The organism is Enterobacter cloacae complex sp. XAL002 (genome assembly GCF_049236805.1).
Taxonomy (GTDB): domain Bacteria; phylum Pseudomonadota; class Gammaproteobacteria; order Enterobacterales; family Enterobacteriaceae; genus Enterobacter; species Enterobacter intestinihominis.
Genome location: NZ_JBMKJN010000032.1, coordinates 1 through 49,994, shown reverse-complemented (window position 1 = coordinate 49,994; position 49,994 = coordinate 1). Strand labels below are relative to the sequence as shown.

44 protein-coding genes, 2 tRNA genes and 4 pseudogenes are annotated in these 49,994 nt (G+C 53.4%); 36 read left to right on the top strand and 14 right to left on the bottom strand.

Annotated elements, in window-relative coordinates:
* The first annotated feature begins 211 nt into the window (after positions 1–211).
* Positions 212–1,015 (top strand): 2,5-didehydrogluconate reductase DkgB, encoded by an 804-nt coding sequence (gene dkgB / locus ACOT0L_RS21700; protein WP_126504217.1) that lies wholly within the window; start codon positions 212–214, stop codon positions 1,013–1,015.
* A 30-nt stretch (positions 1,016–1,045) separates the two neighbouring features.
* On the opposite strand, the gene yafC is transcribed toward dkgB, so the two are convergent.
* Positions 1,046–1,951 carry a DNA-binding transcriptional regulator YafC gene (gene yafC / locus ACOT0L_RS21695; protein WP_022647124.1) on the bottom strand — a complete coding sequence of 302 codons (906 nt, stop codon included), beginning with the start codon at positions 1,949–1,951 and terminating at the stop codon, positions 1,046–1,048.
* A gap of 104 nt (positions 1,952–2,055) precedes the next feature.
* Here yafC and ACOT0L_RS21690 point away from each other — a divergent pair, with 104 nt between their 5' ends.
* From ACOT0L_RS21690 to ACOT0L_RS21680, 3 genes are all read left to right on the top strand, one after another.
* Complete coding sequence (locus tag ACOT0L_RS21690) at positions 2,056–3,231, top strand: MFS transporter (RefSeq protein ID WP_048966287.1); 1,176 nt, start codon at positions 2,056–2,058, stop codon at positions 3,229–3,231.
* 137 nt (positions 3,232–3,368) lie between these two features.
* Entirely contained in the window at positions 3,369–4,169 is an 801-nt protein-coding gene (locus ACOT0L_RS21685; RefSeq protein WP_032621812.1) for an endonuclease/exonuclease/phosphatase family protein, read from the top strand.
* 77 nt (positions 4,170–4,246) lie between these two features.
* On the top strand, positions 4,247–5,020 hold the full coding sequence (locus tag ACOT0L_RS21680) for a class I SAM-dependent methyltransferase (protein ID WP_126504219.1): 774 nt from the start codon (positions 4,247–4,249) through the stop codon (positions 5,018–5,020).
* A 52-nt stretch (positions 5,021–5,072) separates the two neighbouring features.
* Here the strand turns inward: ACOT0L_RS21680 and mltD are convergent, their stop codons facing one another.
* Both mltD and gloB read right to left on the bottom strand, forming a co-directional pair.
* The gene (mltD, locus tag ACOT0L_RS21675) at positions 5,073–6,437 is read right to left on the bottom strand and encodes a murein transglycosylase D (RefSeq protein WP_022647128.1); all 1,365 of its coding nucleotides are present in this window, start codon (positions 6,435–6,437) and stop codon (positions 5,073–5,075) included.
* A 68-nt stretch (positions 6,438–6,505) separates the two neighbouring features.
* Complete coding sequence (gene gloB, locus ACOT0L_RS21670) at positions 6,506–7,264, bottom strand: hydroxyacylglutathione hydrolase (RefSeq protein WP_045308942.1); 759 nt, start codon at positions 7,262–7,264, stop codon at positions 6,506–6,508.
* Between the two features lie 32 nt (positions 7,265–7,296).
* On the opposite strand from gloB, the gene ACOT0L_RS21665 reads away from it, so the two are divergent.
* On the top strand, positions 7,297–8,013 hold the full coding sequence (locus ACOT0L_RS21665; protein ID WP_063139387.1) for a class I SAM-dependent methyltransferase: 717 nt from the start codon (positions 7,297–7,299) through the stop codon (positions 8,011–8,013).
* Here ACOT0L_RS21665 and rnhA read toward each other — a convergent pair whose 3' ends face one another.
* The gene (rnhA, locus tag ACOT0L_RS21660) at positions 8,014–8,592 is read right to left on the bottom strand and encodes a ribonuclease HI (protein ID WP_160840538.1); all 579 of its coding nucleotides are present in this window, start codon (positions 8,590–8,592) and stop codon (positions 8,014–8,016) included.
* On the opposite strand from rnhA, the gene dnaQ reads away from it, so the two are divergent.
* The 9 genes from dnaQ to ACOT0L_RS21615 all read left to right on the top strand — a co-directional run bounded on the left by dnaQ (position 8,546) and on the right by ACOT0L_RS21615 (position 17,648).
* On the top strand, positions 8,546–9,277 hold the full coding sequence (gene dnaQ, locus ACOT0L_RS21655; RefSeq protein ID WP_072201000.1) for a DNA polymerase III subunit epsilon: 732 nt from the start codon (positions 8,546–8,548) through the stop codon (positions 9,275–9,277). The two genes, rnhA and dnaQ, sit on opposite strands and share 47 nt — an antisense overlap.
* A 132-nt stretch (positions 9,278–9,409) precedes the next feature.
* Positions 9,410–9,486 (top strand) — tRNA-Asp (locus ACOT0L_RS21650).
* Between the two features lie 387 nt (positions 9,487–9,873).
* On the top strand, positions 9,874–10,593 hold the full coding sequence (locus tag ACOT0L_RS21645; protein WP_022647132.1) for a FadR/GntR family transcriptional regulator: 720 nt from the start codon (positions 9,874–9,876) through the stop codon (positions 10,591–10,593).
* Entirely contained in the window at positions 10,590–11,603 is a 1,014-nt protein-coding gene (locus ACOT0L_RS21640; protein WP_038415388.1) for an ABC transporter ATP-binding protein, read from the top strand. The genes ACOT0L_RS21645 and ACOT0L_RS21640 overlap by 4 nt, the downstream gene beginning before the upstream one ends.
* Positions 11,600–12,682 carry an ABC transporter ATP-binding protein gene (locus ACOT0L_RS21635; RefSeq protein ID WP_126504221.1) on the top strand — a complete coding sequence of 361 codons (1,083 nt, stop codon included), beginning with the start codon at positions 11,600–11,602 and terminating at the stop codon, positions 12,680–12,682. Before ACOT0L_RS21640 ends, ACOT0L_RS21635 begins: the two co-directional genes overlap by 4 nt.
* 2 nt (positions 12,683–12,684) lie before the next feature.
* The gene (locus ACOT0L_RS21630; protein WP_022647135.1) at positions 12,685–14,199 is read left to right on the top strand and encodes an ABC transporter substrate-binding protein; all 1,515 of its coding nucleotides are present in this window, start codon (positions 12,685–12,687) and stop codon (positions 14,197–14,199) included.
* 18 nt (positions 14,200–14,217) lie between these two features.
* A complete protein-coding gene (locus tag ACOT0L_RS21625; protein ID WP_022647136.1) occupies positions 14,218–15,159 on the top strand; it encodes an ABC transporter permease in 942 nt (313 codons plus the stop codon).
* A 2-nt stretch (positions 15,160–15,161) separates the two neighbouring features.
* Positions 15,162–16,037: an ABC transporter permease gene (locus ACOT0L_RS21620; RefSeq protein ID WP_022647137.1), complete on the top strand. Its 876-nt coding sequence runs from the start codon at positions 15,162–15,164 to the stop codon at positions 16,035–16,037.
* A gap of 9 nt (positions 16,038–16,046) precedes the next feature.
* Positions 16,047–17,648: a gamma-glutamyltransferase family protein gene (locus tag ACOT0L_RS21615; protein WP_108368055.1), complete on the top strand. Its 1,602-nt coding sequence runs from the start codon at positions 16,047–16,049 to the stop codon at positions 17,646–17,648.
* 41 nt (positions 17,649–17,689) lie between these two features.
* On the opposite strand, the gene ACOT0L_RS21610 is transcribed toward ACOT0L_RS21615, so the two are convergent.
* Positions 17,690–18,460: an amidohydrolase gene (locus tag ACOT0L_RS21610; RefSeq protein ID WP_023305484.1), complete on the bottom strand. Its 771-nt coding sequence runs from the start codon at positions 18,458–18,460 to the stop codon at positions 17,690–17,692.
* Positions 18,461–18,567: 107 nt separating this feature from the next.
* Entirely contained in the window at positions 18,568–21,012 is a 2,445-nt protein-coding gene (fadE, locus tag ACOT0L_RS21605) for an acyl-CoA dehydrogenase FadE (RefSeq protein ID WP_126504223.1), read from the bottom strand.
* A gap of 239 nt (positions 21,013–21,251) precedes the next feature.
* Here fadE and lpcA point away from each other — a divergent pair, with 239 nt between their 5' ends.
* Positions 21,252–21,830, top strand: coding sequence for a D-sedoheptulose 7-phosphate isomerase (gene lpcA, locus ACOT0L_RS21600; protein WP_003863232.1), 579 nt, complete (start codon positions 21,252–21,254; stop codon positions 21,828–21,830).
* Positions 21,831–21,878: 48 nt separating this feature from the next.
* The gene (locus tag ACOT0L_RS21595; protein WP_017383120.1) at positions 21,879–22,646 is read left to right on the top strand and encodes a class II glutamine amidotransferase; all 768 of its coding nucleotides are present in this window, start codon (positions 21,879–21,881) and stop codon (positions 22,644–22,646) included.
* Here the strand turns inward: ACOT0L_RS21595 and dpaA are convergent.
* Positions 22,617–23,357, bottom strand: coding sequence for a peptidoglycan meso-diaminopimelic acid protein amidase (gene dpaA / locus ACOT0L_RS21590; RefSeq protein WP_063148307.1), 741 nt, complete (start codon positions 23,355–23,357; stop codon positions 22,617–22,619). The two genes, ACOT0L_RS21595 and dpaA, sit on opposite strands and share 30 nt — an antisense overlap.
* Positions 23,358–23,657: 300 nt before the next feature.
* Between dpaA and ACOT0L_RS21585 the strand changes: the two genes are divergently transcribed.
* From ACOT0L_RS21585 to dinB, 8 genes are all read left to right on the top strand, one after another.
* Positions 23,658–25,001 carry a Na(+)-translocating NADH-quinone reductase subunit A gene (locus ACOT0L_RS21585; protein WP_063151170.1) on the top strand — a complete coding sequence of 448 codons (1,344 nt, stop codon included), beginning with the start codon at positions 23,658–23,660 and terminating at the stop codon, positions 24,999–25,001.
* Positions 25,002–25,003: 2 nt separating this feature from the next.
* The gene (locus ACOT0L_RS21580; protein WP_063151172.1) at positions 25,004–26,239 is read left to right on the top strand and encodes an NADH:ubiquinone reductase (Na(+)-transporting) subunit B; all 1,236 of its coding nucleotides are present in this window, start codon (positions 25,004–25,006) and stop codon (positions 26,237–26,239) included.
* Entirely contained in the window at positions 26,232–27,026 is a 795-nt protein-coding gene (locus ACOT0L_RS21575) for a Na(+)-translocating NADH-quinone reductase subunit C (protein ID WP_022647144.1), read from the top strand. The genes ACOT0L_RS21580 and ACOT0L_RS21575 overlap by 8 nt, the downstream gene beginning before the upstream one ends.
* Positions 27,019–27,657 (top strand): NADH:ubiquinone reductase (Na(+)-transporting) subunit D, encoded by a 639-nt coding sequence (locus ACOT0L_RS21570; protein ID WP_003863219.1) that lies wholly within the window; start codon positions 27,019–27,021, stop codon positions 27,655–27,657. The genes ACOT0L_RS21575 and ACOT0L_RS21570 overlap by 8 nt, the downstream gene beginning before the upstream one ends.
* A gap of 6 nt (positions 27,658–27,663) precedes the next feature.
* A complete protein-coding gene (nqrE, locus tag ACOT0L_RS21565) occupies positions 27,664–28,260 on the top strand; it encodes an NADH:ubiquinone reductase (Na(+)-transporting) subunit E (RefSeq protein ID WP_003863217.1) in 597 nt (198 codons plus the stop codon).
* A gap of 10 nt (positions 28,261–28,270) precedes the next feature.
* The gene (gene nqrF, locus ACOT0L_RS21560; RefSeq protein ID WP_015571374.1) at positions 28,271–29,494 is read left to right on the top strand and encodes an NADH:ubiquinone reductase (Na(+)-transporting) subunit F; all 1,224 of its coding nucleotides are present in this window, start codon (positions 28,271–28,273) and stop codon (positions 29,492–29,494) included.
* A gap of 2 nt (positions 29,495–29,496) precedes the next feature.
* Positions 29,497–29,697, top strand: a complete 201-nt coding sequence (nqrM, locus tag ACOT0L_RS21555; protein WP_003863212.1) for a (Na+)-NQR maturation NqrM — start codon at positions 29,497–29,499, stop codon at positions 29,695–29,697.
* A gap of 107 nt (positions 29,698–29,804) precedes the next feature.
* Complete coding sequence (dinB, locus tag ACOT0L_RS21550; protein WP_126504225.1) at positions 29,805–30,863, top strand: DNA polymerase IV; 1,059 nt, start codon at positions 29,805–29,807, stop codon at positions 30,861–30,863.
* A 55-nt stretch (positions 30,864–30,918) separates the two neighbouring features.
* Here the strand turns inward: dinB and pepD are convergent, their stop codons facing one another.
* Positions 30,919–32,376, bottom strand: a complete 1,458-nt coding sequence (gene pepD / locus ACOT0L_RS21545) for a cytosol nonspecific dipeptidase (RefSeq protein ID WP_032676430.1) — start codon at positions 32,374–32,376, stop codon at positions 30,919–30,921.
* A gap of 258 nt (positions 32,377–32,634) precedes the next feature.
* On the opposite strand from pepD, the gene gpt reads away from it, so the two are divergent.
* The 3 genes from gpt to crl all read left to right on the top strand — a co-directional run bounded on the left by gpt (position 32,635) and on the right by crl (position 34,900).
* On the top strand, positions 32,635–33,093 hold the full coding sequence (gene gpt, locus ACOT0L_RS21540; RefSeq protein WP_003863205.1) for a xanthine phosphoribosyltransferase: 459 nt from the start codon (positions 32,635–32,637) through the stop codon (positions 33,091–33,093).
* A 104-nt stretch (positions 33,094–33,197) separates the two neighbouring features.
* Positions 33,198–34,442, top strand: a complete 1,245-nt coding sequence (frsA, locus tag ACOT0L_RS21535; RefSeq protein WP_126504227.1) for an esterase FrsA — start codon at positions 33,198–33,200, stop codon at positions 34,440–34,442.
* A 56-nt stretch (positions 34,443–34,498) separates the two neighbouring features.
* Positions 34,499–34,900: a sigma factor-binding protein Crl gene (crl, locus tag ACOT0L_RS21530; RefSeq protein ID WP_126504229.1), complete on the top strand. Its 402-nt coding sequence runs from the start codon at positions 34,499–34,501 to the stop codon at positions 34,898–34,900.
* Positions 34,901–35,031: 131 nt separating this feature from the next.
* Here the strand turns inward: crl and phoE are convergent, their stop codons facing one another.
* A complete protein-coding gene (phoE, locus tag ACOT0L_RS21525) occupies positions 35,032–36,084 on the bottom strand; it encodes a phosphoporin PhoE (protein ID WP_022647150.1) in 1,053 nt (350 codons plus the stop codon).
* A gap of 305 nt (positions 36,085–36,389) precedes the next feature.
* Here phoE and proB point away from each other — a divergent pair, with 305 nt between their 5' ends.
* The 4 genes from proB (at position 36,390) to ACOT0L_RS21505 (ending at position 40,270) form a co-directional block, all read left to right on the top strand.
* Positions 36,390–37,493, top strand: a complete 1,104-nt coding sequence (gene proB / locus ACOT0L_RS21520) for a glutamate 5-kinase (RefSeq protein ID WP_126504231.1) — start codon at positions 36,390–36,392, stop codon at positions 37,491–37,493.
* An 11-nt stretch (positions 37,494–37,504) separates the two neighbouring features.
* Complete coding sequence (proA, locus tag ACOT0L_RS21515; protein ID WP_063149359.1) at positions 37,505–38,758, top strand: glutamate-5-semialdehyde dehydrogenase; 1,254 nt, start codon at positions 37,505–37,507, stop codon at positions 38,756–38,758.
* A gap of 111 nt (positions 38,759–38,869) precedes the next feature.
* Positions 38,870–38,945 (top strand) — tRNA-Thr (locus tag ACOT0L_RS21510).
* A 152-nt stretch (positions 38,946–39,097) separates the two neighbouring features.
* Entirely contained in the window at positions 39,098–40,270 is a 1,173-nt protein-coding gene (locus ACOT0L_RS21505; protein ID WP_126504233.1) for a tyrosine-type recombinase/integrase, read from the top strand.
* Here ACOT0L_RS21505 and ACOT0L_RS21500 read toward each other — a convergent pair.
* Complete coding sequence (locus tag ACOT0L_RS21500) at positions 40,267–40,455, bottom strand: helix-turn-helix transcriptional regulator (RefSeq protein ID WP_000189281.1); 189 nt, start codon at positions 40,453–40,455, stop codon at positions 40,267–40,269. The two genes, ACOT0L_RS21505 and ACOT0L_RS21500, sit on opposite strands and share 4 nt — an antisense overlap.
* Positions 40,452–41,852, bottom strand: a complete 1,401-nt coding sequence (locus ACOT0L_RS21495; RefSeq protein WP_038415413.1) for a DEAD/DEAH box helicase — start codon at positions 41,850–41,852, stop codon at positions 40,452–40,454. Before ACOT0L_RS21495 ends, ACOT0L_RS21500 begins: the two co-directional genes overlap by 4 nt.
* A 111-nt stretch (positions 41,853–41,963) precedes the next feature.
* On the opposite strand from ACOT0L_RS21495, the gene ACOT0L_RS21490 reads away from it, so the two are divergent.
* Positions 41,964–42,497 (top strand): hypothetical protein, encoded by a 534-nt coding sequence (locus ACOT0L_RS21490; protein ID WP_126504235.1) that lies wholly within the window; start codon positions 41,964–41,966, stop codon positions 42,495–42,497.
* On the opposite strand, the pseudogene ACOT0L_RS21485 reads toward ACOT0L_RS21490, so the two are convergent.
* Positions 42,487–42,639: pseudogene (locus ACOT0L_RS21485) on the bottom strand (VRR-NUC domain-containing protein); the annotation flags it as partial. The gene ACOT0L_RS21490 and the pseudogene ACOT0L_RS21485 sit on opposite strands and share 11 nt — an antisense overlap.
* Here ACOT0L_RS21485 and ACOT0L_RS21480 point away from each other — a divergent pair.
* The 4 genes and pseudogenes from ACOT0L_RS21480 to ACOT0L_RS21465 all read left to right on the top strand — a co-directional run.
* A pseudogene (locus tag ACOT0L_RS21480) lies at positions 42,638–43,678 on the top strand (hypothetical protein); the annotation flags it as partial. The pseudogenes ACOT0L_RS21485 and ACOT0L_RS21480 overlap by 2 nt on opposite strands.
* Before the next feature lie 64 nt (positions 43,679–43,742).
* On the top strand, positions 43,743–44,084 hold the full coding sequence (locus tag ACOT0L_RS21475) for a hypothetical protein (protein WP_063148317.1): 342 nt from the start codon (positions 43,743–43,745) through the stop codon (positions 44,082–44,084).
* A pseudogene (gene terL / locus ACOT0L_RS21470) lies at positions 44,081–45,691 on the top strand (phage terminase large subunit). The gene ACOT0L_RS21475 and the pseudogene terL overlap by 4 nt, the downstream one beginning before the upstream one ends.
* 20 nt (positions 45,692–45,711) lie before the next feature.
* Positions 45,712–48,117 (top strand): phage tail fiber protein, encoded by a 2,406-nt coding sequence (locus tag ACOT0L_RS21465; RefSeq protein ID WP_126504237.1) that lies wholly within the window; start codon positions 45,712–45,714, stop codon positions 48,115–48,117.
* A gap of 43 nt (positions 48,118–48,160) precedes the next feature.
* Here ACOT0L_RS21465 and ACOT0L_RS21460 read toward each other — a convergent pair whose 3' ends face one another.
* Together ACOT0L_RS21460 and ACOT0L_RS21455 are read right to left on the bottom strand one after the other, a co-directional pair.
* Entirely contained in the window at positions 48,161–49,633 is a 1,473-nt protein-coding gene (locus ACOT0L_RS21460; protein WP_126504239.1) for a glucosyltransferase domain-containing protein, read from the bottom strand.
* Positions 49,626–49,994, bottom strand: a pseudogene (locus ACOT0L_RS21455) (glycosyltransferase); the annotation flags it as partial. The gene ACOT0L_RS21460 and the pseudogene ACOT0L_RS21455, both read right to left, overlap by 8 nt.

Sequence of the window (49,994 nt, the reverse complement as noted above, 5' to 3'; positions counted from 1 at the left end):
ACCTGCCTGTCACGCAGGGGGTCGCGGGTTCGAGTCCCGTCCGTTCCGCCACTTATTAAAAGCCCTGAGCTAACGCTCAGGGCTTTTTTCTTTTCTGTCGTTTAACTATTGCGAAATTAGCAAAAATCCTCTGCGTTTTACGATCTTTTTCGACATAACAACCACAGCGATAATCCTCCTCAGTTTACGAACATAACGATTGAGGAATGATATGACTATCCCTGCACTGGGTCTGGGCACTTTTCGCCTGAAGGACGACGTTGTTATCGCATCTGTTAAAACCGCACTCGAGTTGGGCTATCGCGCTATTGATACGGCGCAGATTTATGACAACGAAGCTGCCGTAGGTCAGGCTATCGAGGAGAGCGGCGTACCGCGCCATGAGCTTTTCATCACCACCAAAATCTGGATTGAGAACCTCAGCAAAGACAAGCTGATCCTAAGCCTGAAGGAAAGTCTGAAAAAGCTGCGTACTGATTATGTTGATCTGACGCTGATCCACTGGCCATCACCTGGCGATGCCGTCTCCGTAGAAGAGTTCATGCATGCGCTGCTGGAAGCAAAAGAGCAGGGCTTGACGCGTGAAATTGGTATCTCGAATTTCACTATCCCATTGATGGAAAAAGCCATTGCCGCAGTGGGTAAAGAGAATATTGCTACTAACCAGATTGAACTCTCTCCTTACCTGCAAAACCGCAAAGTTGTGGACTGGGCGAAACAGCATGGCATTCACATCACCTCGTACATGACGCTGGCATATGGTAAGGCCCTGAAAGATGAAGTGATTGCGCGCATCGCTGAAAAACACAATGCAACAGCTGCACAGGTGATCCTGGCATGGGCGATAGGTGAAGGATATGCCGTGATCCCGTCTTCAACCAAACGTGAAAACCTGGCAAGTAACCTGTTAGCGTGGGATCTCCAGCTCGATGATGAAGATAAAAAAGCGATCGCTGCACTGGAATGCAACGATCGTCTGGTCAGTCCCGAAGGGTTAGCACCTAACTGGGATTAGTAAAAACCCTCCCTCTGTGCCTTTAAACCCTCATACAGCTCCTCCGGGAGCTGTTTTTATATGCTCACTAAGGAAGTCGATAAATGCGCGTATGCGCGTACTTACTGCTCTGTCACTGTAATACACCGCGCTAAAAGGCATCTCTACAGGTAAGCGTTTGTCAGCCATTAGCTCAACTAGCTGGCCCGCGGCAATTTCCTTATCAATCATATAGTCTGATAAACAGGCGATCCCGTTTCCTTCAAGACATAGCTGTTTCAGCGTTTCCCCGCTATTAGACGAAAGTCCGCAGGTGATCTCATGAAGTTGTCCGTCATGACAGGCCACGGGCCAGGTGTTCAGCGAGACAGGCTCCGTAAAGCCCAGACACAGGTGCTGCTTCAGCTCCTCAACGGTCTCAGGTTTGCCATGCTCTGCAATATATTGCGGTGACGCGATAATTTTGCGGTAGCTGGTGAACAGAGGGCGAGCGCGTAAACTTGAATCCGTCAGGGTTCCCGCGCGGATCGCCACGTCAACTTTACGCTCAATCAGGTTAATGAACGTCTCAGAGGAGACCAGAGACAGGGTCATCTCCGGGTAGCGTTCGCGGAAGGGTTTAATCAACGGCATCAGGAAATGCAGCACGACCGGCGTCGCCGCATCTATGCGCAGCAGCCCACGCGGCGTGCTGCGAGATTCCATGATTTCCGTTTCTGCTGCCGCCATCTCCTGCAAAACGGACTGCACGCGTCGAAAATAACGTTCACCTTCTTCCGTCAGGCTGAGCTGCCGCGTTGTTCTGTTGAGCAGACTCACCCCGAGCTTCATCTCCAGCTTTTTCACCGAGCGGCTGATGGCGGAGTTCGCCTGCCCGAGCTGTTCGGCAGCACGGCTGAAGCTGCCGCTTTCAACAACGGCAACGAAGACAGTCAGTTCTTCCGATGTGGCTTTCATTATTGCATCACCTGCAAAATTCTATTGAGATTCTAACCATTTTTGTTATTTAAACACTGGCGCATACTGCCTGTCATCTTAATCCTGAAGAGACGGAGTATTTTATGCCACTGGCGCTTCTTGCCCTGACGATCAGTGCCTTCGCAATTGGCACGACCGAATTTGTTATTGTAGGACTTGTTCCTACCATTGCTGAACAACTAGCTATCTCGCTGCCTTCTGCCGGGCTGCTGGTATCTATTTACGCGTTAGGCGTCGCTGTTGGGGCGCCTGTGCTGACCGCACTGACTGGACGCTTTCCACGTAAACAACTGTTAGTGGCCCTGATGGTGCTCTTCACCGCTGGCAATATTCTGGCGTGGCAGTCACCGGATTACTCCACGCTGGTCATTGCCCGCCTGCTGACAGGCCTCGCGCACGGTGTCTTCTTCTCCATCGGTTCCACGATTGCAACCAGCCTGGTGCCAAAAGAGAAAGCGGCGTCAGCCATTGCGATTATGTTTGGTGGCTTAACCGTCGCGCTGGTCACCGGCGTGCCGTTAGGAACGTTTATCGGACAACATTTTGGCTGGCGTGAAACCTTCCTCGCGGTATCGCTGTTGGGCGTGATTGCTCTGGTAGCCAGCCTGCTGCTGGTGCCCTCCAGTATTCCGGGACGCGCGAGCGCCAGCCTGAGCGATCAGGTTAAAGTTCTGACACACCCGCGCCTGCTGCTGATCTATGCCGTTACGGCCCTGGGTTATGGAGGTGTGTTCACTGCGTTCACCTTCCTTGCACCGATGATGCAGGAACTGGCTGGTTTTTCTCCGGGCGCGGTGAGCTGGATTTTACTGGGCTACGGTATCTCCGTCGCAATCGGCAATATCTGGGGCGGCAAGCTTGCGGATAAGCATGGTGCGGTACCGGCGCTGAAATTCATCTTCGCCGCCCTGGTTGCCCTGCTGATGATTTTCCAGTTCACCGCATCGATGCAATACGCCGCGCTGGTAACGGTGTTGGTTATGGGGATATTCGCTTTTGGTAATGTGCCGGGATTGCAGGTATATGTTGTGCAGAAAGCCGAACGTTATACGCCTAATGCGGTGGATGTCGCATCTGGGCTGAATATCGCCGCATTTAATATCGGTATCGCACTCGGTTCGGTTATCGGTGGGCTGGTGGTTGAACATGTTGGATTAACCCAAACGCCATGGATTGGTGCGGTAATTGTGCTTATCGCTTTCCTCCTTATTGGTCTCAGTGGACGGCTTGATAAACCCGCTCGCGTTGCACTTGGATAAGTATCAGTAAGTGCTTGCTTACAAAACTGGAAAGCGGTTTCTCAGTAATTGCGTTGAAAGTGTGACCTAAAATCCCTATAACATTAGAACCAGTCCGTTTTCCGGGCTGGTTCATGTTACAGAGGCCGTTTCCAAAAGTGCGAAAAAATACCTATGCCATGCGTTATGTTGCCGGAATGCCTGCGGAGAGGATCTTGCCTCCGGGGTCGTTTGCGAGCCTTAGCCAGGCATTACCAGCGGGCACTCCATTAAGCAGTGACGAAAAAATTCGCGTACTGGTGTGGAACATCTTTAAGCAACAGCGTGCGGAGTGGTTATCCGTACTTCAAAATTTTGGTAAAGATGCGCATCTGGTTCTGTTACAGGAGGCGCAAACCACGCCTGAACTGGTCAGGTTTGCAACGACGAACTATCTTGCAGCCGATCAGGTGCCTGCCTTTGTTCTGCCACAGCATCCTTCCGGGGTGATGACCCTTTCAGCCGCACATCCGGTCTATTGCTGCCCGCTGCGTGAACGTGAGCCGATCCTGCGTCTGGCAAAATCAGCGCTGGTCACGGTCTATCCGTTGCCCGACACCCGTCTGCTGATGGTGGTAAACATTCATGCGGTGAACTTCAGCCTGGGTGTTGATGTGTACAGTAAGCAGTTACTTCCCATCGGCGATCAGATTGCTCATCACAGTGGGCCGATCATTATGGCCGGGGACTTCAATGCCTGGAGCCGTCCGCGTATGAACGCGTTGTACCGCTTCGCGCGTGAAATGTCGCTGCGTGAAGTTCGTTTTAACGATGACCAGCGCAAGAAAGCGTTTGGTCGTCCTCTCGATTTTGTCTTCTATCGGGGTTTAAGCGTGCACGACGCCTCCGTTCTGGTGACGCGCGCCTCCGATCATAATCCTCTACTAGTCGAATTCAGTCCCGGCAAACCTGATAAATAATGGTGCGTCAGGTCTGCCGTGGGGCAGGCCTGTGCGGGTGCTGCCCTTTATTTTTTAACCCATAAAAGGACAGCAACATGACAACAACACACTCCCATCATGACAACGTCGAAAAACAGTTTGGTTCTCAGGCAAGTGCCTACCTGAGCAGTGCCGTACATGCCTCTGGCCGCGATCTGGTACGTCTCGGCGAACGGCTCGCCGCGTTTCCTGACGCGCACGTGCTGGACTTAGGCTGCGGAGCGGGGCACGCCAGTTTTACCGCCGCACAGCAGGTTGCTCAGGTGACGGCGTATGACTTATCGAGCCAGATGCTGGATGTGGTTGCTGAAGCGGCGAAAGCGAAAGGGCTGAATAACGTCACGACGCGCCAGGGCTACGCTGAATCTTTACCCTTTGAGGATGCATCCTTTGAGGCTGTGATTAGCCGTTACTCTGCACACCACTGGCATGATGTGGGGCAGGCATTACGGGAAGTGAAACGCGTGCTCAAACCGGGCGGAATATTCATCATCATGGACGTGATGTCTCCCGGGCATCCGGTACGGAATATCTGGCTCCAGACGGTTGAAGCGCTGCGTGATACCTCGCACGTGCAAAACTACTCCAGTGGAGAGTGGCTTACGTTTATCACCGAAGCTGGCTTGATTTCACGCTCATTGATAACCGACCGTTTGCCGCTGGAGTTCACGTCATGGATTGCACGGATGCGCACACCGGACGCATTAACTCAGGCGATCCGATTGTATCAGGAGAGTGCCTCTGCTGACGTCAAGGCGTACTTTGAATTGCATGACGATGGTTCGTTTACCAGCGACACCATTATGGCTGAAGCGCAAAAAGCGGGATAAACAAAAAAGGCACCGAGGGGAATCGGTGCCTTTTTAATAAGCGATCGTACTATCAGGAATCTGGCGTAGCGCTGTTTTTCACAAACAACGTCAGCTGGTCGCCAGGTTGCAGGTTGTCAGTATCGTTGTTCCAGCGCATCACATCTTTGATGTTTACGCCGTGACGCTTAGCAATACTGGACAGCGAGTCGCCTTTACGTACGCGATAGGTAATGCTATCGCTGTTTTTAGCGAGACGCTGTGCGCTGCTACCTGCACCTACGGTCAGCGTTTGACCCACTTTCAGACCGGATCCGCGCAGATTATTCCACTGCTGGAGATCTTTCGTATTCACGCCAAGACGTGATGCAATACCTGAAAGCGTATCACCTGAACGCACCTTATAGCTGCGGCTGCTTACAGGCGACGTATCAGCAATCAGCGTAGACTGAACGGCTGCAATTTCACCCGAAGCTAAAGACTCACGTAACTGCTCCGCGTGTTTCTGCGGAACCATCACATAGCGCGGGCCGCTTGCACCCAGCGTGGAGCCTTTAACACCTGCATTAAAGGTTTTAAGCTTACTTACCGACATACCCGTCATATCGGCAACCTGTTGAATATCAACAGGGCTGCTGAGGCGGACACGCGCCAGTGCACGACTTTCGTCTGGTGTTGGCAGTTGTACACCGTAACGTTTGCTGTTCTTGAGAATGTCACTCAATGCCAGCATTTTCGGTACGTAAATCTTTGTTTCCTGTGGCAGTGAGAGCGACCAGAAGTCTGTGGATTTTCCACGCGCTTTATTCGCTTTCATTGCCTTCAGTACACGACCTTCACCACTGTTATACGCCGCGACAGTCAATAACCAGTCGCCGTCAAACATCTTGTTCAGACGTTGCATCATGTCGAGAGCGGCTGTCGTTGAAGCGACAACATCACGACGCGCATCGTAGTTGCGGGTCTGCTTTAAACCATAATTTCGCCCTGTGCTCGGAATGATCTGCCAGATGCCTGCTGCATTGGCGCCAGACGTCGCGTGCGGGTCAAAAGCGCTCTCCACTATGGGTAGTAGTACCAGTTCCATAGGCATGTTACGTTTCTTAACTTGCCCTGCTATCCAGTACATATACGGCTCTGCCCGTAATGTTACATCGTGGAGATAGCTCTTATTTCTCAAATACTTCTGTTTCTGTTCGCGAATCCGGCTGTTTTCCGGAATTCCCATCTTTAGCTCGTCGCCAATAGAGGCCCACAAGTCTTGTTCCTGCGCGAAGGATGTCCCATCGTCCAACCATCGCGCCTGACTCGTAAACTTCCCTGCTTCCCCTTGACCAGCCGCAGAAAGGCTCTGTGCGTGCTGTTGTACGTTGCTGCCGTTTTGTGACTGGCAACCTACAAGCAGGACAGAGGCGAGTAATATCGCTTTTGCCTTCATGTGTGTGTCAATAGTTGCTTAAAAGACGAGCGATGATAACGGCGAAATTTTGAAAAGGCAACCCGCAATTATCTGAAGTTATCTTTCTTTGACCTTAACCATGCAAATCGCGCTTCAGGTTGTAACAAATTTGTTTCTTGATTAATTTTATTAATTAAATCAACGTCATTCGTTCTTAAAAATAAATTTATTTGTCGCTCATTTTTCAGAATTACGGGGAGTGTTTTTTGGTTTTTTGCACGTAACTCCTTCACTTTCTGGTAATAATCCTGAATCGCCCGATCCTCTGGTAGTACGCTTGCAGCAAACTTCATATTCCCTAATGTATACTCATGTGCGCAACAAATTACGGTGTCGGCTGGCAGAGCATTAATTTTTTGTAAAGATTGATACATCTGTTCTGGCGTGCCTTCAAACAGCCTTCCACAGCCGCCGGAAAACAGCGTGTCGCCACAAAAAAGATAAGGTTTGCTGTAGAAACAGAGATGACCGGAAGTGTGACCTGGCGTAGCAAATACGGAAAACTCGCACCCGAGTATGAAGATACTTTCGCCTTCTTCGATAACTTGCGTCGTACCCTTATCCTGTGTCTCTGCTGGTCCGTAGACGGGAATATGGGGATAGCGCGCAAGGAGATCGGGAACACCGCCGACATGATCGTGATGGTGATGGGTAAGGAGGATCGCTTCAGGCTGCCAGTCGTTTTCTTCTATCGCGTGCAGGATCGGTACGGATTCGCCGGGATCAACAATGATGCATCTGCGATCGTCATCGACTAAAACCCAGATGTAATTGTCCTGAAAGGCGGAAATACTGATAAGATTCATGCATTACCTCTTATAGCGTGGCGGGTGTTTTGATGAAACCGGCAAGGATACCTCAGACTGTCGCACCACCGGAACGTTGGGCAGAGTTGCCCTGGGGTGAATATTATCGCGAGGCCTTAGAACTTCAGCTTAAACCCTGGCTCGCGAAAATGTATGGTTTTCACCTGCTTAAGATTGGCAATCTGAGCGCAGAAATCAATACCGAAAGCTGCGCTATCTCGCATCAGGTTAGCGTATCGCTTAATGGCTCCCCGGTTCAGGTGAAGGCTGATCCGCTGCATTTGCCTTTTGCGGAAAAATCCATTGATGCCTGTCTGCTCGCCCATACGCTGCCCTGGTGCAGCGATCCCCATCGTCTGCTGCGTGAAGCCGACCGCGTTTTGATTGATGACGGCTGGCTGATCCTGAGCGGTTTTAATCCGCTGAGTCTGATCGGGCTACGTAAACTGACGCCCGTTCTGCGCCGCAAGCCGCCATATAACAGCCGGATGTTTACCATGATGCGCCAGCTGGACTGGCTTTCACTGTTAAATTTCGAAGTGCTGAGCTACGGGGGTTTTCAGGTCATCCCCTGGACGCGTAAAGGCGGGGTCTTATTAAGTACCCATTTACCCGCGCTGGGCTGCATGCAATTTATTGTCGCGCGTAAGAGGACGATCCCACTTACGCTCAACCCAATGAAGCAAAGCAAATCAAAAACGCGGATCCGCCAGACCGTGGGTGCCACGCGGCAGTACAAAAAACCGTGATCAGGATTCAGGTTGATAACCTGCATCCTCATGGGTTGGGTTTGATGCCGCCGCGCGAGCCAGCTCGTCACAGCGTTCGTTTTCAGGGTGACCGGCGTGCCCCTTTACCCACTCCCATTTGATTTCGTGCTGACCGAGGGCGGCATCAAGACGCTTCCAGAGATCGACATTCTTGACGGGTTTTTTCTCTGCCGTTTTCCAGCCGCGCTTTTTCCAGTTGTGGATCCATTGGGTAATGCCTTGGCGAACATACTGGCTGTCGGTACTCAGCACCACGTCACAATGTTCTTTTAAGGCTTCCAGCGCCACGATGGCCGCCATCAACTCCATGCGGTTGTTGGTGGTCAGGAAATAGCCTTCACTAAATGTTTTTTCATGCTGGCGATAGCGCATAATGGCGCCATAGCCGCCGGGCCCTGGGTTACCGAGACAAGATCCATCGGTGAAAATTTCTACCTGTTTACGCATCTCTGGTAGACTTCCTGTATTTGAAACGTTCAGTAAAACGATAAGTCTGACATAAATGACCGCTATGAGCACTGCAATTACTCGCCAGATTGTTCTTGATACCGAAACCACCGGTATGAACCAGATTGGCGCCCACTACGAAGGGCACAAAATCATTGAGATTGGTGCCGTTGAAGTGGTGAACCGTCGTCTTACGGGCAACAACTTCCACGTTTACCTCAAACCCGATCGGCTGGTGGATCCGGAAGCGTTCGGCGTTCACGGGATTGCCGATGAGTTTTTGCTGGATAAGCCCACCTTCGCCGATGTCGCGGATGAATTTCTCGACTACATCAGAGGTGCGGAACTTGTCATTCATAACGCGTCGTTCGATATCGGCTTTATGGACTATGAGTTCAGCAAGCTCAACCGCGATATTCCAAAGACCAATACGTTCTGTAAAGTCACGGATAGCCTGGCGCTGGCAAGGAAGATGTTTCCCGGCAAGCGTAACAGCCTTGATGCCCTGTGCTCTCGCTATGAGATAGACAACACCAAGCGAACCCTGCACGGCGCATTGCTCGATGCCCAGATCCTGGCCGATGTATACCTGACCATGACCGGCGGGCAAACGTCGATAAAATTCAGTATGGAAAATGAATCCCAGCAGACGCGGGACGAAGGCGGTATTCAGCGGGTCGTGCGTCAGGCGAATCGCCTGCGGGTTGTTTTAGCCAGTGATGAAGAGCTGATGAACCACGAATCTCGCCTCGATTTAGTTCAGAAGAAGGGCGGAAGCTGTCTGTGGCGTGGATGAAAAAAGGCGGAAACGTTTGTTAAATCGCCGTTTGGGTGATTTTTGCAGCAAACGATTCAAAACCTGAGAAAAAGCGTTGACGAGTTCAGAGGCAAACCGTAATATTCGCCTCGTTCCCCAAACGGGAACAGTGGAGCGGTAGTTCAGTCGGTTAGAATACCTGCCTGTCACGCAGGGGGTCGCGGGTTCGAGTCCCGTCCGTTCCGCCACTATTCAGAAAGCCTGAATCAGAAATGATTCAGGCTTTCGTCGTTTTATACCCCCTAAAAACTCACCTATTCTCATTCTATTTTCATTAACAAAAATTTAATAAACAAAGTGCAATTTATTAACAAATGCACATTATTGGTGCGTAATTTGCACTGTTATTGTGCATTATGTCTCCATCTCACCTTCTGCCCTCATGTTGATATGTAATAATTATGTAAAAATAATTCATAAGAAATCATTCGGTTACCTGTCATTCTTCAGAAAACTCATGAACCAATACGTTATTGGTTCGCTTATTGCTTAATCATTAGCACGATAAGTAGTTCGTCATATCAATAACTTATCGTTAATGAAAATAAAGTCATGATGAAAGCGAGCGAACCAATATGGAAAAACCTTCACGGGTTTTAGCAAATTCCAGCACCGCGCTTGACCAGTTGCGCGGGCTTATCAACCAGCACGAGTCAACACCAGGCACTCCGCTGCCCACTGAACGTGAGCTATCGGAAACACTCGGCGTAGGACGACGCGAAGTGCGTCGCGCGCTGGACGTGCTGGAAGAAGAAGGGCGGATCTGGCGCAAGCAGGGCAAAGGTACCTTCATTGGTCCGGCTGCCCCTGTTGAGCCGTTGGCGCTTCAGGGATTGGTTCAGCAAACCAACCTGCTGGAAGTCATGGAAGCTCGACTACAGCTCGAACCCGGCTTAGCCCGACTTGCGGCACTGCGTGCCACCAGGGAAAACCTCGCGCTCATGCAGCGCATGCTGGAACGCATTGACAAGGTCAGCCCGGATGACCGCGATCTTAACGAACTGTGGGATAGCGCCTTTCACCGCGCCATTGCGGAAGCAGCCGGCAACCGCCTGATGCTAGGGCTTTTCGATGCGATAGATGCCGTCCGCCGGGAGCCCGGCTGGCAGTATTTACGCGAGCTTGCCCGCACCCCCGAACGTGTCGACAACTATAACGACCACCATCACAAAATCATGTCAGCGATTATTCATCGCCAGCCTAATGAAGCTGCGGCCGCCATGCGCGAACACCTGCTCAGCCTGCAAACCGCCCTGATTCAGGCTATCCACCTTGAGGACGATTCCACGCTATGACGACGATACCCTTTAAGGATTCCACTCCCGTACTGCGGCTGCAAAACCTCAACGTTAAATTCGCGGGCTCGCCGGTGAGTGTGCTCGAAGATATCTCGCTGATGGTAAGGGCGGGCGAAACGCTGGCGCTGGTGGGCGAGTCCGGCTGCGGTAAAAGCATCACTTCCCTGGCGCTGATGGGGTTATTGCCTGCCAGCGCCAGGATCGTCAGTGGGGAGATGCACTTCCGCCGCCACGATCTGCGCAAGCTCTCGCCGCGCGAGTATGCCAATCTGCGCGGCAGCGAGCTGGCGATGATATTCCAGGAGCCCATGACCTCGCTCAACCCGGCTTTCACGCTTGGCGATCAGCTCAGTGAAGCGGTGATGCGCCATCAAACGATCTCCCGGGCTGAGGCGATGACGGTTGCGCTACAGATCCTGGAGAAGGTGCAGATCCCGGCCGCAGAGATGCGCCTTAAGGCTTACCCGCATCAGCTTTCCGGCGGTATGCGCCAGCGCGTGATGATTGCGATGGCGCTGATAAACCATCCCAAATTACTGATCGCTGACGAACCCACTACCGCTCTGGACGTGACCATTCAGGCGCAAATTCTCGCTCTGCTCAATACCTTAAAAGAAGAAACGGGCACGGCGGTGCTGATGATCACCCACGATTTAGGCGTGGTGGCCGAAGTGGCACAGCAGGTGGCGGTGATGTATGCCGGCCAGGTAGTAGAGCAGGGAAGCGTCGAGGCGATATTTGCCGACCCGCAGCACCCGTACACGATTGGCCTGATGGGCTCGATCCCCTCCCTTGGCGTACGCAAGGGCCAGCTTTCCACCATTCCCGGATCGGTCCCGCTGCCGGAATCTATGCCTCAGGGCTGCCGCTTCGCCACCCGGTGTCCCTTCGCGCAGACGCGCTGTCATGCTGAAAAACCACCGCTCACTATGCTCGGCACGGGTCATCAGGTTGCCTGCTTCCGCGTGCCGCTGGAACAACACATTGCCCTGGGAGAAATTGCATGACCACGCCCATTCTTGAAGCCCGGGATCTGAGCAAGCTTTTCCCCGGCCCGAAAAAACTGTTTACGCCGGCCCGCTTTGTCACGGCTGTTGACCGCGTTTCACTGTCGGTGCTGCCAGGCGAAACGCTGGCTATTGTCGGCGAATCAGGTTCCGGGAAATCCACCCTCGGCCGGCTGCTGCTGCGCCTGCTGGGCGCCAGCGAAGGGCGCGTATTTTATCAGGGTGAGGAGATCACCCACGCCTCAGGCGCACGTCTGAACCAGCTCCGGCGTGAGCTACAGATCATCTTTCAGGATCCCTTCGCCTCGCTGAACCCGCGCATGACGGTAGAACAGATTGTCGGTGAGCCGCTGTGGCTGCACCAGAACATGAAAAAAGCGGATCGCCAGTACCACGTCGCCGAGCTGCTCAGGACGGTCGGCTTGCCCGCGGCCTGGGCCGGACGTTATCCGCACGAATTTTCCGGCGGGCAGCGTCAGCGTATCGGCATTGCGCGCGCGCTGGCGTCAGGCCCAAAGCTGCTGCTGGGCGATGAACCGGTTTCCGCACTGGATGTTTCCGTCCAGGCACAGGTGGTCAATTTACTGGAAAGCCTGAAGCACAAGTTGGGGCTAACGATGGTGATCGTCGCCCACGGTCTGGCGGTTATCCGTCATATGAGCGACCGCGTGGCGGTGATGTATCTTGGGAAAATCGTCGAGCTGGCCACCGTCGACGATATCTTCGACGCGCCGCTGCATCCTTATACCCAGGCATTAATTGCCTCTGCGCCGCAAATGCAGCCAGGCGTAGCGCGGGATGCGCCGCTGTTGCAGGGTGATTTACCGAACCCGGCTAATCCGCCCTCCGGCTGCCGTTTCCACACCCGTTGCCCCTATGTTAGCGATGAATGTCGTCAGGTTGAGCCGATTCATCAGGTAATCGACGGCGGACGTCAGGTCGCCTGCCACCGCTGGCAGGAGATTAATCGCGATCGCAGCGTTATACAGATCGCACCGCCATCCGCCGCATTTTTGCGCCGCCGCGCGCTGTTTGAACACGCGGCTACTCACTCCTCCCTTCCTTCAAGGAACTCATGATAATGACAATGCGTAATTCTCTTTTGACCGTACTGGGAAGTGTTATGTTGCTTGGTGCGGCGCTGCCCGCCCATTCTGAAAGCGTGCTGCGAATCGGCCTGGGTGCAGATCCGGACATGCTGGACCCGCATCTGGCGCGTACCTATTATGGCCGCTTCGTCTTTGCTTCCCTGTGTGACCGGCTGGTGGACGTGGACGAGCACCTCAAGGTGGTGCCGGGACTGGCGAAATCCTGGGCGTGGAGCGATGACGGCAAAACGCTGACCCTGGATCTCCGTGAAGGCGTGGCCTTCCACGACGGTGAAAAATTTGATGCCGCCGCCGCGAAATACAACCTCGACCGGGCCCTGACGCTAAAAGGCTCTCTGCGTAAAAGTGAACTCTCTTCCGTTGAGTCGGTGGAGGTCACCGGCCCGATGCAGATAGCCCTGCACCTGAAAACGCCGGATGCCGCACTTCTGATGCAGCTCACCGATCGCGCAGGCGCAATGATGGCGCCGGAAGCCGCGAAAAAAGCCGATTTTGCCGCCCATCCGGTCTGTTCCGGCCCGTATAAATTCGACAGCCGCGTGTCGCAGGACCGCATTGTGCTGACCCGCTTCGACAACTACTGGAACAAAGACGCCTACCACTTCGATAAAATTATCTATCTGCCGATCCCGGATGCCTCCGTGCGCCTGGCGAACCTGCGCGCGGGCGATCTCGACCTGACCGAAGGCATTGCCGCCAGCGACGTCAAAACCGTCGAAGCCGACAGCAAGCTGGCGCTGGCGAAGGTGACGGGCCTCGGATACCAGGGCATCACCTTCAATATTAACAATGGCAAAGTCCCGGCAAACGATCCCTTCAAAGATGCCCGCGTGCGTGAAGCATTTTCCCAGGCCATCGATCGCGATGCTTTAAACCAGGTAGTGTTCGAAGGGCTTTACACTCCGGCAAACCAGGCGTTTTCGCCGGTAAGCCCGTATCACGTCAATTTCCCGGTTCCCCCGCGTGACGTCGACAAAGCCAAAGCGCTGCTGAAAGCCGCAGGCGTCACCGCACCGCTGACCGTCAATCTACTGGTGCCGAACAACCCAACCTCGCAGCAGGTGGGCCAGGTATTGCAGGCGATGGTGGCAGAGGCGGGCTTTAACCTGAACCTGCAAATGACCGAGTTCGCCACGCTGCTGGATCGCCAGCAGAGCGGTGACTACCAGTTGAGCTTCTCCGGCTGGTCGGGTCGCCCGGATCCAGATGGCAGCATCTACGGCTTTATCAACAGCAAAGGCACCCTCAACGACGGCCGCTACAGCAATGCTCAGGTGGATGAATGGCTAACGCAGGCGCGTCAGAGCACCGATCAGGCCGCCCGCCAGCCGCTGTATGACAAGGTTGTGAAGCAGCTTCAGACCGATATGCCGATTGCATACCTTTACTTCGAACCGCGCATTTTTGGCCTGAACAAGCGCGTGCAGGGCTTTAAAGCGTACCCGGACGGCATTGTGCGTCTGGCTGGCTTAACGCTGGCGAAATAAACCTCCTGAGGAGAACCCATGCTGGAACTGATTTGCAAACGTCTGCTGCTGGCTATACCCACTCTGCTGCTGGTGAGCATGATGGTGTTCGGCCTGCAAAAGCTGCTGCCTGGCGATCCGCTGATTGCCATGGCCGGGGAGGAGCGCGATCCGGCGGTGATCGCCCAGCTGCGTGCTGAGCTGAATCTGGACGCGCCGATCCCCGTGCAGTATTTCAACTGGCTGACGCGCGCGCTGCAAGGCGATCTGGGTGTCTCCTTACGCACTCATGAGCCGGTCACGCAACTGATTGCCAGCAAGCTGCCGGTCACGCTGGAACTGTCGCTGCTGGCGATGATTATCGCGCTGGTGTTTGGTATCAGCATGGGGATCCTCGCGGCGGTGAACAAAAACAGCTGGGTCGATCACGGGGCGAACTTTGTGGCGATCTCGGGGATCTCAATACCGCACTTCTGGCTGGGGATCCTGCTGATTCTGGTCTTTTCAGTAAACCTGCAATGGTTGCCTGCGTCCGGTTATGTGCCGTTCAGTGAAGATCCGATCCAGAACCTGCGGACATTGCTGCTGCCCGCGTCCGTGCTCGGAACCGGCCTGGCGGCGACGCTGATGCGCCATACCCGCGCGTCGATGATTGCGGTGCTGAAAGCGGATTACATCCGCACCGCGCGCGCTAAGGGGCTGCTGCCGAAAGCGGTGATCCTGAAGCACGCCTTTCGCAATGCGCTGGTGCCGGTGATCACCCTCACCACGTTGCTGTTCGGCGAGCTGCTGGGCGGGGCGGTGCTGACCGAGCAGGTGTTCACCATTCCGGGCTTCGGCAAAATGATCGTCGACTCGGTGTTCAACCGCGACTACGCGGTGGTGCAGGGCGTAGTGCTGATCGTGGCGATCGGTTTCCTGATGCTCAACCTGCTGGCTGACGTGCTCTACGTCCTTATCAACCCGAAAATGCGAGGTTAACCATGGCGGAACTGACGACGCAAACCGTGGCGCCCGCGCTACCGCGCGCGCAAAACCGGGTGCTGAAAAAATTCCTCGCCAATAAAAGTGCGGTGATTGGCGCGATTGTGGTGGGCTTTTTTGTGCTGGTGGCGCTGCTGGCGCCGTGGATCGCGCCATTTGACCCGGTCAAAGCTAACTTCCTCGCGGTGCGCAAAGCGCCATCGGCGATGTACTGGTTCGGCACCGACGAGCTGGGGCGCGATATCTTGTCCCGCATTATCTGGGGGGCGAGAACCTCGCTGATGGCGGGCTGTATGTCGGTGGCGATCGCGGTTGTCATCGGCGTGCCGCTGGGGCTGGTGGCGGGTTATTTCCAGAAGATGTGGGACGGGGTGATCTCCCGCTTTATTGAGGCACTGCTGGCCTGTCCATTCCTGATCATGGCGATCGCGCTGGGGGCATTCTTAGGCCCAAGCCTGACGAATGCCATGATCGCTATTGGACTCTCGGCAATGCCGATCTTCGCCCGCCTGACGCGCGGCCAGGTGATCGCCATTCGCAACGAAGAGTACATCGACGGCGCGCGGGCGATTGGCCTGCCGGACCGCTGGATCATCATTAAATACGTTCTGCCCAACGTGATGTCACCTATCCTGGTGCAGGCCACGCTGGCCATTGCCTCGGCGATTATCGCCGAAGCCAGCCTTTCGTTTTTAGGGTTAGGCCAACAGCCGCCGAACCCATCCTGGGGCTCCATGCTCAACACCGCAAAAGGGTTTCTCGAACAGGCGCCGTGGATGTCGGTTTTCCCCGGCGTGGCGATTTTCCTTGCCGTTCAGGGCTTTAATTTACTCGGCGACGGGCTGCGCGATGCGCTCGATCCGCGCCACGACTAAGGAGTCATGATGACCAAAGCGCTCGATTTTACAACCGGTTACGATTCACGACGCCCGCCGATGATGGGCCATAACGCCGTTGCCACCTCGCAGCCGCTGGCGGCACAGGCGGGAATGAAGATGCTACAGCTGGGCGGAAATGCCGTTGATGCGGCGATTGCGACCGCCATGGCGCTGACCGTTGTCGAGCCGACCGGCAACGGCATCGGCAGCGATGCTTTTGCCATTGTCTGGGACGGTGAAAAACTTCACGGTCTGAATGCGTCCGGTCGTTCGCCAGCCAGCTGGCATGCGGATCTGTTTGCCGGAAAAACCGCCGTACCGGAAATCGGCTGGGACGCGGTGACCGTGCCGGGTGCGGTGTCGGGCTGGGTGGCGCTGGCTGAACGTTTTGGCACGCTGCCGCTGACCACGCTCGCGCAGCCAGCCATTGATTACGCGCGTAACGGTTTCCCGGTCTCGCCGCTGATCGGCCATCTCTGGCAGCGCGGCTACAACAAGCTGAAAGATCAGCCCGGGTTTAGTGCCTGCTTTGCGCCGGAAGGCCGCGCGCCGCGCGTGGGGGAGATCTTCCGTAACCCGGCGCAGGCGAACTCACTGGAGCTGATCGCCAAAACCAACGGCGACGCGTTTTACCGTGGCGAACTGGCGCAGAAAATTGCCGCCTTCGCCAAAGCACATGGTGCACACCTGACCGAAGCAGACCTGGCGAATCACCGTGTGGACTGGGTGGAACTGCTATCGCGCGACTTCGCGGGCGGTTCGGTGCAGGAATTGCCGCCAAACGGTCAGGGGATCGCCACCCTGATTGCGCTCGGCATTCTGGAGCAGTGCGGCATCGAGAAACATCACCCGGATTCCGTGCAGGGGCTGCACCTCTCTATAGAGGCAATGAAGCTGGCGCTGGCGGATCTCGATCGCTACGTTGCGGATGAAGAGCATATGGAGTTTGCCGCCAAAGCGCTGCTGAGCGACCATTATCTGAAGTCGCGCGCCGCGCTTATCAACCACGATAAAGCCTCTGATTTTGTGTACGGATCGCCGACGCAGAGTGGGACGGTTTACCTCAGCGCAGCGGATTCCAGCGGGATGATGATCTCCTTTATTCAGTCTAATTTTATGGGCTTCGGTTCAGGGATCGTGGTGCCGGAGACGGGGATCAGCCTGCAAAACCGCGGCTGCGGCTTTGTGCTCGATCCCAAACACCCGAACGCGCTGGCGGGCAGCAAGCGTCCTTTCCACACCATCATTCCGGGCTTTGCGATGGACGGTAACGGCAAACCGCTGATGTCCTTCGGCGTGATGGGCGGCCCGATGCAGGCGCAGGGGCACATGCAGATGGCGCTGCGCATTATGCTGCACGGGCAAAACCCGCAAGCGGCGATTGACGCCCCGCGCTGGCGCGTGGTGCAGGGCAGGGAAGTGGTTGTTGAATCGACCTTCGATCGCAATACCATCGCGGCGCTGCGCGAGCGCGGACACCAGATCGTGGTGGAAGATCCGCTTCAGGATTACAATTTTGGCGGCGCGCAGGTGATTTACCGTATGCCGGAAGGGCACTACGTGGCTGCGACGGAGAGCCGCAAAGACGGGCAGGCGTTGGTGAGCTGATTTGTAGGCCGGGTAAGGCGCAGCCGCCACCCGGCTTTTTCTTATCCAATGCTAAATGGATCTGCATCCTGCCAGGCCGGAAACTTCTCCCGATACTCCTTTAACGCCGTTAACGAGATCTCAGCGTCAATTCGTGTCGCCTGATGCGGCTCGGCGGTGGCAATAATCTCACCCTGCGGACTGATCACCCGGCTGTCACCGCGATAGTGATGCCCGTTGCCGTCCGTTCCTACGCGGTTACAGCCAACGACATAAGCCTGATTTTCAATCGCGCGCGCGGTCAATAAAGCCTGCCAGTGCAGGGAGCGTGGGGCGGGCCAGTTGGCGACGTACAACGCCAGGTCATAATCGTTGCGGTTGCGCGACCACACCGGGAAGCGCAGGTCATAGCAGACCAGCGGCAGAATACGCCAGCCGCGCCATTCAAATACCACGCGTTCGTTTCCGGCTTCATAATGTTGATGTTCATCCGCCATGCGGAACAGGTGGCGCTTATCGTAGAAATGGACGTTTCCTTCCGGCTCGACCAGCAGGAAGCGATTGACCGGTCCGCGCCCGGTCTGGAGCGCGACGCTGCCGGCAATCAGCGCGTTTGTTTCCTGCGCCCTGGCGTGCATCCAGGCCACCACCTCGTCCTGCGGCATGGACTGTTTTGCTGCCTCCATCGCGAAACCTGTGGTGAACATCTCCGGCAGGACAATCACATCGCGTCCGGTAATCTCTTCCAGCTGGCGATCAAAATGGCGAAGGTTGGCGGGGCCGTCCATCCACACTAAAGGTTGCTGCAAAACAGAAATCTTTAAACCAGGCACGATACAGGCTCCTTAATAAACACTTTTTGACACTGTAGCACGTCATTACCAGAAAATGTGGCAATAAAAAACCCCGCGCGGGGCGGGGTTTGTGAGAGCAAAATACCTTATGCCGCTTCAGGTTTGCGGAGCTTCTCTGGCAGCTTTACCGGCTGAGTCGCCAGCTCTTCTGGTTCGAAATCATCCACGTTAATACTGCGCAGACGGCTCTCTTCGGCTTTCACCAGAATCGCAGCTTCGCTGTTGTCGATGATGCCACCCGCCAGCGCCTGTTTTGCCAGCTCATCCAGTCGTGTAAACGGCAGGTTTTTGCCCAGCTGTTTGCAGATCTTCTGGTGAATCGGGTCGGCGGCCATCACGTCAAGCAGCGCTTCTTCCAGCAAACCTACCGGGTTATGCGGGGTAGGTTCCAGGTATTGACCACGGCCAATACGGGAACGGGTTGCGCTTGGTACCTGGAGGATCTTCGCCACTTTATGATCCAGCTTGTCAGACGGTGCCAGATGGTGACGACCGGTCGGGAAGATCACCGCGCGCAGGGCGCCCGCCACGAAGCGGTTCGGGAAGTTTGCCAGCAGGTCGTCAATCGCCTGTTCCGCCTGATACATCGCATCCTGCACGCCCCAGTGCACCAGCGGCAGATCCGCTTCCTGACGGCCTTCATCGTCGTAGCGTTTCAGCACCGCAGAGGCCAGGAAGATCTGGCTCAGCACATCACCCAGACGGGCGGAGATGCGTTCGCGACGCTTCAGGCTTCCGCCCAGAACGGCCATGGAGACGTCAGACAGCAGCGCCAGGTTAGCGCTCAGACGGTTCAGGTGTTGGTAGTAACGTTTGGTTGCATCGCGGGTCGGCGTCGCGCTGGTCAGCCCCCGCGTCAGGCCGAGCCAGAAGCTGCGAACTTCATTGCTGCCAACGTGACCGATATGTTTGAACAGCAGCTTGTCGAAGGCATCCACGTCGTTATTCTGCGCGGCAGCCATCTCTTCCAGCACGTACGGATGGCAACGAATCGCACCCTGGCCGAAGATCATCATGCTGCGGGTCAGGATGTTTGCCCCTTCCACGGTGATGGCAATCGGTGCGCCCTGATAGCCGCGTGCCAGGAAGTTGCCTTCGCCAAGCATAATGCCTTTACCGCCTGCGATATCCATTGCATCAATAATTGACTGCTGTGCACGGTGGGTACAGTGGTACTTCACAATTGCCGACAGCACGGCGGGTTTCTCGCCCAGCATAATACCGTAGGTAATCAGCGAGGCTGCGGCGTCCATCACGTAGGCATTGCCCGCAATACGCGCCAGCGGCTCTTCGATACCTTCCATCTTGCCGATGGAGATTTTGAACTGACGGCGGATATGCGCGTAAGCCCCAATCCCCATCGCCACCGATTTCAGACCGCCGGTAGAGTTCGACGGCAGGGTAATGCCGCGGCCCACCGACAGACATTCCACCAGCATACGCCAGCCCTGACCGGCCATTTTCGGACCACCGATGATGTAGTCAATCGGCACAAAGATATCCTGACCGCGAGTCGGGCCGTTCTGGAACGGTACGTTCAGCGGGAAATGACGACGACCAATTTCAACCCCCGGGGTCGAGGTTGGGATCAGCGCACAGGTAATGCCCAGATCTTCATCACCGCCCAGCAGTTTTTCCGGGTCAGAAAGTTTGAACGCCAGACCGAGTACGGTGGCGATAGGCGCCAGGGTGATATAACGTTTGTTCCAGGTCAGGCGCATGCCCAGCACCTGTTCGCCCTGCCATTCGCCCATGCAGACCACGCCAGTATCCGGGATCGCACCGGCATCAGAACCGGCTTCCGGGCTGGTCAGCGCGAAGCACGGAATTTCCTGACCACGCGCCAGACGCGGCAGATAGTGATCTTTCTGCTCTTCCGTACCGTAATGCTGTAACAGCTCGCCCGGGCCTAAGGAGTTTGGCACGCCAACGGTGATCGCCAGGATCCCGGAAACACCCGCCAGTTTTTGCAGGACGCGAGCCTGAGCGTAAGCGGAGAATTCCAGACCGCCGTACTCTTTCTTAATGATCATCGCGAAGAAGCGATGCTCTTTCAGATATGCCCACAGCTCAGGCGGCAGGTCGGCCATTTCGTGAGTGATGGCAAAATCGTTCGCCATGCGGCAGGCTTCTTCCACCGGGCCGTCAATAAAGGCTTTTTCTTCGGCGGTCAGACGCGGCTGCGGGTAGTTGTGCAGCTTTTTCCAGTCCGGGTTGCCCTGGAACAGATCGCCTTCCCACCAGGTCGTGCCCGCATCAATCGCCTCTTTCTCCGTGCGCGACATCGGCGGCATCACTTTACGGAATCCCTTGAACACCGGCGCAGAGATCATCGACTTACGCATCGGCGTCAGGTTAAACGGCAGCAAAATGATTGCCAGGGGAACAAGTACCCAGATATTCCACAGGCCAACGACGCCAAGTGCAGCCGTCCAGGCCAGAAGAATCAGGCTACTCAGGAATAAACTGACACGGTGATAGAACAACACCCCGAGCAGCACAACGGTTGCGAAAATGCTCAAAATCATCATAAAGAAAAGCTCCCTTGCTTGTAGGAGGTCTGACCACTTGTGATGATATGGTTGTAGTTGATGTCATTTCCTTTATCAATGTGTTTACAAAATAATTACAACCTGGTTCACATTGTTCGCGTTTTAGCCGGCACAAAAAATCAAAACGCCGGACGATTCGCATGGCTTTAGCTTCTCGCTTTTACTGCTATCCGGTACACTCCACTGTGTTATTTCATCAATACTGAAGGATTATCCTCATGTACCAGGATCTTATTCGTAACGAACTGAACGAAGCGGCGGAAACGCTGGCGAATTTTCTGAAAGATGATGCCAATATTCACGCTATTCAGCGCGCGGCGGTCCTGCTTGCCGACAGTTTCAAAGCCGGCGGTAAAGTGCTCTCCTGCGGTAACGGCGGTTCCCACTGTGACGCCATGCACTTCGCCGAAGAGCTGACCGGACGCTATCGCGAAAACCGTCCGGGCTACCCGGCGATTGCGATTTCCGACGTGAGCCACATCTCCTGTGTAGGCAACGACTTTGGTTACGACCATATCTTTTCCCGCTACGTTGAAGCCGTAGGCCGTGAAGGCGACGTGCTGCTGGGGATCTCCACGTCCGGTAACTCCGCTAACGTGATCAAAGCGATCGCCGCCGCGCGTGAGAAGGGCATGAAAGTGATCACCCTGACCGGGAAAGATGGCGGTAAGATGGACGGTACAGCGGACATTGAAATCCGTGTACCACACTTCGGTTATGCGGATCGCGTTCAGGAAATTCACATCAAAGTGATCCACATCCTGATCCAACTGATCGAAAAAGAGATGGTTAAGTAAGACTTCGCTGGGGGGCGCCGGTGCCCCCCGCTGTTGTGGAGGTGTTCTATGTGCGAACTGCTCGGGATGAGCGCCAATGTGCCAACCGATATCTGCTTTAGTTTCACCGGGCTGGTTCAGCGCGGTGGAGGAACCGGGCCGCATAAAGACGGCTGGGGCATTACCTTCTACGAAGGCAAAGGATGCCGCACGTTTAAAGATCCACAGCCCAGCTTTAACTCACCCATTGCCAGACTGGTGCAGGACTATCCTATTAAATCCTGTTCGGTGATCGCCCATATCCGCCAGGCCAATCGCGGCGAAGTGGCGCTGGAAAATACCCATCCGTTTACCCGTGAACTGTGGGGACGTAACTGGACCTATGCGCACAACGGGCAGCTCTCGGGCTATAAATCACTGGAAACCGGCAATTTTCGTCCTGTCGGTGAAACGGACAGCGAAAAAGCATTTTGCTGGCTGCTGCACAAGCTGACCGAGCGCTACCCCCGTACGCCCGGCAACATGACCGCAGTATTTAAGTACATAGCGTCACTGGCGTCTGAGTTACGCGAGAAGGGCGTGTTTAATATGCTGCTGTCTGACGGACGCTACGTGATGGCATTCTGCTCGACGAATCTGTTCTGGATCACCCGACGTGCGCCGTTTGGCGTCGCCACGCTGCTCGATCAGGATGTGGAAATTGATTTTCAGAAGGAGACCACACCGAACGATGTGGTCACTGTCATTGCAACGCAGCCGCTGACGGGCAACGAAACCTGGCAAAAGATCATGCCAGGCGAGTGGGCGCTATTTTGTCTCGGGGACCGCGTAATTTGACGCCAGCTGAGGGTGAACCACTTCATGGCTGAGCGGTTTACTCACCACGTAACGGCCATTGACGATGGACACCACCGGCGGCTTATGGGTCTGCTCGAAGTAGTCATAACCCGGTTTTAGCTGTTTCCAGAAATCTGTGTAAACAGAGTACTTATGGCGCGCCATGTTGGCATCCGTCATACGGAACGGATAGATACTGACCTGAACATTCGGCTGGCCGAAGACCAGTGCGCCCGTGACAAACTGGAAGATTTCATCAATGCCGGAATCCGTCATCGCATAACAGCCGACAGACACGCAGGCGCCGTGGATCATCAGGTATTTCCCTTCGTAACCGTGCGCACGGTCAAAGGCGTTAGGGAAACCGATGTTAATCGCTTTATAGAAGCGGCTGTCCGGTTTTAGCTGGTTACGCTGAACGTTGTAAAACCCTTCCGGACTTTTGAAGTCACCCTGGCGCTGTTTCGGCCCCAGTCCGCCAGAATAGTTACAGATTTTGTAGCTATCGAGCAGTTGATACGTCTCGCCCATTTTGACAAACAGATCGAGTGTGCGCTCTTCCTTGAAGATTTGAATATAAACCGGGGAACCCATCAACTGCTGTTTATACTCTTTGCTGACCGGCGTCGTTGAACTATTACTGCCAAGCAGCCCGGCAAACGACATGCACGGTATCAGAAGCATCGCAATGAACAATGCGATTTTACGCATACTACTGGTTCCTTGATAAAACAATGACCAACTTGCCAGAACGGCAAAAGACACCCGAAATCAGACTAATCTGGACAGGAGCGCTCACATTAGCACCGATGGAGATTTTCGCAAGAGCCAACCTTTGCGTTTACAAATTAGTTTTACTTTATAACCCATTCATATTGTCCTGACTCCAGGAACTTTGCGCAATAGCTCGCATTTCGGCGCGCCAGACGGCGGATTTACTGCCCTTGGCAGGGCCGAAAATGGTACACTCCGCCCTCTCTGGATTGTTGTTCATGGATACCTGCTAACCACATGTTTAGAATCAGAAAAGGACTCGATCTGCCAATCTCTGGCGTGCCTGAACAGCACGTAACGACCGGCGCCAGTATTCATCATGTCGCTATTGTGGGTGATGATTACGTGGGCATGCGCCCCGCGATGCTGGTACAGGAAGGCGATCGTGTAATAAAAGGCCAGGCACTCTTCGAGGATAAAAAAAATCCTGGCGTTATGTTTACAGCCCCTGCCAGCGGTACCGTCGTCGCCATCCATCGTGGTGAGCGTCGCGTTCTGCAATCGGTAGTTATTCAAATTGAAGGCGATGAGAAACGCGAGTTTACGCGTTTTGACGCCGCCGATCTCGCTAGCCTCAGCCACGACGCGGTGCAGACGCAACTGCTGGAATCAGGACTGTGGACGGCGCTTCGCACGCGTCCCTATAGCAAAACGCCCGTACCTGGCACGATGCCAGCCGCTATCTTCGTTACGGCCATCGACACTAACCCGCTCAGCGCGGATCCGCAGCCTCTTATCCTGGCGGAACGCAAAGCTTTCGATGCCGGCCTCACCGTGTTAACGCGCCTGACGCCGGGCAAAGTGCATGTCTGCCAGGCCAGCGGCGGTAAGCTGGGCGGGCATCCGCAAGGGCAGGTCGCCTTTAATGAATTTGCCGGCCCGCATCCGGCCGGGCTGGTGGGAACGCATATTCATTTCCTGGAGCCGGTAAGCCTGACGAAACAGGTCTGGCATCTTAATTATCAGGACGTGATCGCTATCGGTAAGCTCTTCACCAGGGGTGAGCTATGCGCAGAACGCATTATTGCCATCGGCGGCCCTCAGGCAACCCAACCGCGTCTGGTTCGCACGCTGCTTGGGGCAGACCTGACGGCGCTGTTGGCTGGCGAAACGAAAGAGGGTGAGAACCGCATTATTTCCGGCTCGGTGCTGAGCGGCAGACACGCGACAGGCCCGATGGCCTGGCTGGGTCGTTTCCATCTTCAGGTGAGCGTGGTGCTTGAAGGGCGCGAGAAAGAGCTGTTCGGCTGGGTGCTGCCTGGCGCGGAAAAATACTCGGTAACCCGTACCACGCTCGGCCACTTTTTGCGTCGTAAGCTGTTTAACTTCTCCACCAGCACCAACGGCGGTGAGCGCGCCATGGTCCCGATTGGCAACTACGAACGCGTGATGCCGCTGGATATTCTGCCCACTGTGCTGCTGCGCGATCTGCTGGCTGGCGATACCGACGGTGCCCAGGCGCTGGGCTGTCTGGAGCTGGACGAGGAAGATCTGGCGCTGTGTACCTATGTGTGTCCAGGTAAATACGAATATGGACCCGTATTGCGCGAGGTGTTAACCCGCATTGAGCAGGAAGGATAACCATGGGCTTAAAACACCTCTTTGAAAAAATTGAGCCGCACTTTACCGAAGGGAAGCTCAAAAAGTACTACCCGCTGTATGAAGCGACAACGACCATTTTCTACACCCCGGGTCTGGTGACGAAAGGCGCGGCGCACGTTCGCGACGCCATCGACCTCAAGCGAATGATGATTCTGGTCTGGTTTGCGGTCTTCCCGGCCATGTTCTGGGGGATGTATAACGTTGGGTTGCAGACTATTCCGGCGCTGCACCATATGTACGATGCAGAGCAGCTGGCGCAGGTGATTCAGTCTGACTGGCACTATCGTCTGGCGCAGTCGCTGGGGGTGAGCTTTGCGGCAGATGCAGGCTGGATCAGCATGATGACGCTGGGCGCTGTCTTCTTCCTCCCCATCTATATGATTGTCTTTATTGTGGGCGGTTTCTGGGAGGTTCTGTTCGCTATTATTCGCAAACATGAGATAAACGAAGGCTTCTTTGTTACCTCTATTCTGTTTGCGCTGATTGTTCCGCCAACGCTGCCGCTCTGGCAGGCGGCGATGGGGATCAGCTTTGGCGTGGTGATTGCCAAGGAGATCTTCGGCGGGACCGGACGCAACTTCCTCAACCCGGCACTGGCAGGGCGCGCGTTCCTGTTCTTTGCTTATCCGGCGCAAATCTCGGGCGACCTGGTGTGGACGGCAGCAGACGGATTCTCCGGCGCGACGCCACTTTCACAGTGGGCGGCTGGCGGCGGCGAAACGCTGGTTAACAATGCAACCGGACAGCCTGTCACCTGGTTTGATGCGTTTATTGGCAATATTCCAGGCTCCATCGGTGAAGTGTCTACCCTGATGATTTTGATCGGCGGAGCCATCATCCTCTTTGGCCGCGTGGCGTCCTGGCGCATTGTCGCTGGCGTCATGCTTGGGATGGTCCTCACCGCCACGCTTTTCAATTTCATTGGTTCAGACACTAACCCGATGTTCTCCATGCCGTGGTACTGGCACCTCGTGCTGGGAGGCTTTGCGTTTGGCATGATGTTCATGGCCACCGATCCTGTCTCGGCTTCGTTTACCGACAGAGGAAAATGGTGCTACGGCGCGCTCATTGGGGTGATGTGTGTACTGATTCGCGTGGTCAACCCGGCCTATCCGGAAGGGATGATGTTGGCCATTCTGTTTGCCAATCTGTTTGCGCCGCTGTTCGACTACCTGGTCGTGCGCGCCAACATTAAGCGGAGGAAGGCGCGTGGCTGAGATCAAAAATAACGACAGTATCAGCAAAACGCTGCTGGTGGTGCTGGTACTGTGTCTGGTCTGTTCCATTGTCGTGGCCGGTTCTGCCGTAGGGTTGAAACCGCTACAGCAGGAGCAACGAGCGCTGGATAAACAGCGTAACATCCTTGCCGTTGCCGGGCTGATGCAGGAAGGCATGACGAAGGATGACGTCGCAGCGGTGTTTGCCGAACGCATTACCGCACGGCTGGTGGATTTAAAAACCGGGGAGTTAATGGATAAAGACCCGGCGAAATATAACCAGGCGCTGGCGCTAAAAGATCCGCAGATGAGCACCATGCTTGACGCCTCGCAGGATCCGGCAGGCATTAAGCGCCGCAGCAATGTCGCGGAGATTTACCTCGTCCGCGACGAGCAAAAGCGCATCCAGGAAATCGTGTTGCCCATCTATGGCAACGGTTTATGGTCAATGATGTACGCCTTTGTGGCGCTGGATACCGATGGCCGTACGGTCAAAGGCATTACATATTACGATCAGGGCGAAACACCAGGGCTGGGGGGCGAAGTTGAGAATCCTAACTGGCGGGCACAGTTTGTCGGTAAAAAAGTGCTCGATGACAACGGCCAGCCTGCGCTGAAGGTGGTGAAAGGAGGAGCGCGTCCCGGTGATGAATTTGCCGTTGATGGCCTTTCCGGCGCCACGCTCACCTCTAATGGGGTGCAGCACAGCTTTGATTTCTGGATGGGTGAACTGGGCTTTGGTCCCTTCCTGAAGAATGTACGTGAAGGAGCGCTGAACAATGGCTGATACGGGTGAACTGAAAGAAGTTAAAAAGGTGCTGATTGGCCCACTTTTAGCCAATAACCCGATAACGCTTCAGGTGCTGGGTGTATGCTCGGCTCTGGCGGTAACCACTAAGCTGGAAACGGCGGTGGTTATGACGCTGGCGGTAACGCTGGTGACAGCGTTTTCCAGCATGTTTATCTCAATGATCCGCCACCACATACCCAACAGCGTGAGGATCATTGTCCAGATGGCGATCATCGCCTCGCTGGTGATCGTGGTTGATCAGCTTCTGCGCGCCTTCGCTTATGAAACCTCGAAGCAGCTTTCGGTGTTTGTCGGCCTGATTATCACCAACTGTATCGTGATGGGGCGCGCTGAAGCCTATGCGATGAAAATGCCGCCACTGGCGAGCTTTATGGACGGTATCGGCAACGGGCTGGGTTATGGCGTGATCCTGTTGACGGTTGGTTTCCTGCGCGAACTTATTGGCAGCGGAAAACTGTTTGGCATTCCGGTGCTGGATACGGTACAGAACGGCGGCTGGTATCTGCCGAACGGTTTGTTCCTGCTGGCACCAAGCGCATTTTTCATTATCGGTTTGCTGATCTGGCTGATTCGTACGCTGAAGCCTGAACAGCAGGAAAAGGAGTAACCGACGATGGCTCATTACCTGAGTTTATTTGTGCGCGCGGTGTTTGTTGAAAACATGGCGCTCGCTTTCTTCCTGGGCATGTGTACGTTCCTTGCTGTTTCTAAGAAGGTATCGACGGCATTCGGTCTGGGTGTGGCGGTCACTGTTGTGCTGGGGCTTTCCGTTCCGATTAACAACCTGGTGTTCAACTTCGTGCTTCGCGATGGCGCGCTGGTGGAGGGAGTTGATCTTAGCTTTCTGAACTTCATCACCTTTATCGGGGTGATTGCGGCGCTTGTTCAGATCCTGGAGATGATCCTCGATAAATACTTCCCGTCGCTGTACAACGCACTGGGGATCTTCCTGCCGCTAATCGCAGTGAACTGCGCCATTTTCGGCGGCGTCTCATTTATGGTTCAGCGCGATTACAACTTCAGTGAATCGGTTGTGTATGGTTTCGGTTCCGGTATCGGCTGGATGCTGGCGATTGTCACCATGGCGGGGATCCGTGAAAAAATGAAATATGCCAACGTACCTGCGGGGCTTCGTGGCTTAGGGATCACCTTTATCACCACCGGCCTGATGGCGTTGGGCTTTATGTCCTTCTCCGGTGTGCAGCTATAAGGGCTAAAAGATGGAAATTATTCTTGGCGTGGTGATGTTCACGCTGATAGTACTGGTGCTGTCAGGGCTGATCCTGGCAGCGCGTGCGAAGCTGGTTAATTCCGGGGATGTGATCATTGATATCAATGACGATCCGCAGAATCAGATCCGTACCCCGGCAGGGGATAAGCTGCTTAACACGCTCTCCGGCAACGGGATTTTTGTCTCGTCTGCCTGTGGCGGCGGTGGCTCCTGTGGACAGTGCCGTGTGACGGTGAAAGAGGGAGGCGGTGATATTCTGCCAACAGAACTGTCGCATATCACGAAGCGTGAAGCGAAAGAGGGCTGCCGTCTGGCGTGTCAGGTCGCAGTGCGCCAGAACATGAAGATTGAGCTGCCGGAGGAGATCTTCGGCGTGAAAAAATGGGAGTGCGAAGTTATCTCTAACGATAATAAAGCCACGTTCATTAAAGAGCTCAAGCTGCGCGTTCCTGAAGGGGAGAGCGTCCCGTTCCGTGCGGGTGGGTATATCCAGATTGATTGTCCGGCACATACCGTGGCGTATGCTGACTTCGACGTGCCCGAGGAGTACCGGGCCGACTGGGATAAATTTAACCTCTTCCGCTTTGTTTCCGAAGTAAAAGAGCCCGCGCTTCGCGCTTATTCCATGGCTAACTACCCGGAAGAGAAGGGCATTATTATGCTCAACGTGCGTATCGCCACGCCGCCGCCGAATGTGCCTGATGCACCCCCTGGCGTCATGTCGTCCTATATCTGGTCCCTCAAGCCTGGTGACAAAGTGACGATTTCCGGCCCGTTCGGCGAATTCTTTGCCAAAGACACCGACGCGGAAATGGTCTTTATCGGCGGCGGTGCGGGTATGGCGCCGATGCGTTCACATATCTTTGACCAGCTCAAACGCCTTGGCAGCAAGCGCAAGATCAGCTTCTGGTACGGGGCGCGTTCACTGCGCGAAATGTTCTATGACGATGAGTTTGAACAACTGGCACGTGATAACCCTAACTTTACCTTCCATGTGGCGTTATCCGATCCGCAGCCGGAAGATAACTGGACAGGTTATACGGGCTTCATCCACAACGTGCTGTATGAAAATTACCTCAAACAGCACCCGGCACCGGAAGATTGCGAGTTTTATATGTGTGGCCCGCCAATGATGAACGCTGCCGTGATTAAGATGCTAAAAGATCTTGGCGTGGAAGATGAGAACATCATGCTCGATGATTTCGGAGGCTGATTATGCTGACCTTTCTGGCGACCTTTGCGGTGTTTGTACTGGTGATATTCGGGATGTCCTTAGGCTGGATCATCAAGCGTAAAAGCATCCAGGGCAGCTGTGGAGGTATATCTTCCATCGGAATGGAAAAAGTGTGCGATTGTCCGGAACCGTGCGATGCGCGAAAAAAACGGATGGCTCGCGAGCAGCAACGCATTATTTAGTTTTGTATGTCGGGTAAGGCAACGCCGCCACCCGACAATTCCCACGCATACTTCTCAACCCTCATTTGTTTACTGTATACTTATCCAGTAATGAGTGAGGGCTTACTATGCGCAAAATAATCCATGTCGATATGGACTGCTTTTTTGCCGCAGTGGAGATGCGTGACAACCCGGCGCTGCGGGATATTCCCATCGCCATTGGCGGCAGCCGGGTTCAGCGCGGTGTCATCAGCACCGCCAACTATCCTGCTCGCAAATACGGTGTGCGCAGCGCCATGCCGACAGCGATGGCGCTGAAACTGTGCCCGCATCTCACTCTTTTGCCCGGACGTTTTGATGCCTATAAAGAAGCATCGGGCCACATTCGGGAGATCTTCTCCCGCTACACCTCTCTGATTGAACCGTTATCGCTGGATGAAGCCTATCTGGATGTCACCCACAGCGTGCACTGCCACGGCTCCGCCACCCTGATGGCGCAGGAGATCCGCCAGACTATTTTTAACGAGCTGAACCTGACGGCATCGGCAGGCGTCGCGCCGATAAAATTTCTCGCCAAAATCGCTTCCGATTTAAATAAGCCCAACGGCCAGTACGTCATCACCCCGGAAGAGGTTCCGGCGTTTTTAAAGACGCTGCCGCTCAGCAAAATCCCCGGTGTGGGTAAAGTCTCCGCCGCGAAGCTGGAAAATATGGGGCTACGCACCTGTGAAGACGTTCAGCGCAGCGATCTGGCGCTGCTGCTTAAGCGTTTTGGTAAGTTTGGCCGCGTACTGTGGGAACGCAGTCAGGGCATTGATGACCGGGATGTGAACAACGAACGGCTGCGTAAATCGGTCGGCGTTGAACGCACGCTGAGCGAAGATATCCATGACTGGACAGAGTGTGAAACCATTATTACGGAACAACTCTATCCTGAGCTTGAACGACGCTTACTGAAGGTCAAACCAGATCTGCTTATTGCACGACAGGGCATCAAACTGAAATTTAACGATTTTCAGCAGACGACGCAGGAGCACGTCTGGCCACGCCTCAACAAAGAGGATCTTATTGCGACGGCAAAAAAGGCATGGGAAGAGCGGCGGGGCGGACGAGGGGTAAGGCTGGTGGGGCTGCACGTCACATTGCTGGATCCGCAGCTGGAGCGTCAGCTGGTGCTGGGACTGTAGATTAGGCTAATCTTATGCCCGGTAAGCGAAGCGCCACCGGGCATCAAACGGCTTATTACTTAACAGGGATTGCTTTCAGCAGCTCAGTCAGCAGCGTCCAGTAGTGACCGACGCTTTCAATGTGAACCTGCTCATCCGGGGAGTGTGGACCCGTGATGGTCGGCCCGATGGAGACCATGTCCATATCCGGATACGGTTTCTTGAACAGACCACATTCCAGACCCGCGTGAATAACCTGAATGTTCGGGGTGCTGTTGAACAGTCTCTGATAAGTTTCACGCACCAGTGCCATGACCGGAGAACTTGCATCCGGCTGCCAGCCAGGGTAGCTGCCTTTTGCAGACGTTTTCGCGCCCGCCAGGGTACCCAGAGATTCCAGCATGCTCACAACGTACTCTTTACCGCTGTCGATCAGGGAACGGATCAGGCAAATGATCTCTGCGCTGTCGTCGCCCATGGTCACTACGCCCACGTTCAGGGAGGTTTCAACCACGCCTTTTGCAACGTCAGAATTGCGGATCACGCCGTTTGGCGTTGCGTTCAGCAACTGGACGAACGTGTCACGAGACTGTGCGGTCAGCGCGGCTTTATCCGTTGTAACGGACTCCAGTACCACCGTCAGGTTTTTCTCTTTCTCAGACAGCTCGTTTTTCAGGATATCCAGATACAGGCTGGAGAGGTTTTTCAGTTCTTCCGCTTTCGCCGCAGGCACCGCCACGGTCGCGAAGGCTTCGCGAGGGATCGCGTTACGCAGAGTGCCGCCGTTGAAGTCCACCAGACGCAGATCCAGTTCAGCGGCATGGCCCGCCAGGAAACGCGCCAGCAGTTTGTTGGCGTTGCCCAGGCCCAGGTGAATATCACCGCCGGAGTGACCGCCTTTCAGCCCTTTCAGCGTCAGCTTAAAGGTCTCGAAACCGGCAGGAATCGCTTCGCGGGACAGCGGCAGGGTAGAGATGAAATCGATCCCGCCCGCGCAGCCCATGTAGATCTCACCTTCTTCTTCGGAATCGGTGTTGATCAGAATGTCCGCTTGCAGCCAGTTTGCCTGGAGACCGAACGCGCCATCCATGCCCGCTTCTTCAGTCATGGTCAGCAGTACTTCCAGCGGACCGTGTTCAACGCTGTCGTCAGCCAGCACGGCCAGCGCGGAAGCCATACCAATACCGTTATCTGCGCCCAGGGTCGTGCCGCGCGCCTTCACCCACTCACCGTCGATGTACGGCTGAATCGGGTCTTTTGTGAAGTCGTGAACGGTGTCGTTGTTTTTCTGCGGAACCATGTCCAGGTGCGCCTGCAATACAACCGGCTTGCGGTTTTCCATACCTGCGGTGGCAGGTTTGCGGATGAGAATATTGCCAACCTGGTCGCGCTCAGCATGCAGACCTTTTTCCTTTGCCCAGCCCATAATATGTTCGGCAAGCTGTTCTTCGTGATAGGAAGGGTGCGGAATAGAGCAGATTTTGGCAAAAATATCCCACAGCGGCTGTGGAGATAATTGAGACAGTTCAGACACGATAGGTCTCCTTGTCGTTGCGCTGCAAAACAATGTTGCAGGTCACTGGGTTAGCAGGTTAATCGTTACCACAAGACGGGCTTGCGAGATGCATCTGAGAATACCACTTTCTCCCGTGGCTGGTAGCATTAAGCATGTAAAAACTCAGGCTCATGGCGCGTAACACTGGTTTTTAGTGCGTCAGATCTCTATAATCTCGCGCAACCTGGTTCACCCTCATTTTTTTAAGCCGTATATAAACAGGCTGGGACACTTCACATGAGCGAAAAATACGTCGTCACCTGGGACATGTTGCAGATTCACGCACGCAAACTGGCTGCGCGTCTGATGCCTTCCGAACAGTGGAAAGGCATTATTGCCGTCAGCCGTGGCGGTCTGGTACCGGGGGCGCTGCTGGCACGTGAGCTGGGTATTCGTCATGTCGATACCGTATGTATCTCCAGCTATGACCACGATAACCAGCGTGAGCTGAAAGTTCTGAAGCGCGCGGAAGGCGACGGTGAAGGCTTTATCGTTATCGACGATCTGGTGGACACCGGCGGTACCGCTGTGGCTATCCGCGAAATGTATCCAAAAGCGCACTTCGTCACTATCTTCGCGAAACCAGCGGGTCGTCCCCTGGTTGATGATTACGTCATTGATATCCCGCAGGATACCTGGATTGAACAGCCATGGGATATGGGCGTGGTCTTCGTACCGCCTATTTCTGGCCGTTAATTTCAGTACGTAACTTTACACGCCCGGTTATGCCGGGCGTTGTTCTTTTTGGCCTGCCACGCGTTACAATGGTCTCCAAGTGATGTATCCATGGAGGCAACGCAATGGCGCAGGCGAATCTCACCGAAACTCTTTTCAAACCCCGTTTCAAGCACCCTGAAACCTCGACGCTGGTGCGTCGTTTTAATCCGGGGACGATGCCTGCTGTTCAGTCAGCGCTAGATGGTAAAAACGTGCCCCACTGGTATCGCATGATTAACCGCCTGATGTGGATCTGGCGTGGTATCGATCCACGTGAAATCCTCGACGTGCAGGCGCGTATCGTGATGAGCGAGTCTGAGCGCACCGACAGCGATCTCTACGACACGGTAGTGGGCTACCGTGGTGGGAACTGGATCTACGAATGGTCAAAGCAGGCCATGCTCTGGCAGCAAAAAGCGAGCCGGGAAGAAGATGCTACTCTCAGCGGCAAACACTGGCTGCATGCGGCAAACCTTTACAGCATCGCTGCATACCCGCATCTGAAAGGAGACGAACTGGCGGAGCAGGCCCAGGCGCTGGCAAACCGGGCTTATGAAGAGGCCGCCCAGCGGCTGCCTGGCCGGATGCGTGAAATTGAGTTCGCCATTCCCGGCGGTAGCCCGGTGACTGGATTCCTGCATATGCCGGAGGGGGAAGGCCCGTTCCCGACGGTTCTGATGTGCGGCGGCCTGGATTCGTTACAAATTGATTATTACAGCCTGTATGAGCGCTACTTTGCCCCAAACGGGATCGCCATGCTGACGCTCGATATGCCATCAATTGGTTTTTCATCCAAATGGAAACTTACGCAAGACTCCAGCCTGCTGCACCAGCATGCATTAAAAGCGCTGGAGAATATCCCCTGGGTTGACCATACCCGGGTAGGTGCGTTTGGCTTCCGCTTTGGCGCTAACGTCGCGGTACGGCTGGCCTACCTTGAATCTTCCCGCCTGAAGGCCGTCGCCTGTCTTGGCCCGGTAGTGCATGCACTGCTAAGCGAGCCTGCGCGTCAGGGTAGCGTTCCTGAAATGTATCTGGACGTGCTGGCGAGCCGACTTGGCATGCATGATGCTTCAGATGAAGCGTTGCGCATTGAACTTAATCGGTATTCATTAAAAACGCAGGGCTTGCTGGGCCGCCGTTGCCCAACCCCGATGATGTCCGGTTTCTGGAAGAACGATCCATTTAGCCCGGAAGAGGAGTCACGCTTAATCACCTCGTCATCTTCGGATGGCAAATTGCTGGAGGTACCCTTCAGCCCGGTGTACCAGAATTTTGACAAAGCGCTTAAAGAGATCACACGCTGGATCACGCAGAGATTGTGTTAATAGTTTGCTAAATTTCGTTGGTTTGGTAAAACAGTGCTTCACAAAAGGAGATCGCAATGACGTTACCGAGTGGACACCCGAAAAGTAGACTGATTAAGAAGTTCATGGCTCTTGGCCCGTATATTCGAGAAGAGCAGTGTGAAGAGAATCGCTTTTTTTTCGACTGCCTGGCTGTTTGCGTCAACGTGAAGCCTGCACCCGAAAAACGTGAGTTCTGGGGCTGGTGGATGGAAATGGAAGCACAGGAAAAGCGTTTTACCTATAGCTATCAGTTTGGCCTGTTTAATAAAGACGGGCACTGGCAGGCGACGAGCATCAAAGATCAGGAAGTGATCGATCGCCTGGAGCATACGCTAAAAGAATTTCACGGCAGAGCTCGCGACCTGCTGGCAACGCTGGATCTGAAGCTGGAGCCTGCGGACGATTTTTCCAGCGAAGCGGTGAAACTGAGAGCCTGATGATGTCACAGCGCCGGGTGGCGGCTACGCCTTACCCGGCCTAAAAACGTATTACTCCCCAGGTCCGGTAAGCACAGCGTCACCGGGCACAAAAAAACCGGCTCAGCGCCGGTTTTTTTATTACCACAACATCAGAACTGGTAGGTCATGCCCAGCGCAACGATATCATCGCTGCTTACGCCCAGTTTATTATCGTCATCGATCTGGTTGATTTTATAATCAACAAACGCAGACATGTTTTTGTTGAAATAATAGGTCGCACCTACATCGATGTATTTCACGATATCTTCATCGCCGATGCCTTCGATATCTTTGCCTTTAGACTGCACGTAACCCAGAGATGGGCGCAGACCAAAGTCAAACTGATATTGCGCAACCACTTCGAAGTTTTGCGCTTTATTTGCAAAGCCACCGGAAATAGGGGCCATATTGCGGGTTTCAGAATAGAGAGTGGCCAGATATATATCGTTGGCATCATATTTCAGACCGGTCGCCCAGCCTTCTGCTTTTTTACCTTCGCCGCGTGCCTGAAGGTTTTGCTCATTGGTGCGATCGGAGCTGGCATACGCACCAATCACAGAGAAATCGCTGCCGCCGAAGTCATAGCTCAGGGAGGTACCGAAGCCGTCACCGTTTTGCTTCTTCACGTCGCGGTTTTCATTTTTACCCTGATATTGCAGGGTCATATTAAGACCGTCAACCATGCCAAAGAAATCGGTATTACGGTATGTGGCCAGACCGGAAGCGCGTTTCGTCATGAAGTTATCGGTCTGCGCCAGGCCGTCACCGCCGAACTCCGGGAACATATCGGTGTATGCGGCGACGTCATACAGCGCACCCAGGTTACGACCGTAATCAAAAGAACCAAAATCTTTCAGTTTAATACCCGCAAATGCCAGGCGCGTTTTTTGAGAAGAGTCGCTTTCTGCTTTGTTACCCGCGAACTCTGCTTCCCAACGTCCGTAGCCCGTCAGCTGATCGTTAATCTGCGTTTCACCCTTAAAGCCAAAACGAACGTAAGTCTGGTCACCATCCTTCGCGTCATCATCACTGAGGTAGTGCATTGCTTTTACTTTGCCGTACACGTCCAGTTTATTACCGTTTTTATTATAAACTTCTGCTGCGTGAACAGATGTGGATGCAACTACGCCCATTACCACTAATGCCAGAGTGCTCTTTTTCATTTTCAATCCTGATTTTATAAAAACGCGCTAATATTCGCTGAGCAATAAGATTCAACTTATTACCCCGTGAAAAACAGGAAGGGTTTTATCGTTAGTGGGTGAACGTTTTATGACAAAGTAAGAATATGTCTAAAAAAGTATGTTTTAATTTTTCGGTAATAAAATTGTCAAAATCTGCCGCTACGCTTCCTGATCCCGCGCAACAAAGTGACGGGTGATGTGCTAAGGCAGTTGGCAACGGGGCTGACACCTGTTAAAACGTCTGACTGACATCATTTTCCCTTATTGTTGAACGGCAGAGAATCATGAGTGACAGCCAGACGCTGGTGGTAAAACTCGGTACCAGTGTGTTAACAGGCGGATCGCGCCGCCTTAATCGTGCCCATATCGTTGAGCTTGTACGTCAGTGCGCTCAGTTGCATGCCGCAGGGCATCGTATTGTGATTGTGACCTCCGGGGCGATTGCCGCCGGGCGTGAACACCTGGGCTACCCCGAACTCCCCGCGACGATCGCCTCCAAACAGCTGCTGGCCGCCGTAGGACAAAGCCGACTCATACAGCTCTGGGAACAACTGTTCTCCATTTATGGCATTCACGTCGGGCAGATGCTGCTGACGCGTGCGGATATGGAAGACAGGGAACGTTTCCTGAACGCCCGCGATACGCTGCGCGCGCTGCTGGATAACCATATCGTTCCGGTCATCAACGAAAACGACGCTGTTGCCACCGCTGAAATCAAAGTAGGCGACAACGATAACCTCTCTGCGCTGGCGGCGATCCTGGCAGGGGCCGATAAGCTGCTGCTTCTGACCGATCAGCAGGGGCTGTTTACCGCTGACCCGCGTTCCAATCCACAGGCAGAACTGATCAAAGACGTTCACGGCATTGACGATGCGCTGCGTGCCATTGCAGGAGACAGCGTTTCTGGTCTTGGGACAGGCGGTATGGGCACCAAGCTCCAGGCTGCGGACGTGGCGTGCCGGGCTGGTATCGACACCATCATTGCCGCGGGCAGCCGTCCGGGCGTGATAGGTGATGTGATGGAAGGCATCTCTGTGGGCACACGCTTCCACGCCCAGGACTCCCCGCTGGAAAACCGCAAACGCTGGATCTTTGGCGCGCCCCCGGCTGGTGAATTGACCGTGGATGAAGGCGCGACCGCCGCTATTCTGGAAAGAGGAAGCTCGTTGCTTCCAAAAGGAATTAAAAGCGTGACAGGCAACTTCTCGCGTGGTGAAGTGATCCGAATCCGTAACCTTGAAGGTCGCGACATCGCTCATGGCGTAAGCCGTTATAACAGCGACGCGCTGCGTCGGATTGCTGGCCACCATTCCCAGCAGATCGACGCCATCCTGGGTTATGAATATGGCCCGGTTGCCGTGCATCGCGACGATATGATTATTCGTTAAGGAGCCAGAACATGCTGGAACAAATGGGCGCAGCCGCGAAAGCCGCCTCGTATAAACTGGCGCTCCTTTCCAGCCGCGAGAAAAACCGCGTGCTGGAAAAAATCGCTGATTATCTGGAATCCCAGTCGCAGGAAATTTTGCTCGCCAACGAGCAGGATCTGCTGGAAGCGCGTCGCAACGGCTTGAGCGAAGCGATGCTCGACCGTCTGGCATTGACCCCGGCGCGTCTGAAAGGTATCGCCGATGACGTCCGTCAGGTGTGCAACCTCGCCGACCCGGTAGGGCAGGTGATTGACGGTGGGGTGCTCGACAGCGGGTTACGCCTTGAGCGTCGTCGTGTGCCACTCGGCGTCATCGGTGTGATTTACGAAGCGCGTCCAAACGTGACGGTGGATGTTGCCTCCCTGTGCCTGAAAACCGGTAACGCCGCTATCCTGCGTGGCGGGAAAGAGACCTGGCGCACCAACGCCGCGACGGTGAACGTCATTCAGCAGGCGCTGGAGGAGTGCGGCTTACCGGCGGCTGCCGTGCAGGCGATTGAAAGCCCCGACCGCGCGCTGGTCAACGAGATGCTGCGCATGGACAAACACATCGACATGCTCATCCCACGCGGCGGCGCGGGCCTGCACAAGCTGTGCCGTGAGCATTCCACCATTCCGGTCATTACCGGCGGTATCGGCGTATGCCATATCGTGGTGGATGACACCGCGGAGATCGAACCTGCACTGAAGATTATCGTCAACGCTAAAACTCAGCGTCCAAGCACCTGTAATACGGTCGAAACGCTGCTGGTGCATCAGGGCATCGCCAGTACCTTCCTGCCAGCGCTGAGCATGCAGATGGCGGAAAGTGGCGTTACGCTGCATGCGGACGAGAAGGCTCTCGCCCTGCTGAAAGACGGTCCGGCAAAGGTCGTTCCGGTTAACGCGGAGCAGTACGACGATGAGTATTTGTCGCTGGATCTGAACGTGAAGGTAGTTGCGGATCTCGATGACGCTATTGCGCACATTCGTGAACACGGCACCCAGCATTCTGATGCGATCCTGACGCGCACCCTGCGCAATGCCGATCGGTTTGTGAATGAAGTGGATTCGTCTGCGGTTTACGTGAATGCCTCGACGCGCTTCACCGACGGCGGCCAGTTTGGTCTTGGCGCGGAGGTGGCTGTGAGCACTCAGAAGCTGCACGCCCGGGGTCCGATGGGCCTGGAAGCGCTGACCACCTACAAGTGGATCGGCTTCGGTGATGATACCATTCGTGCGTAAATAATCTCGGGTGATGCAAAAATAGCCGTTTGATTCAAAAGGGCATTGACGCATCACCCGGTTAGATCTACTCTTTTGCCCCGTGGTTACGCTCGTAACCGGCCTCTCAGGGCCGATATAGCTCAGTTGGTAGAGCAGCGCATTCGTAATGCGAAGGTCGTAGGTTCGACTCCTATTATCGGCACCATCATTTCATCCAGTACCATCCTCAATTGTCCATTTTTCCTTGTTTTTCGCGGCGTTGGCTGTTTTTTTGTCCATCGTTATCCACCTTTTGCCGTTGCAATCCAAATTTAAAACGGGTACATAAACGGGTATCTGAGTTTGAGGCGGGTACCTATGAAACTAAACGCACGACAGGTCGAGACGGCAAAACCTGCCGAGAAAGACTATAAGCTACCAGACGGCAACGGGCTTATTCTGCTGGTCAAAACCAGCGGGGCGAAATACTGGCGCTATCGCTATACTTTCGCCGGCAAAGAAAAGATGCTGGCGCTCGGTGTGTACCCGGCTGTTTCGCTGGCGGCCGCTCGCGAAAAGCGAGACGAGGCCAGGCGGAACGTTGCAGCAGGTGTTGACCCAGTAAAAGTCAAAAGCCATGTTGCAGCTGCGGCAGCAAAGACGATCACGTTTAAAGAGATTGCTACAGAATGGCACGAATTCAAGAAGCCACGCTGGTCACCTGGCTATGCCTCTGACATTCTCGAAGCATTCAACAAAGATATTTTCCCAGCGGTGGGTAAGCTGCCAGTTGCTGAAATCGAACCGGTTCAGATGTTGACGGCGCTGCGTAAAATTGAGAATCGCGGCGCAACCGAGAAAGCAGCCAAAACACGCAGGTTGTGTGGTGAGGTGTTCAGCTATGCAGTTGCGACCGGGCGCGCGAAGTATAACCCCGTCAGCGAACTGAACAGCGCAATGACCGGGCATAAAGGAGAGTCTTTCCCGTTCCTGACGGCTGAAGAACTGCCCAATTTTCTCGCGGCGCTTGAGAGTTACAAGGGGAGCCCGCTGCCCCGGCTGGGGTTGCAGATCATGATGCTGGCAGGGCTGCGTACTTACGAACTGCGGCATTCAAAATGGGAATGGGTAGATTTCGATAATCGGCTGTGGGAGATACCCGCCGAATTTATGAAGATGGACCGCCCGCACCTGGTACCGCTCTCCGATCAGCTTGTTGTCTTGCTGAAGGAGTTGCACGGTCTGACAGGTCGATACGTGAATATGTTCCCCGGCAGGAATGACCCGTCAAAGGTCATGAGCGAGAACACAATAAACAGGATGATCCACACGCTGGGGTATAAGGGGAGGGTAGTAGGGCATGGCTTCCGGCATACGTTCAGCACCATCCTGAACGATAAAGGATTCAACTCTGACTGGGTTGAACTCCAGATCGCTCACGTGGACAAGAACAATATTCGCGGGGTTTATAACCATGCCCTGTATATGGAAGGGCGTCGGGAAATGATGCAGTGGTATGCGGATTATATTGACCAGCTGCGTTTGATTTAAAGAAACTGTTTTTTCCACTCTTCGACCTCGCCGCGTACCCAGCGGGAGGTTCGGCTCCCGAGCTTCTTAGGCTTCGGAAACTCGTTATTACTGATGCGCTCATAAATGCTGGATTTTTTCAGGCCAACTGAGCGCTCAACCTCTTTGATGTTAATCAGGTCAGTGTCAGAGATAACCGGTGTCATGCTATACCTCTCTTTTTCATGGCATCGAGCAGGATGTCCTGCACTGTTCGTTTTGAGTTGCGCCGCTCCATCACCATTTCGTCCATAGTGCCGGCAGAGATAATGTGGTGAATGAACACCGGGCGGTTGTGTCCGGCCTGAATCTGCCGGGTTGGCCCGATGCGTTCGATAATTTGCTGGTACTGTTCCAGGTCCCACCAGTGCGAGAAAAACACCAGTATGTTGCCGCCATCCTGCATGTTCAGGCCGTGGCCCGCGCTGGCCGGGTGCGCGAACAGCACCGGTATTTTTCCGGTGTTCCAGTCACGTAGCGTCTGTGGATCCTGGTCGAGGTGGCGACCTCGGGGAAACGCTTTAAGCAGGCGCTCAAGGTCGTGTTTCCAGTGGTAGGCCACCAGTACAGGCGCGCCAGCTGCTTCGGTGAGAATACTGTCCAGCGCCTGCAGCTTCGCGTCGTGCAGTTCGGACCAGCTCCCGGCGTCGTCGGTGTACACCGCGCCGCTGGCGATTTGCAGACACTTCACCGTCTTTGCCGCGGCGTTTGGCGCTTCGATGCCTTCGCCGTTCAGTTCGAGGAACATTTCCTTTTCCATTTCGCGATACTGCTGGCGGGTCTTCGGCGGCATGTCCACGCGGATCACGTTATGAATGGGCTCTTTGATATCGAACCAGTCGGCGGCGTCCAGGGAGATAGTCACGTCGGCCAGTGCACGCTGTATCTCGTCTTGCGAGTGTGCAAACGGCTCCAGCTTCGTCCAGCTCTGCCCCGGAAACTGTATTGAGTTGAACCAGCGGGAGGTAAACTCGCCGTAGGTGCGCCCTAGGCGCTGCCCCTGGTCCACAAACCACGCCTGCCCCCACAAATCCACCAGGCCGTTCGGCGCTGGTGTACCGGTGAGATTCATCCAGCGCCGGACGTGCTTATGCGCCACTTTGCCCAGTGCCGCCGCGCGCTTACCACCTCCGCGCAGCCGGAAGGATTTCAGCCGGGTGCTTTCGTCGGGGATAACGGTGCCGAACGGCCAGCGGCCGCCCAGCTCTTCCACCAGCCAGACCAGATTGTCGTAGTTGATGGTAAACACGCTGGCGTTGCTGTTCGCCAGCGCCGCGGCGCGCGCTTTGGCATTACCGACAATTGGCTGTACCTCGATATTGCGCAGATGCCCCCATTTAACCGCTTCATCCGGCCAGGTGCTGGCGGCAACGCGCAGCGGCGCGAGAACCAGCGCGGGCTGTGTCTCCGCTCCCGCCATGAAGAGATCTTCCAGCGTGGTGAGCGTTGCCACGGTTTTACCCATACCCATTCCCGCCCAGATGTTGCAGCGGTTAATATCGATTTCGTGGTTGATGATGAGGTCTTGATAAGGACGGGGGATAAAGATTTTAGATGAGGTCATAACATTTCTCATACCGTCACTAGAAAAGTTTATGAAGTTAATTATTGGGAAAAATCTTTAATAAGACTAAGATGGTAACCCGCAAAGAGTAGTAATAAGAAGAGGTTACGAATGCTTACTGTATATTGTGAGAAAATGACTAATACTGGGTTAAGTGCCCCGATAATAGGCCTAATTGGTATCGCAATAGGTGCAATTCTTGGATTGGCAACGTCATATTTTACCCAACGTTGGCAACACAAAAACGCGCTGCAGTTGGAGAACCAAAAAACAGAGGTGAAACTATTTACTGATCACGTTCTAGCTGATTTGTTAAAATATATTGATACCGAAACCGACTATATACAGCGCATATACGCTATAGGAAACGGCGTATCTGTTAGTAACAATGACTTATTCGGAAATCATCGCTTGGAACTTGCAAAGTACAATGCTTTACTTGGTGTTTTTAAGGATGATGTTCTTATTGGTGATTTTAAAAAGCTATTTACCTATCGTGATAGACTTCAAGAATTTCCTTTAAAAAATAATATGGGTGAAGTGGTAACCGATTCAACAATTGTTTTGGATGAAGCTATAGAGTTAGCAAGTAATATTAAAGCCAACCTATTTGCGCATTGCTCATTTAATAAGCCTAATAAGTAATTATTTCCTCCAGATTTTTGCTATCTAGTACCACCACGTTAAAACCCAGCGCGCGTAGCCGTTCATGCTCGCGCAGCTGGTCGACACGTGGTGGTTTGCCAGGTGCTTTGCATTCGACAAAGACGAGACGGCCGCCGGGTAATGGCTTTGGTAATACCATGCGTGGTTACTCTGCGCTGATCACGCGGTCACCGGCATTCAAGGCCAGCCGTGCCGAACAGTTAAAAATGGCCGTCGGGCTGGAGACCATTCTCCATACCCGTGCGCGTACGATGGGCGACCTGGTGGATGGCTCTGCCAGAACAACGGCGGTCGAAGCGGGTATGGAGCGCGTCACCGATGCATTCGGCAAGCTCACGTTGATGGGGCACTTCGATGATATGAACAAATCGGTAAACGGCATGATCACGTCCGACGGCATTCTCTCCGGCACGTTCGCTGGCCGCCGTCTGGCTAAGCTCGGCATTAACGATAATGTGGCCGCGCGTATCCGCAGCGAGTTCGAAAAACACGGTGAGGTAATCAACGGCTGGCATATCGGCAATTTTGAAAAATGGGACGATCAGCACATTGCTGGCGTTTTCCAGTCGGCGGTGCTCAAAGATGTTAACAATACCGTTATCACTCCGGGGATCGGTGATACACCGCTGTGGGCCAGTACACCGCTGGGTAAAACTATCTTCCAGTTTAAATCATTCGCTACCGCATCCTACAACCGAGCCACGCTGGGTGGCCTGCAGGAGGGAACCGGTCAGTTTTATTATGGTACCGCTTTTCAGATTGGGCTTGGCGCGCTGACGTACGCGCTTAAACAGTCCGCAAATGGTAAAGAGGTTGACTGGTCTCCGCAGAAACTGGTCATTGAGGGGATCGACCGTTCAGGTATTCTTGGCCCGTTAATGGAATATAACAACATGGCAGAGAAAGCCTCTGGTGGTATGGTGGGGCTGGGCGCATTGCTCGGTACTGGAACACAGTCACGTTATGCCAGCCGCGGCTTTATTGGTTCCGCGCTTGGCCCAACGTTCGGCCTGCTCGATACCATCACTGATGTTACTGCTGGCGTGCTTAATGGCGATGCCGGTGATCGGGTGCTGCACAACGTACGTACGCTGCTGCCTGGTAATAACCTTTTCTGGATCGCACCGTTGATAAATCAGGTTGACCCTGGCATGCGATAATCGGTCGGGATTCCGACCTTAAACCCGCGTCATCATAGCCCTGTATTCACTACGGGGCTTTTTTATGCATCAGGATTACAAAACACGCCTTACCGCGCTAACCGATAAACTCACCGATGTGGTGCTTGAAGAAGCCGATCCGGATAACTGGCCGGGGGCAGGTAAAAAACCGAGTGAACTGACCAAAGACGAACGCGGCGACCGCGACTGGGATAAGAAGAATGCAGCTGCATCGCTGACGCTCTTGATTAAGGTGCATTCACTTATCGGCATGCAGACGCGAGGCGGTACACCGTCGGATAATCCCGGAAAGGATGACGAAGCCTTTGAACTGGGCCAGCAGGTTTCAAAAGCAGAGCGAGAGGCGGCCGCAATTATTGAGCGCCTGCAGAAAGGGAAAAAATGATTTCGTTCCTCGCCTTCTTTTTAATGTGGGCGGAGCGAATGAACTGGGACGTTCCGGACTGCCACTATCAGGCCTGCCACTGGCTGGAGCATCGCGGAAACCTCGCGGTGCTTCGCTGTTTCCGTGGTTTCGGTAAATCAACGATCCTTGCGGTCTACAACGCCTGGCGATACTACTGCGAGCGTCAGTACCGCATTCTTCACCAGTCGGAATCAGACGGCACCGCGTATAAAACCAGCCGCGATACGCAGAACGTTCTGCGCAACCATCCGTTGACCAAAGGCATGCTGCCGGACGGGCAGGGGACAGTTGAGCAGTGGTGGGTCAACGGCGCGCTGGATTTACGTAACGGCAGCATGTACGCCAAAGGCATCTTGTCTAACGTAACCTCGGCCCGAGCTAACGAATGTCAGAACGATGACGTTGAGGTCCCCCGTAATATCCAGACGCCTGAGGCACGCGAAAAACTGCGCTATCGCCTAGGCGAGCAGACACACATTCTTATCCCAGGCGGCCGAAAGCTCTACATCGGTACACCGCACACGCATGACAGCCTTTATGATGAGGTCGAGTCTATGGGCGCAGACTGTCTTACCATCCGGCTGTTTGAGAAAGAAAAACGCGTTGAAGCGAAAGACGCCACGCAGCTGCGCTACGAATTATCTTTCAGGCCAGAGTACGTTTTCGCGGGCATCCATAAAGCGGCGCGGCTCTTGGTCGAGGATGTCGATTATAAAATTACGGCCGGCGGTGTTGAGTTTGCCACCGCGCCCGATACCGTTATCGACTTCTACGCGGATTGCGCTTGGCCTGAGCGATTCACTCGCGAGGAAATGGAGAATCGACGTAAAGAAACTCGCACGGTTAACGAGTGGGATAGCCAGTATCAGCTGCACAGTAAACCCGTTGGCGACGTTCGTCTCGATCCTGACCGTATCCGTGAGTACAACATCCATCCGCAGATCCGCTATGCGAACCGTACGGCCTCGCTCTGGCTGGGTAACGTGCAAATCGTTGGCGCTGTCGCCTGGTGGGATGTGGCCACAGGTAAAGTTAAAGCCGATGCTTAGGCGTTCTCGCTGATGCTGACTGATGCCAGAGGGCACCTGTACTGGCACATCTGCAAGGAACTTACGGGGGAACTCGCGGAATTTGACGATAACGACAAAATCACTGGCGGGCAGGTCGCACAGATCAAAGAGCTTGTACTCAAATATCAGATCCCGGTTGTGTGCGTTGAGGTGAACGGCCCCGGCAGTTTCGCGGGTAAATTGCTGCGTCAGGCGCTCAAGGGTACCGGGTGCGGCGTGCGCGAAGAATTCAGCATTACCAACAAGCAGAAACGCATCCTCGATGCATTCGAAGCGCCTCTGTCGTCGCGGTTCTTATGGGCGCATACCGATGTACTGGACGGCCCTGTCTATGACCAGATGCGTGATTTTAATCCGGCTCTGACCAACCAGCCGGATGACTTTATCGATTCTGGTGCCGGCGCAATCAGTCAGACACCAGTACGTATCGGGAAAGTGGTCGGGATTCCGACCGGGCATGCGCGCGAAGATTGGCAGTTAAGTGACGGAGATCATCTGGTCGACGTCGATTACTAACCTGCCAGAGGTTTCGCATCATGTCGGTACCCAACCAGACTCCCTATATTATTTATAACGCCAACGGTCTGACGACTGTTTTCCCCTTCGAGTTCTATATCATCAATGCCGGTGATATTCAGGTATCAATCAACGGTACTGTCGTTACCAGCGGATATTCCGTATCAGGAGTCGGTAACGTCGGCGGGGGTGACGTGGTTTTCGTTACTCCACCTGCAAGCGGTGCAGTGGTCATGCTGGAACGTGTTGTTCCTACCTACCGGTTAACGGATTACCAGGACAACGGCGATCTGTTGGCCGACACAGTGAATAAGGATTTCGACCGCCTCTGGATGGCAATACAGCGTGCCTTTATTTATCTCGGGCTAGCGCTGCGACGTCCGCTATTTGGTGGTCCGTTCAACGCAGAAGGTTATAGGATCGCGAATCTCGGTGACCCGATAAATGCGCAGGATGCAGCGACCAGGAACTATGTCGATAATGTCAGCCTGGTGCGTACGCTGCGTGTTCCTGAGTCTTCAGTCTCCATTCTGCCGCCTGCTGATCAGCGCGCAAACAAGCTTCTGGCGTTTAACGCTGCAGGGCAACCAATCGTCGTTCTGCCAGCTTCTGGTTCGGCGTCCGATGTAATGATAGAACTTGCTAAACCCGATGGCGAAAAGTACATCGGCGAATGTCCAGACATTGCAACGCTACGGACAATCGAGCCATCTTTCGACAAGCAGCGCATCACCGTACGGGAGCACACCGTTGGACTGGGAAAAACGGGTGGCGGGGTATTCTGGTATGACGCCACGGATACGACGTCAACAGATAATAATGGACATTATATTGTCACTACTGCCGGAGCGCGATGGAAGCGAAAAGAAGTTGATGTGAAACCAGAACACTTCGGTTATAACACCACTTATACAGGTGATCAGACCAGCCTTCTTCAGGCAGCAATTTATTTTGCAGTAGAAAAAAATCGTAAGTTTATCGGTTCAACAAGGAATACAATTTACATTACATCTACTATTTACATACCACCATTCTTGACCGCAGATTGGCGCGGTATGAAAATAAAAACGGTGACAAACTCTATCACTGCTGTGCGTCTCAGTAGTGGAAGTGCGACCATTCCGGCACCACCATATAAACCTGGGACGCCTCTTGATCAGCTCGAGATAGAGGGGAGATATAAAACAGGAACAGCAGCAGTTCCTGATGAGACTTTCACAACAAATGGATTGGTGATCGGTGAGTCTGCATCATCGCAAACATCAGATCTGAACATTGTTAATCTGATAGTTCGTGGTTTCCAGTCTTGCATAACGGTAACTGGCCCTAATAGTTATCTTCTGAAATTTGATAATTTGCATTGTGGTGTTGCCTGGTTTAGAGGTTTTGCATGGACAGCATCTTCTAACTCAGGTGAGAATATACAATTCTTTGGTGGTTCAATTTATAACTGCATAAACACTGCTGGAACAGCACAAGGGTTATATATTGCACCAACCGCAAGCTCGGTTGAGCTTACATTTAACGGAACAAGCTTTGATTACAACGACGTAGATGTTTCTCAAAACCTAGGGAACATAACACTTAATGATTGTCATATGGAGAATAATAACAATAATCCCAAGATAACTATAGCAAATACAGCATCAAAAGAGCCTTCCAAGTTAAAAATTAAGGGAGGTAGCATGGGTGGCGGACCAGGGGCAAGCAGTCTTAATCCAACTGTGGAAAGTGCGACAGGAAGGCCTTGTTATATCGATGTTACCTCAGCAGGAACAAGTGTGGTTATTAACGGATTGCAAGTTGGGAGTTTTTACACTATTGGCAACGTTACGCAGGTTGTCAGAAACAGTAGTTCATTAACTATGCGTAAGCTTGAAATCGGTATTTTACAGAATGCCGGACCTGCAACTACGGAAGGATGGCCTCTAAACCCTTCATTCTTTCAGAATCTGCTCACATCATTGGGATTTGGGTCAATCAGTGGCTGGACACTTAATTCTGCCAACGGCGTTACACTGACAGCAGTGACCTCAGTATCGGCTTCACATGACAGTGGTGCTAGACAGCTTGAAAGGTCATCGTCAGGTACGGCAACAGGTATGTCTTTTTATCAGGATGTGCGTGTCAGATCTGGCAAGACAATGATAGTTAAAGCATGGTTGCAAACCCTTGCGATCATAGCTAACGGCGGTACTGCCACTATTCAGACAACTTTCCTGAATGAAGACAAATCAGTCACTGTGCAATCAGCTGCGTTAGCTCAACGAGCTGTAAGCGCTGATGGCACCCTTACTGAATGTGCAACAGTGATTCCGGTTCCGGCAGGGGCTGCATGGATGCGCGTTGCAATTTACGGTACCAACATACCAACAGGGACAACATCCAGAATTTATAGCTCTGGCGAACGCGTTTGGGAGATTTAGGAAACAAATAAAAGCTGGCTCAGAAGCCTGAGCCAGGCTATATCTATTTTTTACAGTTGTCTTGACCTAATGAAATAAGCAGGTTGTTTTCATTCTCAAAAATAGAATATTGATGTGTGGAAAATATTTTATCCATGCTGCCATCACAAGCCTTTTTCTGTAGAGCTTGCGAAAATTTCCTTGCTTCTCCAGAAAAAATAATATTTCTTACCCCGTTATTAATTAATGACTGGCTTAAAGTCATATCGAAATAATTGTTTTTTATGTATTTAAGTATAGGGAATACTCGCGCTGATGTTTTAGATGCTTCAGAGTCTTCTGTGGCACCAAATATGTAGGTATCCTTGCCTTTATTTATTGCTGATAATTTATCTGTCAGTGAGAACAATATGTATGAATCATATCTCTGCTGATGGTAAAGTGCAGATGTTGTCGCATATATAACTGATAAAGATGAGAATATAACACATATTGATAAAATCGATGCTATATTATTTATTTTTTTGCTGCTATTGGCCGGAACCGCTAGCATCATAAATATAATAAAGGTTGCCGGAAACAGAACCCTAACAGGATAATATCCATTGCTAAGAATTAAATTAACCCCAATAGCGCAAAGGAGAATGACAAAAGGAATCACCATCATTATCAATATGTTTATGCATTTTATTCTATTGGCTTCTCCCTTTAATATTTTAATGAATATTTTTACATAAGTTACAGCAAAAATAATAGCGGCAATAGAAATGATCGCACACGAAATATAACCATATGATTGTGATGCTGTCTCAAGTGCGTTTTTCAACCCAGATAAAATAGCATGGGCAAAGTTTGAAGTAAGATCGGCTCTATGTTCGGATCCATTTATTGTTAACTTAACCACCGCGAGATAATAGACTATGCATGCAATGAAAGTTGATAATACAGCCTTTAAAATATAACTTATTGTTTTCTCGCTGTATTTATCTGACTGAAGAAAGTTTGTTATTACCAATAATGGGAATATTGCAATTGCAGGTTGATAAAATGAAAGACAGGCAATAAGCAGTAAGCATGGGAAAACTACTCTATTTTTATTCAGCGAGTCCCATGCCATCACGGGCAACAAAACAGAAAGAACCATTGACAGTGAGTCAAACCTAAAAAGCATATTCCCAAATGTAAGCGGATTAACAGCAATTGTGATACATATTAAAACATTACCTACAGTAATATCTTTGAATGTGTTCTTTAGCAAAATAATTACCAAAGAGCTTAGTGCAAGCATGCTTAATAATTGAGGTAATGGTGTTATATCCGCTAGCCTTACAGAGCTTGTGCTTAAAACAATAGCAAGCCATTCTGTTAGCGGTCTTCCTAACCCAATCCATCCAAAGTAACCTTTGATAGATCTGGTTATATCATCAACAAGATAAATTCTGTCATTAATAAGCGGGTAATAACCAAATATAATTATGACAAGAGAAAGCATGAAGGCGTTAAATGACGACAATTCCTTCTTGTGAAAACTAAACATTATTTTTCCCTTTCAAAATATAACGAGGACGGTTTTTAACCTCAACGTAAATCCTGCCGATATACTCCCCAAGCACACCTATACCTATCAACTGAACGCCGCCAAGGAAAAGTATTGATACCAGCATTGATGGATAGCCGCGAACCGGGTTGCCGAATGCTAACGTGTCGACGATCATCCATGCGCCATAGATAAAGGCCATGCCTGCAACGAACAAACCGATATACGTCCACATGCGCAGTGGAAAAGTTGAGAAACTGGTAATGCCCTCTAATGCAAGATTCCACAGCTTCCATCCATTGAACTTAGAATCCCCGGCAACACGTTCTGCGCGGGCATATTCAACAACATCAGTGCGGCC

Excerpts from the sequence above, each read along its gene's own strand:
- nqrE (WP_003863217.1), top strand. The coding sequence starts at position 27,664 with ATGGCTCATTACCTGAGTTTATTTGTGCGCGCGGTGTTTGTTGAAAAC.
- ACOT0L_RS21640 (WP_038415388.1), top strand. The coding sequence starts at position 10,590 with ATGACGACGATACCCTTTAAGGATTCCACTCCCGTACTGCGGCTGCAA.
- ACOT0L_RS21500 (WP_000189281.1), bottom strand. The coding sequence starts at position 40,455 with ATGACACCGGTTATCTCTGACACTGACCTGATTAACATCAAAGAGGTT.
- dnaQ (WP_072201000.1), top strand. The coding sequence starts at position 8,546 with ATGAGCACTGCAATTACTCGCCAGATTGTTCTTGATACCGAAACCACC.
- yafC (WP_022647124.1), bottom strand. The coding sequence starts at position 1,951 with ATGAAAGCCACATCGGAAGAACTGACTGTCTTCGTTGCCGTTGTTGAA.
- ACOT0L_RS21680 (WP_126504219.1), top strand. The coding sequence starts at position 4,247 with ATGACAACAACACACTCCCATCATGACAACGTCGAAAAACAGTTTGGT.
- proB (WP_126504231.1), top strand. The coding sequence starts at position 36,390 with ATGAGTGACAGCCAGACGCTGGTGGTAAAACTCGGTACCAGTGTGTTA.
- ACOT0L_RS21570 (WP_003863219.1), top strand. The coding sequence starts at position 27,019 with ATGGCTGATACGGGTGAACTGAAAGAAGTTAAAAAGGTGCTGATTGGC.
- mltD (WP_022647128.1), bottom strand. The coding sequence starts at position 6,437 with ATGAAGGCAAAAGCGATATTACTCGCCTCTGTCCTGCTTGTAGGTTGC.
- ACOT0L_RS21630 (WP_022647135.1), top strand. The coding sequence starts at position 12,685 with ATGACAATGCGTAATTCTCTTTTGACCGTACTGGGAAGTGTTATGTTG.
- ACOT0L_RS21690 (WP_048966287.1), top strand. The coding sequence starts at position 2,056 with ATGCCACTGGCGCTTCTTGCCCTGACGATCAGTGCCTTCGCAATTGGC.
- phoE (WP_022647150.1), bottom strand. The coding sequence starts at position 36,084 with ATGAAAAAGAGCACTCTGGCATTAGTGGTAATGGGCGTAGTTGCATCC.
- dpaA (WP_063148307.1), bottom strand. The coding sequence starts at position 23,357 with ATGCGTAAAATCGCATTGTTCATTGCGATGCTTCTGATACCGTGCATG.
- frsA (WP_126504227.1), top strand. The coding sequence starts at position 33,198 with ATGGCGCAGGCGAATCTCACCGAAACTCTTTTCAAACCCCGTTTCAAG.
- gloB (WP_045308942.1), bottom strand. The coding sequence starts at position 7,264 with ATGAATCTTATCAGTATTTCCGCCTTTCAGGACAATTACATCTGGGTT.
- ACOT0L_RS21490 (WP_126504235.1), top strand. The coding sequence starts at position 41,964 with ATGCTTACTGTATATTGTGAGAAAATGACTAATACTGGGTTAAGTGCC.
- ACOT0L_RS21620 (WP_022647137.1), top strand. The coding sequence starts at position 15,162 with ATGGCGGAACTGACGACGCAAACCGTGGCGCCCGCGCTACCGCGCGCG.
- dkgB (WP_126504217.1), top strand. The coding sequence starts at position 212 with ATGACTATCCCTGCACTGGGTCTGGGCACTTTTCGCCTGAAGGACGAC.
- ACOT0L_RS21580 (WP_063151172.1), top strand. The coding sequence starts at position 25,004 with ATGGGCTTAAAACACCTCTTTGAAAAAATTGAGCCGCACTTTACCGAA.
- proA (WP_063149359.1), top strand. The coding sequence starts at position 37,505 with ATGCTGGAACAAATGGGCGCAGCCGCGAAAGCCGCCTCGTATAAACTG.
- ACOT0L_RS21615 (WP_108368055.1), top strand. The coding sequence starts at position 16,047 with ATGACCAAAGCGCTCGATTTTACAACCGGTTACGATTCACGACGCCCG.
- ACOT0L_RS21505 (WP_126504233.1), top strand. The coding sequence starts at position 39,098 with ATGAAACTAAACGCACGACAGGTCGAGACGGCAAAACCTGCCGAGAAA.
- gpt (WP_003863205.1), top strand. The coding sequence starts at position 32,635 with ATGAGCGAAAAATACGTCGTCACCTGGGACATGTTGCAGATTCACGCA.
- ACOT0L_RS21465 (WP_126504237.1), top strand. The coding sequence starts at position 45,712 with ATGTCGGTACCCAACCAGACTCCCTATATTATTTATAACGCCAACGGT.
- dinB (WP_126504225.1), top strand. The coding sequence starts at position 29,805 with ATGCGCAAAATAATCCATGTCGATATGGACTGCTTTTTTGCCGCAGTG.
- ACOT0L_RS21625 (WP_022647136.1), top strand. The coding sequence starts at position 14,218 with ATGCTGGAACTGATTTGCAAACGTCTGCTGCTGGCTATACCCACTCTG.
- ACOT0L_RS21585 (WP_063151170.1), top strand. The coding sequence starts at position 23,658 with ATGTTTAGAATCAGAAAAGGACTCGATCTGCCAATCTCTGGCGTGCCT.
- nqrM (WP_003863212.1), top strand. The coding sequence starts at position 29,497 with ATGCTGACCTTTCTGGCGACCTTTGCGGTGTTTGTACTGGTGATATTC.
- fadE (WP_126504223.1), bottom strand. The coding sequence starts at position 21,012 with ATGATGATTTTGAGCATTTTCGCAACCGTTGTGCTGCTCGGGGTGTTG.
- nqrF (WP_015571374.1), top strand. The coding sequence starts at position 28,271 with ATGGAAATTATTCTTGGCGTGGTGATGTTCACGCTGATAGTACTGGTG.
- ACOT0L_RS21475 (WP_063148317.1), top strand. The coding sequence starts at position 43,743 with ATGCATCAGGATTACAAAACACGCCTTACCGCGCTAACCGATAAACTC.
- crl (WP_126504229.1), top strand. The coding sequence starts at position 34,499 with ATGACGTTACCGAGTGGACACCCGAAAAGTAGACTGATTAAGAAGTTC.
- ACOT0L_RS21645 (WP_022647132.1), top strand. The coding sequence starts at position 9,874 with ATGGAAAAACCTTCACGGGTTTTAGCAAATTCCAGCACCGCGCTTGAC.
- ACOT0L_RS21495 (WP_038415413.1), bottom strand. The coding sequence starts at position 41,852 with ATGACCTCATCTAAAATCTTTATCCCCCGTCCTTATCAAGACCTCATC.
- ACOT0L_RS21460 (WP_126504239.1), bottom strand. The coding sequence starts at position 49,633 with ATGTTTAGTTTTCACAAGAAGGAATTGTCGTCATTTAACGCCTTCATG.
- ACOT0L_RS21635 (WP_126504221.1), top strand. The coding sequence starts at position 11,600 with ATGACCACGCCCATTCTTGAAGCCCGGGATCTGAGCAAGCTTTTCCCC.
- ACOT0L_RS21665 (WP_063139387.1), top strand. The coding sequence starts at position 7,297 with ATGAAACCGGCAAGGATACCTCAGACTGTCGCACCACCGGAACGTTGG.
- lpcA (WP_003863232.1), top strand. The coding sequence starts at position 21,252 with ATGTACCAGGATCTTATTCGTAACGAACTGAACGAAGCGGCGGAAACG.
- ACOT0L_RS21595 (WP_017383120.1), top strand. The coding sequence starts at position 21,879 with ATGTGCGAACTGCTCGGGATGAGCGCCAATGTGCCAACCGATATCTGC.